General features: G+C 62.2%; 57 protein-coding genes, 1 tRNA gene and 1 riboswitch (1 of these 59 cut by a window edge). Of the genes, 21 read left to right on the forward strand and 37 right to left on the reverse strand.

Going from position 1 to position 55,795, the window contains the following annotated elements; genetic code table 11:
• Positions 1-77: 77 nt before the first annotated feature.
• Complete coding sequence (locus ACWTV1_RS10790) at positions 78-755, reverse strand: IMPACT family protein (RefSeq protein WP_498505329.1); 678 nt, start codon at positions 753-755, stop codon at positions 78-80.
• Positions 756-853: 98 nt separating this feature from the next.
• On the opposite strand from ACWTV1_RS10790, the gene ACWTV1_RS10795 reads away from it, so the two are divergent.
• From ACWTV1_RS10795 to ACWTV1_RS10805, 3 genes are all read left to right on the forward strand, one after another.
• Positions 854-1,069: an SCO4848 family membrane protein gene (locus ACWTV1_RS10795; protein ID WP_498505330.1), complete on the forward strand. Its 216-nt coding sequence runs from the start codon at positions 854-856 to the stop codon at positions 1,067-1,069.
• A 240-nt stretch (positions 1,070-1,309) separates the two neighbouring features.
• Positions 1,310-2,215, forward strand: a complete 906-nt coding sequence (gene folP, locus ACWTV1_RS10800) for a dihydropteroate synthase (protein ID WP_498505331.1) — start codon at positions 1,310-1,312, stop codon at positions 2,213-2,215.
• A 3-nt stretch (positions 2,216-2,218) separates the two neighbouring features.
• Positions 2,219-2,962 (forward strand): pyrimidine reductase family protein, encoded by a 744-nt coding sequence (locus tag ACWTV1_RS10805; RefSeq protein ID WP_498505332.1) that lies wholly within the window; start codon positions 2,219-2,221, stop codon positions 2,960-2,962.
• Positions 2,963-2,974: 12 nt separating this feature from the next.
• Here the strand turns inward: ACWTV1_RS10805 and ACWTV1_RS10810 are convergent, their stop codons facing one another.
• The 7 genes from ACWTV1_RS10810 to aroA form a co-directional block, all read right to left on the reverse strand.
• Positions 2,975-4,423 carry an L-serine ammonia-lyase gene (locus tag ACWTV1_RS10810; protein ID WP_498505333.1) on the reverse strand — a complete coding sequence of 483 codons (1,449 nt, stop codon included), beginning with the start codon at positions 4,421-4,423 and terminating at the stop codon, positions 2,975-2,977.
• Positions 4,424-4,570: 147 nt separating this feature from the next.
• Positions 4,571-4,666, reverse strand: a riboswitch (glycine riboswitch).
• A 132-nt stretch (positions 4,667-4,798) separates the two neighbouring features.
• Complete coding sequence (locus tag ACWTV1_RS10815; protein ID WP_498505334.1) at positions 4,799-5,626, reverse strand: siderophore-interacting protein; 828 nt, start codon at positions 5,624-5,626, stop codon at positions 4,799-4,801.
• 164 nt (positions 5,627-5,790) lie between these two features.
• Positions 5,791-7,131: a bifunctional alpha/beta hydrolase/OsmC family protein gene (locus ACWTV1_RS10820; protein ID WP_498505335.1), complete on the reverse strand. Its 1,341-nt coding sequence runs from the start codon at positions 7,129-7,131 to the stop codon at positions 5,791-5,793.
• Between the two features lie 145 nt (positions 7,132-7,276).
• Positions 7,277-7,777, reverse strand: a complete 501-nt coding sequence (locus ACWTV1_RS10825) for a septum formation family protein (protein ID WP_498505336.1) — start codon at positions 7,775-7,777, stop codon at positions 7,277-7,279.
• 95 nt (positions 7,778-7,872) lie between these two features.
• Positions 7,873-8,664 (reverse strand): inositol monophosphatase family protein, encoded by a 792-nt coding sequence (locus tag ACWTV1_RS10830; RefSeq protein WP_498505337.1) that lies wholly within the window; start codon positions 8,662-8,664, stop codon positions 7,873-7,875.
• 2 nt (positions 8,665-8,666) lie between these two features.
• Positions 8,667-9,728, reverse strand: a complete 1,062-nt coding sequence (gene rsgA / locus ACWTV1_RS10835) for a ribosome small subunit-dependent GTPase A (RefSeq protein ID WP_498505338.1) — start codon at positions 9,726-9,728, stop codon at positions 8,667-8,669.
• Positions 9,729-9,730: 2 nt separating this feature from the next.
• Complete coding sequence (gene aroA, locus ACWTV1_RS10840; RefSeq protein ID WP_498505339.1) at positions 9,731-11,137, reverse strand: 3-phosphoshikimate 1-carboxyvinyltransferase; 1,407 nt, start codon at positions 11,135-11,137, stop codon at positions 9,731-9,733.
• A gap of 109 nt (positions 11,138-11,246) precedes the next feature.
• Here aroA and ACWTV1_RS10845 point away from each other — a divergent pair, with 109 nt between their 5' ends.
• Positions 11,247-11,873 carry a sigma-70 family RNA polymerase sigma factor gene (locus ACWTV1_RS10845; RefSeq protein ID WP_498505340.1) on the forward strand — a complete coding sequence of 209 codons (627 nt, stop codon included), beginning with the start codon at positions 11,247-11,249 and terminating at the stop codon, positions 11,871-11,873.
• Complete coding sequence (locus ACWTV1_RS10850) at positions 11,870-12,100, forward strand: anti-sigma factor family protein (RefSeq protein WP_100389918.1); 231 nt, start codon at positions 11,870-11,872, stop codon at positions 12,098-12,100. The genes ACWTV1_RS10845 and ACWTV1_RS10850 overlap by 4 nt, the downstream gene beginning before the upstream one ends.
• Positions 12,101-12,196: 96 nt before the next feature.
• Here ACWTV1_RS10850 and ACWTV1_RS10855 read toward each other — a convergent pair whose 3' ends face one another.
• On the reverse strand, positions 12,197-16,024 hold the full coding sequence (locus tag ACWTV1_RS10855; protein ID WP_498505341.1) for a multifunctional oxoglutarate decarboxylase/oxoglutarate dehydrogenase thiamine pyrophosphate-binding subunit/dihydrolipoyllysine-residue succinyltransferase subunit: 3,828 nt from the start codon (positions 16,022-16,024) through the stop codon (positions 12,197-12,199).
• A 180-nt stretch (positions 16,025-16,204) separates the two neighbouring features.
• Here ACWTV1_RS10855 and guaB1 point away from each other — a divergent pair, with 180 nt between their 5' ends.
• The 6 genes from guaB1 (at position 16,205) to ACWTV1_RS10885 (ending at position 22,656) form a co-directional block, all read left to right on the forward strand.
• Positions 16,205-17,641, forward strand: coding sequence for a GMP reductase (gene guaB1 / locus ACWTV1_RS10860; RefSeq protein ID WP_498505342.1), 1,437 nt, complete (start codon positions 16,205-16,207; stop codon positions 17,639-17,641).
• Positions 17,642-17,790: 149 nt separating this feature from the next.
• On the forward strand, positions 17,791-19,113 hold the full coding sequence (locus ACWTV1_RS10865; RefSeq protein ID WP_498505343.1) for a hemolysin family protein: 1,323 nt from the start codon (positions 17,791-17,793) through the stop codon (positions 19,111-19,113).
• Positions 19,113-20,147, forward strand: a complete 1,035-nt coding sequence (locus ACWTV1_RS10870; protein WP_100389922.1) for a hemolysin family protein — start codon at positions 19,113-19,115, stop codon at positions 20,145-20,147. The genes ACWTV1_RS10865 and ACWTV1_RS10870 overlap by 1 nt, the downstream gene beginning before the upstream one ends.
• A 27-nt stretch (positions 20,148-20,174) precedes the next feature.
• Positions 20,175-21,032, forward strand: coding sequence for an ADP-dependent NAD(P)H-hydrate dehydratase (locus ACWTV1_RS10875; protein WP_498505344.1), 858 nt, complete (start codon positions 20,175-20,177; stop codon positions 21,030-21,032).
• Complete coding sequence (locus ACWTV1_RS10880; protein WP_498505345.1) at positions 21,026-22,348, forward strand: glycosyltransferase 87 family protein; 1,323 nt, start codon at positions 21,026-21,028, stop codon at positions 22,346-22,348. The genes ACWTV1_RS10875 and ACWTV1_RS10880 overlap by 7 nt, the downstream gene beginning before the upstream one ends.
• A complete protein-coding gene (locus ACWTV1_RS10885; RefSeq protein WP_498505346.1) occupies positions 22,345-22,656 on the forward strand; it encodes a thiamine-binding protein in 312 nt (103 codons plus the stop codon). The genes ACWTV1_RS10880 and ACWTV1_RS10885 overlap by 4 nt, the downstream gene beginning before the upstream one ends.
• 127 nt (positions 22,657-22,783) lie before the next feature.
• On the opposite strand, the gene ACWTV1_RS10890 is transcribed toward ACWTV1_RS10885, so the two are convergent.
• The 6 genes from ACWTV1_RS10890 to ACWTV1_RS10915 form a co-directional block, all read right to left on the reverse strand.
• A complete protein-coding gene (locus ACWTV1_RS10890) occupies positions 22,784-23,455 on the reverse strand; it encodes a response regulator transcription factor (protein ID WP_100389926.1) in 672 nt (223 codons plus the stop codon).
• Between the two features lie 37 nt (positions 23,456-23,492).
• Positions 23,493-24,746: a hypothetical protein gene (locus ACWTV1_RS10895; RefSeq protein ID WP_498505347.1), complete on the reverse strand. Its 1,254-nt coding sequence runs from the start codon at positions 24,744-24,746 to the stop codon at positions 23,493-23,495.
• The gene (locus ACWTV1_RS10900) at positions 24,743-25,906 is read right to left on the reverse strand and encodes a sensor histidine kinase (RefSeq protein WP_498505348.1); all 1,164 of its coding nucleotides are present in this window, start codon (positions 25,904-25,906) and stop codon (positions 24,743-24,745) included. Before ACWTV1_RS10900 ends, ACWTV1_RS10895 begins: the two co-directional genes overlap by 4 nt.
• Before the next feature lie 113 nt (positions 25,907-26,019).
• Positions 26,020-27,225 (reverse strand): homoserine O-acetyltransferase MetX, encoded by a 1,206-nt coding sequence (gene metX / locus ACWTV1_RS10905; protein WP_498505349.1) that lies wholly within the window; start codon positions 27,223-27,225, stop codon positions 26,020-26,022.
• A 216-nt stretch (positions 27,226-27,441) separates the two neighbouring features.
• Positions 27,442-28,797, reverse strand: coding sequence for a bifunctional o-acetylhomoserine/o-acetylserine sulfhydrylase (locus ACWTV1_RS10910; protein WP_100389930.1), 1,356 nt, complete (start codon positions 28,795-28,797; stop codon positions 27,442-27,444).
• Positions 28,798-28,862: 65 nt separating this feature from the next.
• Positions 28,863-29,957: an acyltransferase family protein gene (locus tag ACWTV1_RS10915; RefSeq protein WP_498505350.1), complete on the reverse strand. Its 1,095-nt coding sequence runs from the start codon at positions 29,955-29,957 to the stop codon at positions 28,863-28,865.
• Positions 29,958-29,989: 32 nt separating this feature from the next.
• On the opposite strand from ACWTV1_RS10915, the gene ACWTV1_RS10920 reads away from it, so the two are divergent.
• Positions 29,990-30,763, forward strand: coding sequence for an SDR family oxidoreductase (locus ACWTV1_RS10920; protein ID WP_498505351.1), 774 nt, complete (start codon positions 29,990-29,992; stop codon positions 30,761-30,763).
• Here ACWTV1_RS10920 and ACWTV1_RS10925 read toward each other — a convergent pair.
• The gene (locus tag ACWTV1_RS10925) at positions 30,760-32,271 is read right to left on the reverse strand and encodes an MFS transporter (protein WP_498505352.1); all 1,512 of its coding nucleotides are present in this window, start codon (positions 32,269-32,271) and stop codon (positions 30,760-30,762) included. The two genes, ACWTV1_RS10920 and ACWTV1_RS10925, sit on opposite strands and share 4 nt — an antisense overlap.
• 44 nt (positions 32,272-32,315) lie before the next feature.
• Here ACWTV1_RS10925 and ACWTV1_RS10930 point away from each other — a divergent pair, with 44 nt between their 5' ends.
• Both ACWTV1_RS10930 and ACWTV1_RS10935 read left to right on the forward strand, forming a co-directional pair.
• Positions 32,316-32,996 (forward strand): uracil-DNA glycosylase, encoded by a 681-nt coding sequence (locus ACWTV1_RS10930; RefSeq protein WP_498505353.1) that lies wholly within the window; start codon positions 32,316-32,318, stop codon positions 32,994-32,996.
• Positions 32,997-33,073: 77 nt separating this feature from the next.
• Positions 33,074-33,580 carry a GNAT family N-acetyltransferase gene (locus ACWTV1_RS10935; protein WP_498505354.1) on the forward strand — a complete coding sequence of 169 codons (507 nt, stop codon included), beginning with the start codon at positions 33,074-33,076 and terminating at the stop codon, positions 33,578-33,580.
• A gap of 110 nt (positions 33,581-33,690) precedes the next feature.
• Here ACWTV1_RS10935 and ACWTV1_RS10940 read toward each other — a convergent pair whose 3' ends face one another.
• The 3 genes from ACWTV1_RS10940 to ACWTV1_RS10950 are packed head-to-tail and all read right to left on the reverse strand — an operon-like array spanning position 33,691 to position 35,704.
• A complete protein-coding gene (locus ACWTV1_RS10940; protein WP_498505355.1) occupies positions 33,691-34,461 on the reverse strand; it encodes an ABC transporter permease in 771 nt (256 codons plus the stop codon).
• A complete protein-coding gene (locus ACWTV1_RS10945; protein ID WP_498505356.1) occupies positions 34,458-35,348 on the reverse strand; it encodes an ABC transporter ATP-binding protein in 891 nt (296 codons plus the stop codon). Before ACWTV1_RS10945 ends, ACWTV1_RS10940 begins: the two co-directional genes overlap by 4 nt.
• Entirely contained in the window at positions 35,345-35,704 is a 360-nt protein-coding gene (locus ACWTV1_RS10950; protein WP_197126406.1) for a GntR family transcriptional regulator, read from the reverse strand. Before ACWTV1_RS10950 ends, ACWTV1_RS10945 begins: the two co-directional genes overlap by 4 nt.
• 130 nt (positions 35,705-35,834) lie before the next feature.
• Here ACWTV1_RS10950 and ACWTV1_RS10955 point away from each other — a divergent pair, with 130 nt between their 5' ends.
• Positions 35,835-37,250, forward strand: a complete 1,416-nt coding sequence (locus ACWTV1_RS10955) for an amidase (protein WP_498505357.1) — start codon at positions 35,835-35,837, stop codon at positions 37,248-37,250.
• Between the two features lie 2 nt (positions 37,251-37,252).
• Here the strand turns inward: ACWTV1_RS10955 and ACWTV1_RS10960 are convergent, their stop codons facing one another.
• The 3 genes from ACWTV1_RS10960 to ACWTV1_RS10970 all read right to left on the reverse strand — a co-directional run bounded on the left by ACWTV1_RS10960 (position 37,253) and on the right by ACWTV1_RS10970 (position 39,013).
• Positions 37,253-38,320, reverse strand: coding sequence for a hypothetical protein (locus ACWTV1_RS10960; RefSeq protein ID WP_498505358.1), 1,068 nt, complete (start codon positions 38,318-38,320; stop codon positions 37,253-37,255).
• The gene (locus ACWTV1_RS10965; RefSeq protein WP_498505359.1) at positions 38,317-38,562 is read right to left on the reverse strand and encodes a hypothetical protein; all 246 of its coding nucleotides are present in this window, start codon (positions 38,560-38,562) and stop codon (positions 38,317-38,319) included. The genes ACWTV1_RS10960 and ACWTV1_RS10965 overlap by 4 nt, the downstream gene beginning before the upstream one ends.
• A 202-nt stretch (positions 38,563-38,764) precedes the next feature.
• Positions 38,765-39,013, reverse strand: a complete 249-nt coding sequence (locus ACWTV1_RS10970; protein WP_498505360.1) for a hypothetical protein — start codon at positions 39,011-39,013, stop codon at positions 38,765-38,767.
• A 195-nt stretch (positions 39,014-39,208) separates the two neighbouring features.
• Here ACWTV1_RS10970 and ACWTV1_RS10975 point away from each other — a divergent pair, with 195 nt between their 5' ends.
• Entirely contained in the window at positions 39,209-39,562 is a 354-nt protein-coding gene (locus tag ACWTV1_RS10975) for a siderophore-interacting protein (RefSeq protein WP_010205043.1), read from the forward strand.
• A gap of 21 nt (positions 39,563-39,583) precedes the next feature.
• Here ACWTV1_RS10975 and ACWTV1_RS10980 read toward each other — a convergent pair whose 3' ends face one another.
• The 3 genes from ACWTV1_RS10980 to ACWTV1_RS10990 are packed head-to-tail and all read right to left on the reverse strand — an operon-like array spanning position 39,584 to position 42,302.
• Positions 39,584-40,051: a hypothetical protein gene (locus ACWTV1_RS10980; RefSeq protein WP_498505361.1), complete on the reverse strand. Its 468-nt coding sequence runs from the start codon at positions 40,049-40,051 to the stop codon at positions 39,584-39,586.
• A complete protein-coding gene (locus ACWTV1_RS10985; protein ID WP_498505362.1) occupies positions 40,048-41,460 on the reverse strand; it encodes a dihydrolipoyl dehydrogenase family protein in 1,413 nt (470 codons plus the stop codon). The genes ACWTV1_RS10980 and ACWTV1_RS10985 overlap by 4 nt, the downstream gene beginning before the upstream one ends.
• A 41-nt stretch (positions 41,461-41,501) precedes the next feature.
• Positions 41,502-42,302, reverse strand: a complete 801-nt coding sequence (locus ACWTV1_RS10990; RefSeq protein ID WP_498505363.1) for a crotonase/enoyl-CoA hydratase family protein — start codon at positions 42,300-42,302, stop codon at positions 41,502-41,504.
• Positions 42,303-42,386: 84 nt separating this feature from the next.
• On the opposite strand from ACWTV1_RS10990, the gene ACWTV1_RS10995 reads away from it, so the two are divergent.
• A complete protein-coding gene (locus tag ACWTV1_RS10995) occupies positions 42,387-42,704 on the forward strand; it encodes a DUF4333 domain-containing protein (protein ID WP_498505364.1) in 318 nt (105 codons plus the stop codon).
• On the opposite strand, the gene ACWTV1_RS11000 is transcribed toward ACWTV1_RS10995, so the two are convergent.
• The 6 genes from ACWTV1_RS11000 to ACWTV1_RS11025 form a co-directional block, all read right to left on the reverse strand.
• Positions 42,662-43,537, reverse strand: coding sequence for an arginase family protein (locus tag ACWTV1_RS11000; protein ID WP_498505365.1), 876 nt, complete (start codon positions 43,535-43,537; stop codon positions 42,662-42,664). The two genes, ACWTV1_RS10995 and ACWTV1_RS11000, sit on opposite strands and share 43 nt — an antisense overlap.
• A 24-nt stretch (positions 43,538-43,561) precedes the next feature.
• Complete coding sequence (locus ACWTV1_RS11005; protein WP_100389947.1) at positions 43,562-44,299, reverse strand: PspA/IM30 family protein; 738 nt, start codon at positions 44,297-44,299, stop codon at positions 43,562-43,564.
• Between the two features lie 39 nt (positions 44,300-44,338).
• A complete protein-coding gene (locus tag ACWTV1_RS11010; RefSeq protein ID WP_498505366.1) occupies positions 44,339-46,315 on the reverse strand; it encodes a TPM domain-containing protein in 1,977 nt (658 codons plus the stop codon).
• Between the two features lie 55 nt (positions 46,316-46,370).
• The gene (locus ACWTV1_RS11015) at positions 46,371-47,111 is read right to left on the reverse strand and encodes a hypothetical protein (protein ID WP_498505367.1); all 741 of its coding nucleotides are present in this window, start codon (positions 47,109-47,111) and stop codon (positions 46,371-46,373) included.
• Positions 47,104-47,643: a sigma-70 family RNA polymerase sigma factor gene (locus ACWTV1_RS11020; protein WP_100389950.1), complete on the reverse strand. Its 540-nt coding sequence runs from the start codon at positions 47,641-47,643 to the stop codon at positions 47,104-47,106. Before ACWTV1_RS11020 ends, ACWTV1_RS11015 begins: the two co-directional genes overlap by 8 nt.
• Positions 47,644-47,747: 104 nt before the next feature.
• The gene (locus ACWTV1_RS11025) at positions 47,748-49,562 is read right to left on the reverse strand and encodes a phosphoenolpyruvate carboxykinase (GTP) (RefSeq protein WP_498505368.1); all 1,815 of its coding nucleotides are present in this window, start codon (positions 49,560-49,562) and stop codon (positions 47,748-47,750) included.
• Positions 49,563-49,702: 140 nt separating this feature from the next.
• Here ACWTV1_RS11025 and ACWTV1_RS11030 point away from each other — a divergent pair, with 140 nt between their 5' ends.
• Positions 49,703-51,139 (forward strand): helix-turn-helix domain-containing protein, encoded by a 1,437-nt coding sequence (locus ACWTV1_RS11030; protein ID WP_341620761.1) that lies wholly within the window; start codon positions 49,703-49,705, stop codon positions 51,137-51,139.
• Positions 51,140-51,189: 50 nt separating this feature from the next.
• On the opposite strand, the gene ACWTV1_RS11035 is transcribed toward ACWTV1_RS11030, so the two are convergent.
• Both ACWTV1_RS11035 and ACWTV1_RS11040 read right to left on the reverse strand, forming a co-directional pair.
• Positions 51,190-52,287, reverse strand: coding sequence for a type I restriction endonuclease (locus tag ACWTV1_RS11035; protein WP_498478704.1), 1,098 nt, complete (start codon positions 52,285-52,287; stop codon positions 51,190-51,192).
• A 163-nt stretch (positions 52,288-52,450) separates the two neighbouring features.
• Positions 52,451-52,891, reverse strand: coding sequence for a rhodanese-like domain-containing protein (locus ACWTV1_RS11040; protein WP_498505369.1), 441 nt, complete (start codon positions 52,889-52,891; stop codon positions 52,451-52,453).
• 119 nt (positions 52,892-53,010) lie between these two features.
• Here ACWTV1_RS11040 and ACWTV1_RS11045 point away from each other — a divergent pair, with 119 nt between their 5' ends.
• Entirely contained in the window at positions 53,011-53,673 is a 663-nt protein-coding gene (locus ACWTV1_RS11045; protein WP_498505370.1) for a pentapeptide repeat-containing protein, read from the forward strand.
• Between the two features lie 39 nt (positions 53,674-53,712).
• Here ACWTV1_RS11045 and ACWTV1_RS11050 read toward each other — a convergent pair whose 3' ends face one another.
• From ACWTV1_RS11050 to ACWTV1_RS11060, 3 genes are read right to left on the reverse strand one after another with little or no spacing between them, the layout of a single operon-like run.
• On the reverse strand, positions 53,713-53,841 hold the full coding sequence (locus tag ACWTV1_RS11050; protein ID WP_498505371.1) for a hypothetical protein: 129 nt from the start codon (positions 53,839-53,841) through the stop codon (positions 53,713-53,715).
• Positions 53,841-54,647 (reverse strand): NAD(P)/FAD-dependent oxidoreductase, encoded by an 807-nt coding sequence (locus ACWTV1_RS11055; protein WP_498505372.1) that lies wholly within the window; start codon positions 54,645-54,647, stop codon positions 53,841-53,843. Before ACWTV1_RS11055 ends, ACWTV1_RS11050 begins: the two co-directional genes overlap by 1 nt.
• A 26-nt stretch (positions 54,648-54,673) precedes the next feature.
• The gene (locus ACWTV1_RS11060) at positions 54,674-54,991 is read right to left on the reverse strand and encodes an FAD-dependent oxidoreductase (RefSeq protein WP_498505373.1); all 318 of its coding nucleotides are present in this window, start codon (positions 54,989-54,991) and stop codon (positions 54,674-54,676) included.
• 85 nt (positions 54,992-55,076) lie between these two features.
• Between ACWTV1_RS11060 and ACWTV1_RS11065 the strand changes: the two genes are divergently transcribed.
• Positions 55,077-55,445, forward strand: coding sequence for an ArsR/SmtB family transcription factor (locus ACWTV1_RS11065; RefSeq protein ID WP_498505374.1), 369 nt, complete (start codon positions 55,077-55,079; stop codon positions 55,443-55,445).
• 58 nt (positions 55,446-55,503) lie between these two features.
• Here ACWTV1_RS11065 and ACWTV1_RS11070 read toward each other — a convergent pair.
• Positions 55,504-55,576: transfer RNA gene (locus ACWTV1_RS11070), tRNA-Arg, on the reverse strand.
• An 86-nt stretch (positions 55,577-55,662) separates the two neighbouring features.
• Between ACWTV1_RS11070 and ACWTV1_RS11075 the strand changes: the two genes are divergently transcribed.
• Positions 55,663-55,795, forward strand: partial view of a transglutaminase-like domain-containing protein gene (locus ACWTV1_RS11075; RefSeq protein ID WP_498505375.1) — the 5' portion only. It continues 662 nt past the right edge of the window; 133 of the gene's 795 nt are visible here — the first part of the coding sequence; it begins with the start codon at positions 55,663-55,665; the stop codon falls past the right edge of the window.

The raw sequence follows: 55,795 nt of genomic DNA on the forward strand, positions 1-55,795 counted from the left end.
CGGGTGTGGCTTTCTTGCGTTAACCAACCATTGTCGACAACCACCCGAAGTGCCGATAGCTAGCGCATCGGCAGGGCCTACGGCGCTACATCCACCCACTCGGCGCCCGCGGGCTCGAGAGTGCCAGCGCCGGCCGTGACGCCGGCAACGCGGGCAGCGAGATCAACTGCGCCCGGAGCGTCCGTTGCTAGCGTGAGAACCGCCTGCGCCGCGTAGTCCGTGCCGAGAACTGTCACTCCGTGCTGGCGCAACTCGGCTTCTACGCGTCCGGCATCTGCGTGGGACAAGGCTAAGCGAAATAGCTCACGTCGTTCGCGGACCACGAGGCGGTGCTGGGCTCGAGCTCCATCGATGGCTAGTGCCGCGGTATCTGAGTAAGCACGAATCAGGCCACCGGTGCCCAGAAGGGTCCCTCCGAAATAGCGGGAGACCACGGCGACGCAATCGATGAGCTTGCGGCCATTGAGCACATCAAGGATGGGTCGCCCTGCAGTGCCGGAAGGTTCGCCATCATCATTGGAGCGTCTCACTTGCGAGGGCTCTGTTGCTGAGCCGAGTACGAACGCGGAGCAGTGGTGGCGGGCATCCCAGTGAGCCTTGCGCGCGAGTTCAATGACGTCGCGGGCATCCTCCTCGCTCTCGACTCGCATCACGGTGCAGAGAAAGCGGGAGCGCTTTACTTCGAGCTCGGCTTCAGCCGTGGCGCCGTGGCCTCCGCGAAGCGTGTATTCGAGCATCCACCCATTGTGGCTCATGGGGACAGTGTCTGATGCTTGGCTCTTGGCTCTTGGCGCTTGACGGGTCACATGTGCTGGGTGCTGGGTGCTCTGCGTCGGGCGTAGGCTTGAGAACCATGGAGTTGTTTGCCGTAATCGTTCTATTCGTCAGCGCACTGTTCAATGTCGTCGCCTGGCCCCGCTTCCTCAAGCGTGTGAGCGGCGACCCGCGAGCTCGCGATTCCGCTGGCAAGCCGACGGCGTTTTATCGGGTGCATGCGGTACTGCTAGGGATTGCGATGGCGATCGCAGCGGCATCCGTGTTCGCGGGTATTTTGCTGCTCAGCAGCTAACGCAGCGTTGTCGTCGGAGCGGGTTTTGCTCGCATCCGTGGCGACACTGCCGGCTGTAAGCGGTCAAGGGCGTTGAGGAGATAGTCGCGGAGCACGTTCGCGTGGAGGTATCGTGATCGTGGTTCCACCAAGTGGGCAGCTCTGTAGTCGGCGCCGCGTTCGTGACGTTCCGTGGAAGTTCTCGGCGTTAACCCGGGTATGTGGGTGGAGTTGTCAGTATCGTCGCCCAGTATAGGGAGTATGAGTTTTGTGCTCCCTTCGCTGCGGAACCCCCGCCGCACCATCGGTGATCGAACCTTCGATTTTTCGCAGCGCGTGGCGGTGATGGCGATCGTCAACCGCACGCCCGATTCCTTCTACGACGCCCGCGCAAACTATGCGCTCGAAGATGCCGTGGCAGCGTCGCTGCGAGCGGTACGCGATGGCGCTGACTGGATCGACATCGGGGGTGTGCCGTTCGCTCCGGGGGAACCGCTCAGCGTCGAAGAGGAGTGCGACCGCGTGGTGCCAGTTGTCGAGGCGCTACGAGCAGAATCCGACGTCATTATCTCTGTGGACACCTTCCACTCAGAAGTTGCACGGCGCAGCATCGCCGCCGGAGCCACGGTGATCAACGACACCACGGGGCTCAGCGATCCCGATCTTGCCCGCGTTGTCGCCGACAGCGAGGCGTCGCTAATCCTGGTGCATTCGCGGGCCCAGCCACGAACCCAGTTCGCTCGTCCGCAGTATGACGATGTCGCTATTGAGGTACGGGACTTTCTCCAGAGCCGAGTCGAGCGGGCTATGGACGCGGGGGTTCCGGATGACCGTCTCTTTGTTGATCCCGGGCATGACCTCAACAAGAACACGCTGCATAGCCTTGAGCTCACGCGTCGCCTCGATGTGATCACCGACCTGGGTCTGCCCACGCTCGTCGCCCTATCGAACAAAGACTTTATCGGTGAAGTGCTCGAAAAGCCGAAGCGCCAGCGTCTCGAAGGCTCACTCGCGGCCGCAGTGGCTTGCGTCCTGAACGGCGCCCGCGTCGTGCGCGTGCACGAAGTGGCCGAGACGGTGGATGCCGTACGAATGGCTGAAGCGATTCTTGGGCTCCGCGAGCCGGCGGTGCTGAAGCACAACATGTCCGACGCCAACGAAAGATAGACCGTGGCCGCTGCATCCGACATCCACTCCCTGACTGCAGGAACTGCACTGACCGACGAGCAACTGCTCGCGAGCTACGCCGTGGCTGATCGAGCGAAGCCGTGGTTGCGCGCTAACTTCGTGTCGAGCATCGACGGGGCCGCTACTCACGAGGGCGTTTCGGGAGGTCTCGGAACACCGGCGGACGGTCGCGTGTTTCCGCTGTTACGCAGACTCGCGGATGTCATCGTCGTGGGAGCGGGCACCGTGCGTCACGAGGGCTACCGCAATCTCGCCCTCGACGAGGAGTCGGTGTCCTGGCGAACCGCAAATGGACTCAGCGCGCAGCCGCCCTTCGCGATTGTCACCGCATCACTGCGGCTGGAGCCAAAAGACCTCGAGTCGTACGCCACACGGCCGTTCGTGATCACCACCGAGAAAGCCTCCGCTGAGCAACGCAAACGTATCGAAGAAGTCGCGGACGTCATCGTTGCGGGGGAGTCGCAAGTCGACACGGTGGAGTTGAAGCACGTGCTGACGGAGCGCGGGTATCCTCAACTGCACAGCGAGGGCGGGCCGACACTGTTTGCGACGATGATCGCTCAAGGGGTTGTCGACGAGCTGTGCCTTACGGTGAGTCCACGCCTCGAGGGCGGTTCTGCGCGCCGCATTGTCGACGCCGCCGATGCGACCCCGCAAGACATGATGCTGGCCCACGCGCTAAGCGCTCCCGATGGGACGCTGCTGCTGCGCTACACGCGCCCGTAATCGCGCTGGCTCCTAACACTCGACGACGTTGACGGCGAGGCCACCCATCGACGTCTCTTTGTAGCGCGAGCTCATATCCTTGCCGGTCTCGGCCATCGTGATGATGACCTCGTCGAGCGAGACCCGGTGGGTGCCGTCGCCCCACAGCGCCATCTTGGCGGCGTTAATGGCCTTGGCCGCAGCAATGGCGTTGCGTTCGATGCAGGGAATCTGCACTAGGCCGCCGATGGGATCACACGTGAGTCCGAGGTTGTGTTCCATCGCGATCTCCGCAGCGTTCTCGACCTGCTCGGGCGTGCCGCCCAAAATCTCGGCCAAACCCGCAGCCGCCATAGAGGAGGCTGAGCCGACCTCTCCCTGGCATCCGACCTCTGCGCCCGAGATGGAGGCCATGCGCTTGTAGAGCACGCCCACAGCGGCGCTGGCCAGCAAGAAGCGCACGGTAGCGTCATCCTTCATCGCTTGATCGGCGTCTTTCATGCCGGGAGCGTAATGCGTCGCGTAGAACAGCACGGCGGGGATGATGCCAGCAGCGCCATTAGTGGGGGCGGTGACCACGCGGCCACCAGATGCGTTCTCTTCGTTGACCGCGAGGGCAACGAGGTTGACCCACTCTTGCCAGAAAGCCGGGTCGCGATCGGGGTCTTCGGTGCGCAGTCGCGCGTGCCAATCAGGAGCGCGGCGGCGCACATTGAGTGTGCCCGGCAAGTTGCCGGTTCGCTCGAGGCTGTTGTTCTTGCACTCGTCCATGACGTCGCGGATGTGAAGCAGGCCGGCGCGAACCTCCGCCTCAGAGCGGCGGGCAAGCTCGTTGCGCAACATCACGCCACTGAACGAAAGGCCCTCGGAACGGCAGTGCGCGAGCAGCTGCGCCGCCGTGCGGAAAGGCAAGGGATCCGCAACGTGATCGAGACCGTTGCTGCCATCGCGGTTGTCTCCCTCGCGATAGATGAAGCCACCGCCGATGGAAAAGTAAGTTGCTTCGAGAACGGGCTCGCCGGCATCCGAGAATGCGGCAAAACGCATACCGTTCGGATGCCCGTCGAGCACAGTCAGCGGGTGCAGGGCAATCTCGGCCTCGCGGAACGGCACTTCGCGACTGCCGGCCAGACTGAGAGTTCCGGTCTCTTCGATCCTCGCGAGAATCTCTTCCATCTCGGTGGGAAGAACTCGGTCGGGGAGTTTGCCCTCCAAACCGATCAGCACAGCGCTCATCGTGCCATGGCCTGCACCGGTTGCGGCGAGGGAACCATAGAGGCGCACATTCACTGTGGCGACAGAGTCGAGCATCCCGTGCTCGGCAAGATCAGCGGCGAAGGACGCCGCAGCGCGCATAGGGCCAACGGTGTGAGAACTCGAAGGGCCGATGCCGACCGTGAAGAGGTCGAAGCTGCTGAGCGGCACTTCTTCGAGAGAAGGAGTGGGTACTTCGGTGGTGGGGGTCAGATTGCGAATGGCCACGGTGACTCCATTTCTTCACCGCACAGCGTCGTACGGGCGTCGTTGAGTCCTCTCCGCTCTGTATTGGGCCTGAGAGTTTCCGCACGCTTGTGGCGTCGCGTTGCCCCGTCGGCGAGTCGGGCAGGGCCGACTACTTTTCAGAGTTGCCTATCCACTGCGGTACTGGGGCCTGAGAGATTCCCGGAGAGGGTTTGCTCCTACGGCGCCAACCATCGATCGGAAGGACTCTCCCGCGGCGGAATGACGGCTGTTCACTTGTGCCCTCAGCATACACTCGGGGCCGATTTGGCGGCCGGAAATGTGCACTGAAACAGGTGCTCAGTCGAGCACGCGCGGCCGACGGAGAGCCGTGCTCGCGCGTGCCCGCTGTGTTCGTTAGTCTTCGGGGTCGCTCGGGTCGATGGGAGCGTGGTGATCGGCATCCGTGACACCGCGACGCCAGTAGCCGTCGGCTGTTACCTGCTGTTTGGGGAGCCCCAGCTCGCGCCGAAGGTAGCGGCGCAGCGGCACCAAGGTTGTCGCTTCGCCGGCGAGGAACACGAAGGTGGATTCGCCAATCTCACCGAGGGCACGCAGCGCAGCTTCCAGCTGTCCGAGGCCATCGCGACGGTAGAACCACTGGGCGTCCATACGGGCTTTGAGCTCCTCGCTGAAGTAACTCTCGACGCTCTCGTCGGCCACGTCGAACAGCGCGGTGATGCGCACCGAGGTGGGCAACATTTCGATCCAGCGCGATGCAGCCGGAAGCGCGGTTTCGTCGGCGATCAGGATGACGTGCGTTGCCCCCTGCGGGAGAAGCTTCGAGCCGCGCGGTCCAGCAATGACGATCTCGTCGCCGACTTTTGCCTTTCCGGCCCAGGCGGAGGCGGGACCTTCGTCACCGTGGACGACGAAATCGATGTCGAGTTCGTGGTGCCCGTCGTGGCTGCGGAAGCCGAGCGGGGTGTAGTCGCGGGAGAAGACCTTACCCTCGCCGACGCGCTTGAGACCCTCTTCAGTCATGGTGGGTGCCGTCAAAACACCGGTAGCGGGGTCGGGGAAGAACGCCTTGACGTGATCGGTGGGGCCGCTGCTGATAAACCCCTCGAGTTCGTCTCCGCTGAGCGTGATGCGAGCGATCGACGGGGCGGGGTAGTTCACGGCGCTCACCGAAAGACGGCGTGCGGCGAGAGGGTGCTTGACGGATTCGCGTTCAAAAGTCATAGATTGTGGGCGCGAGGCGCCGGCTCATTTCGCTAAGAAGTTAGGGTTACCTAACTACTGTAGCTCGCCGGGCTGGTGAGGGCTAGGGAGAGTTGCTTCGAATTGCCTTGAAGCGTCCACGCGCTGAGGTTCTTAGCCCTGAGGCTACGAGCCGTTGCGGCGTTCTAGCTCTGGGCGGCCAGCGTCGTGCTGATCGAGATTTCGCCCTCGAGCGAGCGGTGCACGGGGCACTTATCGGCGATGACGAGGAGCGAATCGCGTTGCTCGTCGGTGAGATCACCGTCGAAGGTGAGTTCGCGCGTAAAGTGCTCGACCATTCCCTCGGTCGACGTGCAGTGGTCGCAGTCGGCGGCTTTGATCCGTTCGCGCGTGAGCCGTACGCTGACGCCCTTGAGAGGCATCTTTTTGCGATCGGCGTACATACGAATCGTGATCGAGGTGCAGCTGCCGAGGCCCGCCAAAATGAAGTCGTACGGGGCCGGGCCGTGGTTTTCGCTAAGCGGTGCGGGTTCGTCGGAAATGATCTCGTGACCGGAAGCAAACACGCGCTGTTCGTAGCGCGCGGGGCCGCTCTCGGTGACGATGACCGCACTGCCGTCGACTGTCACTGTGGCGCTCGGGTTGACCACAGACGCTGACGTAGTTGCCGATGCAGGCGCTGACGCAGTTGCAGACGCAGTCGCAGGCGCCGCTGCGGTAGAAGCCGCAGTCGAGTTCGAGGGCGCGGCGTGAGGTGCGGCAGTAGCATCGGCGCGATCGAAAGCGTAGCGGGCGGCCCACGCGGCAATCATGCTCGCAGCGAAGGCAGCGTCATCCCGGTCGCTCAGTAGGTGGTCGGCGCCATCCAAGGCGACGAAGGACTTCGGATGCCGTGCCGCATCGAAAATTTCGCGAGCGTTATCGACGCCCACCGTCTGGTCAATCGGGGAATGCAGCACCAGCAACGCGGCATCCAAGTCCCGTAGGCGTTCGCTTTGCGGCTGAGAAGCGATGTCGTCGAGCAGTTGCTTGCGGATGCGGAAAGGGCGGCCGCCCAATTGAACCGTTGCTTCTCCCTCGGCCACAATCTCGGCGCTGGCGTGGGAGAAGAGGTTGCTGATGTGAGCGGGGTCGCTCGGGCTGCCGAGAGTTGCTACGGCGCGGACTGAGGGCACGCGGTGAGCGGCCGCCAACACAGCGGCACCTCCGAGAGAGTGACCGATGAGGATGGTCGGCGCGCGGTAGTTGTCACGGAGATACTCGGTGGCGGCAACGACGTCGTCAATGTTCGAACTGAAGTTGGTGTTGGAGAAGTCTCCGTCGGATCCGCCCAGTCCAGTGAAGTCGAAACGTAGTACGGCGATGCCGTAATCGCCGAGTGCGCGAGAGATGCGAGACGCAGCGAAAGAGTCTTTGGAGCAGGTGAAGCAGTGCGCAAAGAGCGCATACGCCGAGGGCGTTCCCTCGGGAAGGTCGAGACGGGCGGCAAGCATTGTGCCGTTGGAGCCGGGAAATTCAATCTTCATCGTTCGCTACCGCCTTGTTCTTTACTGCTCCCAGCGTCTCGCAGGGAGTTGCAGAGTGCAACGTCGCCGGGGGCGCGGTTTCTTCCCTTAACCGCACAACGGCCGGCGAAGAGCATGTCTTCGCCGGCCGTTGGAGTGTGGCTAGTTACAGTCCGGAGCCTGCGAGCGATCCGGTGATCTGGTCGCCGGAGGGGTCGTAAATGAGGCACAGGATCTCGCGGTCGCCCTCAGACCAGCTGCCCTCGGTGGGGTAGTACCAGGAGAAGTCGTACACGGAGTCGTCGTACTCGACACCCATGAAGGTGCTGAACTCGGCGTAGCAGTCGTTAGTGGCCTGCTCTTCGATGACGCTGTCACCGGGGAAATCGCCATCGGCGAGGTACGAAGCGGCGTACACTTCAGCGTCGTGCGGCTCAGCGCAGTCGATGGTCTTCGTGCTGGAGACCTCTCCACCGTCTTGGTTGCCGACTTCGCAGTCACCAATAACGAGGCTGAAAATGTCTTGCGTGGTGCCCGGGCCGGAGTCAACGGCGTCACTGATTCCGTTGGTGACCTGATCGAGGATGCTGCATCCGCTCAGGGCCACGGCGGCGGCGGCTACCGCGGCAATGGCGATCGTGCGGCGCCAGATTGTCTCTGTCGACATAGAAGTAGGTCTCTTTCGTGTGAATGTGTCGCGCTTCGTACTGCATAAGCCTACTTAACACAGGCTTTCCACAGGTAACGAAAGAGGGTGAACTTCTAGTGAGATCGAAGAAAGTTCAACGAATCGTTATGAAGAATGCCGTTGGTGGCGAGCGCACTGCCGTGCCAGGGGCCTTCTTCGCCGTCAATCGAGGTGAAACGTCCGCCGGCCTCCTGCACGATAGGGATGAGCGCCGCCATGTCGTAGGGCTGCAAATCGAATTCGCCCACGAGATCTAGCGCGCCCTCAGCGAGCAACATATACGCCCACATATCGCCGATGGCACGCGAACGCCACGTGGCGCGCGTGAGCGCAATAGCGGCATCCAAGCGACCTGCGCCATCCCACCCCGACAGGCTGTTGTAGCTGATGGATGCGGCATCCAGCGCAGCAACCTTGCTGACGAAAATCTGCTCGGCCTCGCCATCGCGGGCCTGCGCGAACGCCCCGTGCCCGGTTGCGGCCCACCAGCGCTTGCCGAGAGCCGGCGAGCTCACGACACCCACTTGCGGAACGCCGTCGATCACGAGCGAAATCAGGGTGCCCCAGATCGGTACTCCGCGCAAAAAGTTCGAGGTGCCGTCGATCGGGTCGATGATCCACTGACGGTTCGAGTCACCGGCCTCGCCGTACTCTTCGCCGAGAATCGAATCGCCCGGGCGTGCAGCAGCAATGCCGGCACGGATGCTGCGCTCGACAGCCTTGTCGGCATCCGTTACCGGAGTGCGGTCAGGCTTCGTCGTGACCTCAAGATCGAGCGCGGTGAAGCGGTCGAGGGAGATGAGGTCGGCATCGCCTGCGAGAGCGAGGGCCAGAGAAAGATCGTCGGCGAGAGTGTATTCGGTCACAGTTACACGCTAGCGGAACCGAGCGTCGTGATGAGCCGTTGGAACGAGTCAAGACGTAGCCGGCCGACCTCGCCAAGAGCGCCGGAAGCGACAGCCTCGGAGATGGCGCAGTCGGGAGCATCCGGCAGGTGCGTGCAGCCGCGGGGGCAGTCTTCAGCGAGTTCGGCGAGATCAGTGAATGAAGAAAGAATCTTGCTCGGGTCGATGTGCCCGAGCCCGAACGAACGTACACCCGGGGTATCAACGACCCAGCCAGAGCCGACGCGGTACGACATCGTTGACGATGAGGTGTGGCGCCCACGACCGGTAACCGAGTTGACGCGTCCCACCGCACGATTGGCATCCGGTACCAGGGCATTGACGAGCGTGGACTTGCCCACGCCCGAGTGCCCAACGGCCACCGTCGTGTGGCCTTCGAGAGCAGCGCGCAACTCGTCGAGGGGAACCTCATCAGAGCGGCTCGCGATGACCTTCAAGTCGAGACCGGCAAAGTTCTCCAAAAACGGCGCCGGATTTTGCAAGTCAGTTTTAGTGATGCAGAGAATCGGATCGATTCCAGCGTCGTACGCAGCAACAAGATAGCGGTCGACGAGTCGCGGTCGCGGCTCCGGGTCTGCTGCGGCAACAACAATGAGCATCTGGTCGGCGTTAGCGACAATGATGCGTTCGACGGCATCCGTGTCGTCGGCGCTTCGGCGCAACAGTGTGGTGCGTTCGCGAATGCGCACAATGCGCGAGAGGGTTCCTTCGGTGCCGCTCGTGTCGCCGACGAGATCAACCCAGTCGCCCGTGACAACAGAAACCTTGCCGTGCTGGTTGCGGCCTAGCTCACGAGCGCGGGCGGCAATGATCTGGCGTTCTTCGGGGGTTCCTTCGGCAACCCAGACGCCGTAGCGGCCGCGGTCGACGCTGAAGACGCGCCCTTCGATGGCATCCGAATGCTGCGGGCGAATTTTGCTGCGTGGCTTGTTGGCTTTGGGGTTCGGGCGCATGCGCACCGAACTCTCGTCGTATTCGCTGTAGGCGCGGTCGTCATCATCGTCGTCACCTGTGAGCCAACTCATCGTTAGAGCAGCCCGAGGGTGTCGGTGGTGAGGGGTGCGTCGCCGACCAGCGTGCGCCACAGCTCGGGGAACTGGGGGAGCGTCTTAGCGGTTGACTCGATGCCCTCGATTTCGATGCCCTCGATGGCAAGGCCAATGATGGCGCCGGCTGTCGACATCCGGTGATCTTCGTAACTGTGCCAGATGCCGCCGTGCAGATCGGCGGGCTCGATGTGAAGCCCATCGTCGAGTTCGGTGACGGATCCGCCGAGTGCGTTGATCTCGGTGCGCAGAGCAGCAAGACGGTCGGTTTCGTGTCCGCGCAGGTGGCCGATGCCGGTGATTGTGCTGGCGGAGGACGCCAGCGCTGCAAGAGCGACGATCGCGGGAGCGAGTTCGCCGCCCGTGGAAAGGTCGAGCTCGATTCCCGGGTAGCGCTGACCGCCAACGACTCCCGCGCCTCCGTCGATCGTGAGCGCGCCATCCTTGCGAATGGCGGTTGCGCCGAACAGCGGAAGCAATTGCTCAAGATCGGCGCCCACCTGCGTGGTGGTATCGGGCCAGCCCTCAATCGTGACTGTTCCGCCCGCGACGACAGCGGCAGCCAAGAAGGGAGCAGCGTTAGAGAGGTCAGGTTCGAGAACGACATCGATGGCGCGGATCGGTCCAGCGGGAACAACCCACACGCCAGGCTCGGGGCTTTCGACAACAACGCCGCGCGCAGCGAGGCACTCAATCGTCATCTCGATGTGCGGCATGCTCGGTAGTTTTTCGCCGGTGTGACGCAGCGTCAAGCCACTCTCAAAGCGAGCCGCTGCGAGTAAGAGCCCAGAGACAAACTGGCTGGATGCGGAAGCATCGATGCTGACTTCGCCACCGGCTACCTTTCCCATGCCGTACAGGCTGAAAGGAAGGGTGCCGCGGCCGTCGTCGGAAACATTGACGCCCAAAGCGCGCAACGAGTCAATCGTGGTGCGCATCGGGCGACGGAGAGCTGCTTCGTCACCATCGAACGCGACAGGGCCGAGTGCGAGAGCGGCAACGGGGGGAAGGAAGCGCATGACGGTGCCCGCGAGGCCGCAGTCGATGGATGTTCCGCCCTCGAGTTCACCGGGGGTGACCTGCAGGTCGGGGCCGAAAGCATTGCCGGTCGGGATCTCCGTGATTCCGACACCGAGCGCGCGCAAGGCCTGGATCATCAGGGCGCTGTCGCGGGAGTGCAGCGGAGAGTGCAGGCGCGAGGGGCCATCAGAGAGCGCCGCCAAGATCAATTCGCGGTTCGTGAGGCTCTTACTGCCCGGCAAACTCAGCGATGCCGAGAGTGCGTGAGTGACGGTCGGCGCCGGCCAGTTTCCGGGCACCGTGGTGTCTGGCACCGTCTCGTCGTCATACGGGCTGAACTCTGGGTTGGAATACTTAGATACGAACATCAGTTACTAAGAGTATCGGCGTTTTAGACCCCACGGAGGAGGCGCCCGTATGACAGCAGTACTGAGTACTCAGCAGGATGTAGTGATCAGCGAACTAGAATTGTCGCTAATGACTACCGACAGAGTTGAGCCCAGCGCCACTGATGCTGCCGCTGACGACAAGCGACGACAGTTTGAAGAGCAGGCGCTGCCCTTTATGGACCAGCTTTTTGGCGCCGCAATGCGCATGACCCGCAATCCCACCGACGCCGCAGATCTCGTTCAAGAGACCTTTGTCAAGGCGTTTCAGGCATTCGGTCAGTTTCAGCAGGGCACAAACCTGAAGGCCTGGTTGTACCGCATCCAGACCAACACGTTCATCAACATTTATCGTAAGAATCAGCGGAACCCGTATCAGGGCACCATCGATGAACTCGAAGACTGGCAGTTGGGCGGCGCAGAGTCGGTCACTCAGTCGGTTTCGACGCGTTCGGCTGAAGCAGAAGCCATCGATCACCTGCCTGACAGTGCGGTGAAGGATGCCCTCCAGTCGATCCCCGAAGACTTCCGCCTCGCGGTCTACTTCGCCGACGTCGAAGGCTTCTCATATCAAGAGATCGCCGACATTATGAAAACCCCTGTAGGCACCGTAATGAGCCGACTGCACCGTGGCCGTCGCATGTTGCGTGAACTACTGGCCGACTACGCGCGTGACCGCACCCCCGGCACGCCAGCAGCATCAAGGAGCACCAAATGACCGACTGCGGTTGCGAAAAAGCAAAAGCCGAACTCGAGGAATACCTCGACCGCGAACTCAACGAAGCCGATTTTCAAGATGTTTCGGATCACCTTGACAACTGCGAGTCCTGCTCAAGCGAACACCTCGTTGCTCTCGCACTAAAGCTCAAGGTCAAGCAGGCCTGTCGTGAGACAGCGCCCGATAATCTGCGGAGCGCAATTCTGTCGAAGCTGGCAGACGCCTAACAAGAACTCCCACGCTGAGCACCCTGAGTGCTCACCGCATAACAAAAGCGGGCATCCTCCGAAGAGGATGCCCGCTTTTCGTTAACGCGGTTGCAGTTACGGCTGGGTAATCGCGTGGTCTATCAGTTCAGCCTGCTCGAGAGCGCTGCGCTTCGACGAACCGGTCGCCGGTGAGGCGGATGCCGGACGCGAGGCGAGCTTGATGTCGCGCGACTGAATGTGGCGCTGCAGTTCCAAACTAATGAACGGCCAAGCACCCTGGTTCTCAGGCTCATCCTGAGTCCACACGATGTCAGCGTTCGGGTACTGGTCGAGCACCGTCGTCATGTCGGCAACGGGGAGCGGGTAGAACTGCTCCATGCGCACGACGGCGATGTGCTTGATCTCGCGCTTGTCGAGCTCAGCGACGATGTCGTAGTACGTCTTGCCCGAGGTGACGATAACGCGAGTGACGGCCGACTTGTCGTCGAGACGAACATCGTCAATAACGGGTTCGAAGCGACCACTCGTGAAGTCAGCGACGTCGCTCGTGGCACCGCGCAAGCGAAGCATCGCCTTGGGGGTGAACACGATCAACGGGCGACGCGGACGCGAGTACGCCTGACGACGCAGCAAGTGGAAGTACGACGCGGGAGTCGACGGGCGAGCCACGATCATGTTGTTCTCGGCACACATCTGGAGGTAGCGCTCGATGCGGGCAGACGAGTGATCGGGGCCTTGACCCTCGTATCCGTGCGGAAGCAGCATGACAACGCTCGAGCGCTGCGACCACTTCTGCTCGGCGCTCGAGATGAACTCGTCGACGACGATCTGGGCACCGTTGGCGAAGTCACCGAACTGGGCTTCCCACATGACGAGTGCGTCGGCGCGCTCTACCGAGTAGCCGTACTCGAAGCCGAGTGCCGCGTACTCGCTGAGCAGCGAGTCATAGATCCAGAAGCGTGACTGGTTCTCTGAGAGATTCTGCAGCGGCAGCCACTCTTGGCCGTTTTCGCGGTCGTGAAGCACCGCGTGGCGCTGCACGAAAGTGCCTCGACGAGCATCCTGACCGGCCATACGAACCGGGGTGCCCTCGAGGAGCACGGAACCGATGGCGAGCAACTCAGCGAAGGCCCAGTCGATGCCACCCTTGCGGCTCATGTCGGTGCGCTTCTTGAGTAGTGCCTGCAGCTTCTTGTGAACCGAGAAGTTGGCCGGAGGGTTGGCGTGGGCGTCACCGATGAGGTGAACAACGCTCTCGTCGATTCCCGTTGTGATGGGCTCGCCGATGGCGTCGTCGCGCTGCGAACCGGGACGCTCAAGGTCAGAAACTCCATTGCCGTCCTTGGTGAGGATAGGAATCGAACCGGTCTGAGCGGCATGCGTTTCGGCGAAAGCGCGCTCCAGGCGGTCTTGGAAGTCCTGGTGGCTTGCTTCGTACTCTTCCTGAGTGATGTCGCCACGACCGACGAGGCCCTCGGTGTAGAGGGTACGAACGGAGCGCTTGGCTTCAATCAGGTTGTACATGAGCGGCTGCGTCATCGAGGGGTCGTCACCCTCGTTGTGACCGCGGCGGCGGTAGCAAATCAGGTCGATAACAACATCGCGGTGGAACTTCTGGCGGTACGCGAACGCGAGCTCTGCAACGCGAACAACGGCCTCAGGGTCATCACCGTTCACGTGGAAGATCGGAGCCTGGACCGTCTTGGCAACATCTGTCGAGTATTGCGACGTGCGGCCTTCGCTCGGCGGAGTCGTGAAGCCAACCTGGTTGTTGATGTTCACGTGGATGGTGCCACCCGTGCGGTAGGCACGCAGCTGCGACATCTGCAAGATTTCAACAACGATTCCCTGACCAGCCATCGCGGCATCGCCGTGAACCATGACGGGCAGAACGGCGTACGAGCCGATGGGGCGACGGTCCTGCTTGGCGCGGACAATGCCTTCAAGCACACCATCGACAGCTTCAAGGTGCGATGGGTTGGCCGCGAGGTAGACGGGAATCTGGCGACCGTCAGCAGCGGTGAAAGTGCCCTCGGTGCCGAGGTGGTACTTGACGTCACCCGAACCCTGAACGGTGCGCGGGTCTTGGGTTCCCTCGAACTCGCGGAAGATCTGACCATAGGTCTTTCCGGCGATGTTCGTGAGCACGCTCAGGCGGCCACGGTGAGCCATACCGATGGCAACCTCTTCAAGGTTGGCTTCAGCGGCCTTCTGAATGACGGCATCCAGCAGAGCAATCGTGGACTCGCCACCCTCAAGGCTGAAGCGCTTCTGCCCGACGTACTTGGTCTGCAGGAACGTCTCGAAAGCTTCTGCCTCGTTGAGCTTGCCTAGGATGCGCATCTGCTCGTCGTGGGTCGGCTTCGTGTACGGCTTCTCAACATGATCCTGAATCCAGCGACGCTGTTCAGGGTCTTGAATGTGCATGTACTCGATGCCAACGGTGCGGCAGTAGGCGTCGCGCAGCATTCCGAGAATTTCGCGGAGCAGTGCCTGGCGCTTGCCACCGAAACCACCCGTGACGAACTCGCGATCGAGATCCCAGAAGGTAAGACCGTGGCTCGAAATGTCGAGGTCGGGGTGCGAACGCTGACGGTACTCCAGCGGGTCGGTGTCAGCCATGAGGTGACCGCGAACGCGGAAGGAGTTGATGAGCTCGTGAACGCGCGAGGTCTTGTTGATGTTGTCAGCAAGGTCGACGCTGATGTCGTTCGCCCAGTGGATGGGGTCGTACGGGATGCGCAATGCGGCGAAGATGTCTTCGTAGAAGTGGTTCTCGCCGATGAGACGCTCGTGAATCTTCTTGAGGAACTCGCCGGAACCAGCACCCTGAATGACGCGGTGGTCGTAGGTGCTCGTCAGCGTGATGGTCTTGCCGATACCCAGCTCAGTGAGGGTGCGAAGGCTTGCACCCTGGAACTCTGCCGGGTACTCGAGGGCGCCAGCGCCAACGATCGTTCCCGAACCGCGCATGAGGCGGGGAACCGAGTGTTCGGTACCGATGCCGCCGGGGTTGGTGAGCGAAATGGTGTTGCCCATGTAGTCAGCGCCGGTGAGCTTATTGGCGCGAGCGCGAGACACTACATCTTCATAGGCGGCAAGGAACTCGCCGAAGCCCATGGTTTCAGCATTCTTGATGCCGGGAACAACGAGAGAGCGCGTGCCGTCAGGCTTCGGCATGTCGATGGCGATGCCGAGGTTGATGTGCGCGGGAGTAACAACCGAAGGCTTTCCGTCGGGCTCGTCGTAGAAGACGTTCTGGCTCGGAAACTCCTTGAGGGTTTCGATGATGGCCCACGCGATGAGGTGAGTGAACGACACCTTGCCACCGCGAGCACGCTTGAGGTGGTTGTTGATAACGATGCGGTTGTCGATCATGAGCTTCGCCGGAATGGTGCGAACGCTCGTGGCGGTCGGAACCGTGAGGCTCGAGTCCATGTTCGAGGCGAGAGCCTTGGCTGCACCGCGCAGTGGAGCGACGACGTTCTCGGCCTTGGGCTTGGCGTCAGCCTCAGCCTTCAACGTCTCGATGGGAGTCGTGGTGGGGGCCTCGGCCGGAATTGGCTGGGGCTTCGCTTGGACCGACGTCGTGCGGGCGACAGGCTGGCTGCCCGTGCTGGGGTTGCCCTCATCCACGAACGGCTTCTCAGCGGGTGCTGCTGTAGGAGCTGCAGGAGCGGCTTCGCTGGCGGCCTGCGGTGCAGCGGGCGTCGTCGCCGGTGCTGCAGCTGACGCATCCGGCGTCGTTGACGCGGGAGCCGGTGTGGTGGGAGCTGAGTCTTTCGAAGGGTTATAGGTCTCGAGGAAGGGCCACCACGCCTCATCCACAAGATTCTTGTCTTCGAGGTACTTTGCGTACATCTCGTCGACCAACCATTCGTTGGCCCCGAAGTCGCCCGAGGAGTCTCCGTCCGCTGCGATTCCGGTTACTTGGCCTGACACGTCAAACCGCCTACTTTCAGTTCTGGTGTTCACTTCAACGACGCGCAGTCTGCGCGCCAGACATCCCCACCAATGTTAATCGCTTTGTTGTGCGTCTGCTGGTCGTGAGGCGGCGATCTTCGTTATTTTCATGACTTTTTTGCAGATTGTTTTCGAGTAGTGACCTTTAGGCTCGTGACCATGGATTTCTACGAGACCACGCCCACCCACGATTTGACCTACTCAGACGTGTTTTTGGTGCCGAGCCACTCGTCGGTGGGGAGCCGGATGTCGGTTTCGCTCGCCCCGGGAGACGGTACCTCGGCCACCATCCCTCTCGTTGCTTCGAACATGAACTCCGTCACGGGCCCACGCTTGGCCGCGAGTCTCGCTCGCCGCGGTGGACTCGGAGTGCTGCCGCAAGACCTCAGTGACACCGACATGGCGGATGCTCTGGCCTGGGTGCGCGCCCAGCCCATCGATCTCGACTCCGCGGTGTTCTTGAGCCCGCAGGACACCGTGGAGCAAGCGCTACTTCTGGTTCCACCGCTCGCGGGCCACGGCGTGGTGTTGATGAACGACGGCGCGCTCGCCGGGGTGGTGGATGCCGAACGTCTGGCCACTGCGTTGCCCGGTGCTGAGCTGGGCGATATCGCCGGCGCTGACACCCACGCCATTGAGCGCGCAGACTTCGGTAGTGCCCGCGAGCTCTTCGATCTTCTGGTGGAGCGCGACCTTAACTTCGCTCCTGTTGTGGATGGTGGCGCGGTAGTCGGCACCACAAGTAAGACAAGCGCGCTCCGTTCCACTCTCTATATGCCAGCGCTCGACAGTGAAGGCAAGCTCGCCGTCGCTGCCGCGCTCGGAATTAACGGTGACGTTGCCGCGAAGGCTCGCGCCCTCGTCGCTGCTGGCGCGAGCACCCTCGTTCTTGACACCGCGCACGGCCATCAAGAAGGAATGGTGCGAGCTGTTGAGATCGTGGCCGCGCTTGACTTGGGCGTACCGATTGTCGCCGGCAATGTCGTGACGAGTGCCGCCGTTCGCGATCTCGTGGGCGCGGGCGCCACGATCATCAAAGTCGGCGTTGGGCCCGGCGCCATGTGCACCACGCGCATGATGACCGCGGTCGGTCGCCCCCAGTTCTCTGCCGTGCTCGAAACCGCGGCAACCGCTCGTGAACTCGGCGCGCACGTGTGGGCAGACGGCGGCGTGCGCTACCCGCGTGACGTGGCGCTCGCGCTCGCGGCGGGCGGAGCATCCGTCATGATCGGCTCGTGGTTTGCCGGCACGATCGAAGCGCCGGGAGAGTTGCGCACCGACGACGTCGGCGCTCTCTACAAGACCAGCTGGGGAATGGCATCCACAAAGGCCGTACGCGCTCGCTTCGGCGGGCTCGACGCCTACGAACTCGCGCGCAAGGAACTCTTTGCGGAAGGTATCTCGGGCTCGAAAATCTACCTCGACCCGGCTCGCCCGTCGATCGATGACCTTGTTGACATGATCACCTCGGGAGTGCGCAGTTCGTGCACCTACGCCGGTGCTGCAAACCTGCGTGAGTTTCGGGAGCGCGCCCTCGTGGGAATCCAGTCGGCAGCAGGGTACGAAGAGGGCAAAGCCTTGCCTGTGAGCTGGTAACGCAACTCTCGTTTCCCAGCGATTTGTCCTATACTCAAGCCCATAATGGACGACCCTCCCTCTAGTTGTCGCCGGAGCCACGCTCCGTGCGACCATCACTTGTTTTTCGCCCGTTCTCTACCTACCTCCGCGGCTGGAGGTGATCTGTCATGAATGAATGGCTTCTCTTCGCCGCTGGCCTCGTGCTGACTGTCGGCACCGGCTTCTTCGTCGCCTCCGAATTCGCGCTCGTGAACCTCGATCGTTCAGACCTCGAAGCTCGTCAAGAGCGTGGCGAGAAGCGACTCGCAACCACCATCGCGGCGCTCAAGCACACCTCGACTCACCTCTCGAGTGCTCAGCTCGGCATCACTCTGACGACACTGCTTGCGGGCTACACCCTCGAACCTGCTTTCAGCACCTGGCTAGAGGCACCGCTCGGTACCGTCTTGCCTGACGCAGCAGTGACCATCATCGCGAGCATCCTGGCCGTCACCTTTGCCACACTGCTGTCGATGATCGTTGGCGAGCTCGTGCCGAAGAACTTCGCGCTTGCGCTCCCACGAGCCACAGCCAAGTTTGTCGTTCCCTTCCAGGTGCTCTTCACGACGGTGTTCAAACCCGCCGTCAGCCTGCTCAACAACACGGCAAACGGCATCCTTCGTTCTGTAGGAATCGAGCCGAAAGAAGAACTTTCTGGCGCCCGCACCGCTGAAGAACTGACCTCGCTCGTGCGCCGCTCGGCCAGCCAGGGCAGTCTCGAAGCGGACACCGCAACGCTGTTGGCACGCACGCTGGCCTTTGCCGATCACACAGCGCAAGACGTGATGACTCCGCGACCGCGGGTCGACAGCATCGACCGCACCGACAGCGCTCAAGACGTGATCGACCTCGCCAAGCGCACCGGTTTCTCTCGCTTCCCGGTAATCGACGGCAGCATCGACGATGTTGTGGGTCTCGTACACATCAAGCAAGCCGTTGCGGTGCCCCACAAGAAGCGTGCCGACGTGCCCGTTTCGGCTCTGCAGACTGAAGCGCTCCAAGTGCCAGAAACGATGCGACTGGATGCCCTGCTCGCCGAACTGCGCGGCCGCGGTTACCAAATGGCCGTCGTCGTTGACGAATACGGCGGAACCGCCGGAGTCGCGACGCTCGAAGACCTCGTGGAAGAACTCGTCGGTGAAGTCTCCGATGAACATGACCGCTCGAAGGCCGACGTAGTCCGTTCTCGCGACTGGTTTACCTTCCCCGCAATTCTGCGCCCGGATGAGCTCCTCGAGCGCACCGGCGTTGAAGTTCCCGAAGAAGGGCCCTACGAAACCGTGGCCGGTTGGCTCATGAGCGAGCTCGGTCGCGTTCCGCGCACGGGCGACACGATAACCGCCGCAGGCGGAGTGTTCCGCATTGAACGACTGGAAGGTCGACGCATCGACCGCGTGAGGTTTACCCCTGATCCGATTGTCACCGCTACCGATGCCGAGGTGGTGAGCTAATGGACGTCTGGGGAATCATCTGGCTATTCGTACTGCTGCTCGTCAACGCCTTCTTCGTTGGCGCGGAATTTGCCGTTATCTCGGCACGTCGATCGCAGATCGAGCCGCTCGCGGCATCCGGTTCACGTTCCGCAAAGACTGCGTTGTGGGCGATGGAGCACGCGACGCTCATGCTCGCGGCCTGCCAGCTGGGCATCACGGTGTGTTCGCTGCTGATCCTGAATGTGTCTGAACCTGCGATCCACCACTTGCTTGAAGTGCCGCTGGCGCTGACCGGTTTGAGCGAAGAGCTGATCAGCACCATCGCGTTCATCATGGCGCTCATCATCGTCTCGTTCCTGCACGTTGTGCTCGGCGAAATGGTGCCGAAGAACCTCTCGTTCTCGGTGCCCGACCGCGCGGTGCTGATTCTGGCTCCGCCACTCGTGTTCATCGCAACAGTGTTCCGCCCGATCATTGTTGCGCTCAACGCGACAGCGAACGGCATCCTGCGCCTCTTCAAGGTCGAACCTAAGAACGAAGCGAACAGTGTTTTCACGCTCGACGAAGTGGCGACGATCGTCGCGCAGTCGACGCGCGAAGGCGTGCTGACGGATGCCGGTGGCACGCTCACCGGTGCGTTCGAGTTCACGTCGAAAAAGGTTCGCGATGTCGCTATTCCGATGTCGGGGCTCGTCACGCTGCCCGAGGACGCCGCCCCGGCGGACCTCGAGAAGGCTGTAGCTCAACGAGGGTTCTCGCGCTACATTCTGCTGAACGATGCAGGGGAGCCCACCGGCTACCTTCACCTCAAGGATGTTATCGATCTCGACGAGAGCGAGTTCCACGAGCCTGTTCCGCCCAAGCGGATTCGCCAGCTCATTTCGATGTACTGCGAAACCGACCTCGAAGATGCCCTCGCGACTATGCGTCGCTCGGGCGTTCACGTGGCGCGCAGCTTCGACGCCACCGGCGAGACCACCGGTGTGCTGTTCCTCGAGGACATCATTGAGGTGCTCGTCGGCGAAGTGCAGGACGCCACCCGGCGTCGCTAACGACGTTCTCAACTATCGTTGTCATCCATGGATGCTGAGTCGATGTGGAGTGCTGCTGACGCGGCACGCCACATCGCTCTGCCCCGGGAAAGCGACGACAAGTACTCCCGCGGTGTACTCGGCCTGATCACAGGATCGGCCCAGTACCCGGGCGCCGCCGTGTTGGGGGTCGAGGCCGCCGCGCGTACAGGTGTCGGCATGATTCGCTACCTCGGAGCGCAGCGTGCTCAAGACCTTATTCTGCAGCGACGACCCGAAGCCGTGATGGCCGATGGCAGGGTGCAAGCGTGGCTCATCGGTTCGGGCATGGATCATGCCGCGAGAGAGCCAGATGCCGAACGCCACATCACTGCTGCGCTCGGCCAGAACGTGCCGCTTGTGCTCGACGGGGGAGCCCTCGACGTGGTGCACCGGGTCACCACGCCCACCGTGGTCACGCCGCACTACCGTGAACTGGGCCGGTTGCTCGACGAACCCACGGAGTCAATCGCGGCAACCCCGCGCGACTGGGCGGAATCCGCCGCCACCCAACTCGGCTGCACCGTGCTGCTGAAGGGGCACACGACGTACGTGTCCGACGGCACGACGACGGCCGCGATTGCAGCTGCTCCCGCATGGTTGGCTACCGCCGGCGCCGGAGACGCGCTTGGCGGCATTCTGGGGGCCCTCGTAGCCACTCATAGCCCTGCGGTGCTGGCAAACCCCGCACTACTCGTGGGGCTCGCTGCCACAGCCTCCTATGTGCACGGGCGTGCGGCAGCTCTCGCGAGCGACGGCGGCCCACTCACCATTCTTGATCTGTGCAGCAACGTCTCTCAGGTCGTCGCTGAACTTGCCGCGGCCTGCACGGACGCGGTCGCGACTGACACCCGACCGCGGTGCTGACCCGTCATGCCGTCAGCGCCATTGGGCTCTGGCTGCTGTTTATCGCGGCTCACCTCTGGCTCGGGCTGCTCAATCTCCACGGGCCCGGTAATCCGTTCGGTGACGTCACCATCGTTTACGCGGGGTGGGCGCAGCAGGCGTACGCCGCGGGCATTGTTGTGGGCGTGGACATCCCGTGGGTATATCCGCTGCTGGCCATTGTGCCGATCTTGGCATCGGTGAGCTTTGGCATTGAACTCATCGGAGCGACCTGGCTGACGCTCGTCATGCTGCTCAATCTCGTGGCGCTCGGCTTTCTCACCCGCTGGGGCCGCTCGCGTTCGGGTGTGATCACCGGATGGTGGTGGCTGGCCTTCCTCGTGGCCCTCGGCCCGATCGCGCTCGGCCGCATCGATGCCGTCACCGTCGCCATCGCCATGGTCGGAGTACGCCTCGTGACGAATCACCCTCGCGTTGCCGGAGTAGTTCTTGCCTGTGCCACGTGGGTGAAAGTGTGGCCCGCAGCGCTGATTCTGGCTGCGTTCATTGCCCTGCGTGAGCGTTGGGCCATCGCAATCGCAGCAGCGGGAACCACAGCGACCGTCGTCGTCTTCGCCCTGCTGGCCGGGTCGGGCGGCAACGTATTCAGTTTCGTGACCGAGCAAACGGGCCGAGGCATCCAAATCGAATCCCCGGTGGCGGGCATCTGGCTCTGGCAGATCGTAGCGAAAGTGCCAGATTCGTTTGTGTACTACGACTCGAGCATCCTGACCTTCCAAGTCGCCGGCCCGGGAGTGGATGCCGTGGCTGCCATCATGACGCCGTTGCTGGCTCTGGTGGTGCTCGCGATTGCCGCGCTCGGAATCCGCGCTGCCCGCACCACAGCGCGCCACGGAGGCAGCGCGCTGCCGGTGCTCGCGCCCCTGAGCCTCGCCCTCGTCCTTGCCCTCATCGTCGTAAACAAAGTCGGCTCACCGCAGTTCGTGTCGTGGTTGGCGGTGCCTGTTGTGCTTGGACTTCTCAGTTCCACAATGCACTCCAGCTCCAGCTCCAGCTCACCTGTGAGCGAGGGCATTCGTGCCCACACGAGCTTTCGGATGCCGGCAACGCTGAGCATCGCCATCGCCGTGCTCACGCAGCTCGTGTATCCGTTCTTCTATGACCGCTTGCTCTTCGCCGATCCGCTTCTGGTGGCGATCGTGAGCGCACGCAATCTGCTCGTGGTGACCCTGATGGTGTGGGCGATCGTCGAGCTCGTGAGGCTTGGTCGCCCGGCTTTCAGGCTTCCTCACGCCACCCCATCCACTGAAAGCCCTATGGCAAAGGAGTCAGCATGATCGTCGCATTCTCAATCGCACCCAGTGGTGGTTCGGATGGAACCGATTCGGTTCACGATGCGGTCGCCGCAGCCGTCAAGGTCGTCCGCGACTCGGGGCTGCCCAATCAGACCGATTCGATGTTCACGACCATCGAGGGAGACTGGGATGAAGTGTTCGCAGTCGTCAAGGCCGCGACCGAAGCAGTCGGCCAGTTTGGGTCGCGCGTTTCGCTCGTACTGAAGGCCGACATCCGCCCCGGTCGTACTGGTGAAATGACCGGAAAGGTCGAGCGCCTCAAGCAAGCGATCATTCGCGCCGAGAGCTAACAACCAGCGCACTGCTGCCGCACAACACAATCGCCCTGACCCACACGAGTGGGGTCAGGGCGATTGGTGTTAAGCGTGGTGCGACCGGATGCAGCCTATGAAAGGCGCAGCCTACAAAGGGTGTGGCTTAGAGGTGGTGCATCGTGTCGGTCTCGATCAGGATGCCGTCTTCAAGAGCGCGCTTACGCAGTGCAACCTTGGTGCCAACATCGAAACCCGCGACGCGGTACTTCTCGCGAATGCGCTTGAGGTAGCTCTTGGCGGTCTCTTCAGAGATGCTGAGCTGGTACGCCACCGACTTGACCGGCTCGCCGCCGCCGTAGAGCGCCATGACGCGACGCTCTTGAGCGCTGAGCTTGGGAGCGCCACCGATCTCATCGGCGTTGATGGCCAAGTCGAGCTCAGCGGAGATGAACGACTCGCCCTTCGACGCTGCGCGGATCGCTTCAACGATCATGTCGGCGTCTTCGCTCTTGACGAGGTACCCGAGCGCGCCAGCAGCTAGGGCTTCGCGCACCACGTTCGGCTCAGAGTAGGTGCTCATGAGGACGACGCGAACGTTCATCGACTTGAGGGTGTTGATCTTGAGCGAGACGGGGATGTTGTCTTTGAGGTCGAGGTCGAGCAATACGACGTCGACGGGGAACTCAGGGTGAATGGTGAGTTCGGGCCAGGTGGGAACGGCAACGACCATGTCGATGTCTTCCGCAGCTTTGCGGATCCACTCGGTGAGCGCACCGAGCAGCATTCGGTGGTCGTCAACGAGTGCGAGCCGGATGCGCTTTGTTGGTTCAGTCACGGTGAATTCCTCTAGTAGATCGTCTTATCTTACGAATTTATTGGTCTGCTGGGTTATCGACAAGGCATTCGATGTCGAGACGCACGCTCGAGTTCTCGATGGAGTCGGTGTAGGTTCCGACCTTTGCGACTGCCTCCCACGTTGAAGCATCCACTCGGTTTCGTGCAACTCCGCTCGACGTGATCGAAATGCCGACCGCCACTTTGTCTTCGAAGCTGGGCGCCAGAACGGTAGTTGATGGCGCGATTGTGATGTGGACGGAGTTTTTGGCTCCGCGCTTCGTGGTGTCGGTGACAAACAGCCAGGCGGTGGAGAGCAGGCCGTCTCGCTGTACTGGGTCAAGAAGGCCAGCAAGGCTGCCCTTGTCAGTGAGCGTGACTGATTTGCCGAGCAGGTCGGACTCGGTGATGGCGTGGTACAGCCAGGTTTCGCGACGCCCCTCGATGAGGTGCAGTCGCAATTCCGTAGCAAGCGACGCCGCTGTGGATGCGATTTTGGGTTCGAGCGGCAGCTTGGTGGTGCCATTCGCTACGGAGTCGAGCAGCTTTTCGGCGGCAAGGTCGAGACGAGCCAGTTCTTCGGATGCCATCATGCCGACCGCAAAGCGAGGTGCGGTGAGCGTGCTCTGCACCAGCACTCGGTCGAGTTCCACTTGCACGAGTTGCCGGAAGTTCGTGATGAGCGAGAGGCCGATCACGGTGGGTAATACAGCGAAGGCGACCGTGGTCACTTGGGGTGCCAGGTTGTCGGTCGTCAGTGGCACGTTGATCAGGATGACCGCGGTCAGGCCAACGCCGACGACAGAGACCGCGACGATGAGCTCAGTGGTGGGGCGCACTGTGAGAACGAGCAGCAACGCCATTCCTGCAGCGACTGCCGCCGTGGCGTAGCCGCCGATGTCGTGGAGCTCCCAGACCGCGTAAATGTCGAGAGCCATCACGGCGGCAAGACCGACGACGAACAAGTAGAAGATCCACTGCGGGAGCTGTCCGCTCGTGAGCTGAACGATTGTGATGGTCGCCGCAATGAGCAGAACGAGGAGACCCCAGGCCACCGCCGCAATGATTGGGTTGGGATAGATGTCCCATTGGATGACGAGCCAGACGAGCCCGTAGATGGCACGGAGGCTGACGAGAATAGCGGCGCCGACGCCGACGAAACCGGTGCCGAGGCTGGTGAGTCGGGGACTGTCATCCCGAGCAAGGCGACGGACTGTGGCGCTCTTGGAGTGGCGACCCTTCTCGCCGACGATAACGCCGAGAGTGTTCTCTTCGGGGGGAGCGTAGGTCATCGGGGAACCTCCAGCACCACGGTCGTGCCTGAGCCAGGGGTCGAGAACAAGCGGGCCTGACCGCCGACCTCTTTGAGACGAGCAACAACCGACTCTTTGAAACCGAGGCTCGCTGAATCGACGTCGTCGAGAATGAAGCCAACGCCAGAGTCAGTGATCATTGCCCGAACGGTTTTTTCGTCTTCGGTAATGGTGACGTGCGCTTCGGTGACTCCCGAGTGGCGACGAACGTTCTCGAGGCACTCAGCGAGCGCGAGCAAGAAAGCGTCGAGAACATCGCTGGGCAGGAGTACCTGACCGGTGCCGTGCCAGCTGACTTCGAGCCCCATGCGTCCGAAGCGTTGCTTGACCGATTCCAACGTCGTTCCGAGAACGGTTTCGCTAACGGGGGCGCTGAGGTTGTAATCACCGGAGGCCTGCGGCGTGGGGGTTGCCCCTAGACGCAATTGGCGTAGCAGGCGAGCGTCATCCCCGGCTTGCTGGCGCATTGCCTCCGCGGAGACGCCGACCCCGGAGTGGGCGAGCAGCGTGAGCGTCGCCAAGACCGTGTCGTGCAGCAGGCGGGCACCCTGGCGGCGCTGAGCTTCCGTCTCGCTTGCTTGTCGTTCAGCACGGTGTGCGCGCCCGATGCTCGCGATGCGGCGAACGGCCTGCGGAACACCGGAGCTGATCCAGAATCCGATGAGCGCCGCGAGAATCCAGCCGAAAACCAGAAGAGCCAGCGTGCGCACGGGAGTCTGGAACGGCTCCATCGAGATGACAGTGACGCTCGACACAGTGACGAAACTCACGAGCAAAACTATGCGGCGGATGAGAGTGGTCGTCAGTACGATCGCGAGGCAGGCGAGCGACGCCGACGACAGTTGCGCGACAGCGGAGAGGCCGGCCGGGGTGGGGCCACCGGGAGTGCCAGCGACGAGCAGAATTACGATGCTGCCCGCAATGAACGAGGGAATGACCCAGCCGAGGGAGCGGCTGTTCCCCATCTGAAATTGCACTACAGCCATGACCGCATACAACGGGAGACAGAGGAACAGGGTGACCGTCGCGACGGCTCCGGGGATGCTCAAGCAGATGACCGATACGGTCAGAAAGCTGAGGCTCGCTACGCGCGCAGTGCGCTGCAGTAGGCGATCCCGTTCTTTAGCGATGAGGTCCATTTGGGGCAATGTTTGCACATTTCGTCCCTCTATCGGGGGTGACGCACCGCCTTTCGCATGAGGTAACGCCATTTTTGACTAACACGCGCGCCTTCGGGCGATTCTCAGCAGGGTTACACGGCAAGCAGGCGCGTGAGTTGTTCGCTCATGAGTTCGGATTCAATGAGGAAGCCATCGTGGCCGAACGGCGAGTGGATGACGTGCGGAACGTTGCCATCGAGGTTGCCGGGCAGGTGCTCGGCAATAATCTCTTGACCGGAGACCGGGAATAACCGGTCACTGTCGATGCCGAGTACGAGCGCGGGCATGGTCGCGCGCGCAAGTGCCTGCTGCACCGTTCCGCGACCGCGCGCCACGTCGTGCGAGCTCATGGCTTCGACAAGGGTGATGTAGCTGTTCGCATCAAAGCGGCGGGCGAACTTGTTGCCGTGAAAATCGAGGTAACTCTCTACCGCGTAGCGGCCGCCCTTGCCCCACGGGCTCACTTCGCTCTGCCACGTGCGCTCAAAACGGTCATTGAGCTCATCGGAGGAGCGGTAATTGATGAGGGCCAATCGGCGGGCGAGGGCTAAACCGCGGTGGGGACCATCGCCATCCGCTGCGTCGTAGTAGGCGCCGTCGGCAAAGGCGGGGTCGGTGCGAATCGACTCGACCTGCACCGAGTTGTGGGCGATCTGGTCGGCCGTCGATACGGGCGGTGCGGCCAGAATCGCGACCTTGGCGACACGCTCCGGATGCCCGACGGCCCACTCGAGGGCGTGCATGCCGCCCATCGAGCCACCGATCACGGCCGCCCAGCAGTCGATGCCGAGCGCATCGCTGAGCGCGACCTGCGCCGCGACTTGATCGCGGATGGTGACAAAGGGAAAGCGGGCGCCAAATTCAGCACCGTCGGGGGCGTGGGATGCCGGACCGGTGCTGCCTTGGCAGCCTCCCAAGATATTGGGGGCGACGACGAACCAGCGGTTGGTGTCGATGGCCTTGCCTGGCCCGACGAGATCGTTCCACCATCCGCCCGTGGCGTGACCAGCACCGGGAGCTCCGATGATGTGGCTGTCGCCGGTCAGCGCGTGAGCGACGAGGATCGCGTTCGAGGCGTCATCGTTGAGCGTGCCGTGCGTTTCGTACGCAATGCGAGCCGAGGGCAGCTTTCCGCTGAACTCGAGCGGGAGGTCGGTGACCGTAACGAACTGGCGCTCGCCCGTGGGATCTCCTTCTCGCCAGGCACCCGTCGCCGGGGGCTTGCCGAGGAGCGAACGCACGTTTGCGTCAGTGATGAATGCCGAAGGAACAGTGTCTTCAGGTGTCTGCCAGTCCATGTCTCTCCCAGTATCGCGAACGAACCTGTACGGCACGAAATTATTACGCCGGTGCGGGAGAGCTATTCCGATGAACGACAAGCGATTCCGGTGAAGGGTGAGCGCGGATGCCGGATGTCGGATGCCGGATGCCGACCAATTCCTTAACGCAGCGATGGCGGTGACCCCCGTGAGGAGTCACCGCCATCGTAAGCAGTCGCCGAGGTCGGTTGCGACCTAGGCGCTCGCGCGGAGCTCTTCCGTCTTCGCGCGGGCGGCAGCGAAGCCAGCCTGGAGGTCAGCCTTGATGTCCTCGATGTTCTCGAGGCCCACCGAGAGGCGAACGAGCCCAGGGGTGACTCCAGCGGTCAACTGCTGCTCGGGGGAGAGCTGCGAGTGAGTGGTGGATGCCGGGTGAATGATGAGGCTGCGCACGTCACCGATGTTGGCAACGTGACTGAACAGCGAGACACCGTTCACGAAGGAGCGACCAGCGTCGACGCCACCCTTGAGCTCGAAGGAGAGAACTCCACCGACACCCTTGGGCGCGTACTTGTTGGCGCTGGAGTACCAGGGGCTCGAGGGGAGACCGGCGTAGTAGACGGTGTCGACATCCTCGTGAGCGTCGAGCCACTCAGCGATTGCTTGAGCGTTCTGAACGTGACGTTCAATGCGCAGGCTGAGGGTTTCGATGCCCTGAATGAGCGAGAACGCGCTATCGGGGGAGATGGCGGCACCGAGGTCACGCAGCAGCTGCACGCGCGCCTTGATGATGTAGGCAATGCCGTCGCCGAGTACTCCCGTGTAGCTCGCACCGTGGTACGAGGGGTCGGGCTCGGTGAGGCCGGGGAACTTGTCGACGTTCTTTGACCACTCGAATTTGCCGCCATCTACAATGACGCCACCCAGAACGGTGCCGTGACCGCCCAGGAACTTCGTGGCCGAGTGCACCACGATGTCGGCACCGTGCTCGAGCGGGCGGATGAGGTACGGGGTGGCGATGGTGTTGTCGACGATCAGCGGAACTCCGCTGGCGTGAGCAACGTTGGCCACGAGCTCGATGTCGAGAACGTTGATGCGTGGGTTACCGATTGTCTCGGCGAACAGGAGCTTGGTGTTGGGGCGCACGGCGGCGGCCCACTCTGCAGCGTCATCCTGGTTCTCAACGAAGGTGGTTTCGATGCCGAGCTTCGCGAGCGTGTACTTGAAGAGGTTGTAGGTTCCGCCATAGACCGACGACGACGACACGATGTGGTCGCCCGCCTGAGCAATGTTGAGAACAGCAAACGTGGTGGCCGACTGGCCAGACGCGAGCAACAGTGCTGCGGTTCCGCCTTCTAGGGCGGCAACGCGCTGCTCGACGACATCCTGAGTGGGGTTCTGGATGCGGGTGTAGATGTTGCCGAATTCGGCGAGCGCGAAGAGGTTCTTGGCGTGATCCGCGTCGTTGAACACGTACGCGGTCGTCTTGTAGATCGGAGTGGCCCGCGAGTTGGTCGTGGGGTCAGGCTGCGCGCCCGAGTGGATCTGCTTGGTTTCAAAGTTCCAGTCGCTCACGGCGGCCTCCTCGTATCTCTGGGTGGGTCGGGACATCCGCCACACTGTGAGCCTAAGGAGCCCCTGTGGGGCGGTCAATCACTCGTGAAATATGTCGTAACTCAATGTTTTTGGGTAGACAGATCGGTCTCTTTGGGTAGGGGAACAAAGACCCAGTTGGGTTTTGGCTCGATAAGAGGGCGGAAGATCTTCTTCACGATCGGCATCGAAAGAACGAGGGCGATACCGATGGAGCCGAGGATCATGCTCACGAGCCACATGGCCGAGGCCCGCTCATCCAGCAGCAGTCCGCTCTCGCGCAGCGGGTAAAGAACGAAGCTGTGCAGCAGGTAGACGTACATGGTGGCTTGGCCGGCATCCGTGACCCAAGTGTGGCGGCGGGGCACGAGAGCGAAGAAGGCGGCGCTGAGAATGACGGCGAGCACGATGAGGCCCAGCCGCACTCCACCCGCCCACCACTGGTCTTCGCCGAGCCCGTGATAGGAGGCGTCATAGAAGAACCAGAAGCGCAGATCGATGGTGCGCCAGAGCTCGATGTTGCCGAGAATGACCGCCATGAAGCCCGCGAAGACCGTGACCGCGAGCGCTCGCAGTAGTACGACGAGGCGCTCTGCGACGTTCCAGCGATCCATGAGGCCCCATTCGCGCAGTTTCCAGCCGAGCACGAAGAAGGGGAGGATGCCGATGGCGCGAGAGAGCGAGAACGTGCTGTCGACGTTGTCGAGATACCCGACACCGATCGACGCGATCACCGCCCAAAGCAGCGGCCAGCGCACTTGGGAGAGGTACGGCAAGATGAGGCGGAAAATGCCGAGCGCAAGCAAGAACCAGAGAGTCCAGCTCGGAGTAGAGGGGTTGAGGTCTGTTTTGCCTTCAACCAAGAACTTCACGAGAGTCCAGATGGTCTCCATGATGAAGTACGGCACGATGATGTCGGTGATGACCCGGCGCATCTGAAGCGCGGTCGGCGCGCCGGGCTTCGAGAAATAGCCGCTGATGATCGCGAACGCGGGCATGTGGAATGCGTAGATGAAGAGATACAGCGCGAGAGCGTAATTGGAGTCATACGTCATCCGCTGAATGCCGTGGCCGATCACGACCAGAGTGACCGCAAGAAAGCGTGCGTTATCCCAGTGCGGCATGCGCACCTTGGCGGTGCGAGCAGGCTGGGGCGTAGTGAGAGAAGCTCCGGTCATTCGTCGAAGTGTAATACCGCTACTTTGGAAGAATGGGGAATCGGCGAGTAGTAGTTACAGGAGCAAGTTCAGGCATCGGCGAAGCGACCGCGCGACGGTTCGCGAAACATGGCTGGCAGGTGGTGGCTGTAGCGCGTCGCGCTGATCGACTTGCCGCTCTCGCCGCCGACACCGGCATCGAAACCTTCGTTGCCGATGTGACGAAACAGGATGACGTCGAAGCGCTCGCCGCTTTCTTGCGTGAGCTCGGCCCCATCCACGCTCTCATCAACAACGCGGGTGGTGCGCTCGGCGTCGCTAGCGTAGAAGAGAGCGATGCGGATGACTGGCTGCGGATGTTCGACGTGAACGTTGTCGGCACCAAGCGCGTCACGAGCGCCCTGCTGCCGCTGCTGCGCGAAGCGATCGTGGAGGGTGACACAGCGAGCATCCTCATGGTCACCTCCATTGCGGCTTCCGTGCCGTATGAGGGTGGTAGCGGCTACAACGCCGCCAAGTTTGCTCAGCACGCGCTCACGGCTGTGCTTCGCCTTGAGCTTGCAGGGGAGCCGATCCGGGTGATCGAGGTTGCGCCCGGCATGGTGAAGACCGAAGAATTCGCTCTCGTTCGATTTGGCGGTGATGCGGCCAAGGCCGACACTGTTTATGAAAACGTGCCCGACCCGCTCGTCGCCGAGGACATCGCGGAGACGATTGTGCACGCGATCGAGTTGCCGCCCTTCGTGAACCTTGACCTCGTGACGGTGAAGCCCGTTGCCCAGGCCGCACCGCACAAGATGATCAGAGGCGAACTCAAGCCGCGCTAGTCGGCGACGGTAGCTTCGTTGCTCGCTTCGCTGCTAACTTCGTCGCTCGTTTCGGTTGGTTGGAGTTCCTCGAAGTCGTCAACGACATCCGCAAACGCGAGCTTCGGTACCAAGAACAACAGCACGGCTGCGACGAGAGCGCCAGCACCGCAGATCGTGAACACCGTCAGGTAGCCGAACAGGCTTGATGCCGTTTCGGTGACCGCGGAAGCAGCTCCGGCGAGTAGAACGATGGCGAAGATTGCCGAGGCGAACGAGCCACCGATCGTCTTCGTGGTGTTGGTCAGCGCCGTGGCGATGCCGGTCTGGCCGCGCGGGGCAGCAGCCGCGGCTGCGGCGGGGAGCGCGCCAACGAGGGCACCCGAGCCAAGGCCCGCGATGCTCATGTTGAGGAAGACGCTTAACACCGTGGTGTGGAACGGTAAGAACATCAGGTAGCCAGCGGCAACGAAGAAGGCGGCCACGATGAGTGCCACGCGGGGGCTCTTCCACTTCGACAGAATCGGGAAGAGAAGCGCTCCGACGATCATCGAGACAAGGTAGGCACCGATGATGTACGAAATCTCATCGGATTCCATGCCGAGGCCGTACCCGTTGATGGGGTCGGTGCCGGCGAAAGTCGCGAGCGGTGCCTGGGCGCCGAGCAAGCTGATGCCGACGAGGCCCGCCGTGAGTTGGATGGGCCACATGCTCGGGTCGCGCAACATCCGAAGATCGATCGCAGGGTCTTTCTGGCGCAGCTCGTAACGGCCCCACGGAATGAAAGTCGCAACACCAGCGAGCATGACGAGGTAGACCCACCAGGCGCCGGGCCCGTTGATGCGCAAGAACGTCAGGCCCGAGGTGATGAGCAACAGGCCGATCGTGAGGAGCACGAAGCCCCAGAAGTCGAGGGTGCGGCCGGGCAGCGGTTTCGATTCGGGGACTCCGAACAGGATGACGAAGAAGACGATCGTCACGGCAATCGCGGGGATCATCAGAGTTTGTTGAACGTTCTCGCCGAAGGCTTTGAAAATGCGGCCGCCACCGAGGGCACCCATGATGGCGCCGGCTTCGAGAGCGACGACGAGGAATCCCGCAGCGCGGCGGGTTTGCGACGCGCCCATGCCCGTTGTGCGTCCGCGGTCAAAGATCAGCGCGACCTCCAGCGGGAGCCAGACAACGTAGAAGCCCTGCAGGGCCCACGCAATGAGAAAGCTCGTAAAGTCACCCGTGAATGCAAGCCACCAGGTGGCGCCCGCGGTCAGCACGGTCGAGATCAGCAGAATGCGCTTGTGGCCGTGCATGTCGCCGAGCTTCGCCAGAATCGGCACCACGATGGCACTCAGTAGTAGCTGGGCGGCCTCAAACCAGTTGAAGTCAGCATCGCGGATGCCCAAATGCTGCACTAGGTCGGGAATGAGGGGGATGTAGTACCCCTGCAAGATTCCGCTCACTAGCTCGACAAAGAAGAGGTAGCCGATGAGGCCCACGGTGATAGCACCGGACTTGCCGCGCAGGAATGACATGAACGGATGCTATCGGTAGACAGGGCGCGCATTAGCGTAGTGACATGGACTTGAGCTGTGTCGACCCCGGGTGGTCTCGCGCACTACACCCGTTAGGGGCACAACTGGATGCTGTTCAGGCATTTCTTGACGCCGAGACCGCCGCTGGCCGCGACTGGCTCCCCGAGCCGGATGCCGTACTGCGGGCTTTCGAAGCGCCCCTTGATGACGTGCGAGTACTCATCGTCGGCCAAGACCCGTATCCGACGCCGGGGCACGCCGTGGGGCTCGCATTCTCGGCCGACCGAGCGGTGCGACCGCTACCGCGGAGCCTCGCCAACATTTACAAGGAACTGAACGACGACCTCGGCATCCCGCCCGCTACGCACCCCGATCTGAGTGCGTGGCAGAGCCAAGGCGTGCTGTTGCTCAACAGGGTGCTGACGGTGCGAGCCGGGGAGGCAGGCTCCCATCGTCGTCACGGGTGGGAGGCGGTGACGGCTCACGCGATTCGGGCGCTCGCGGCGAGGCCGCAGCCACTTGTTGCGGTGCTGTGGGGCAAGGATGCGGCATCCGTCGCGCCACTGCTCGGGGATACGCCGGCGATTGTGAGTGCTCACCCGAGCCCGCTCTCTGCCCGCCGCGGATTCTTCGGTTCGAAACCGTTTAGTCGAGCGAACGCGGCGCTTGAGGCGCAGGGCGCTGAGCCCATCGACTGGCGAATCGACCCGTCACCAGCCGCATAAAATAAGAGTCTCGTCACCCTCGGGGCGAGACAGTTTTCACCACTTACCTTCTTTGTCACGACACCTCGGGAGCAGCGATGGCACACCACTTCAGAGACGCCATCGCAGCGGATGATGTGGCGCTCGCCGAAATCTACGGCCACTACGTGAGCACGACCGTCGTGACCTTCGACATCGTTGAGGTTACGCCCGAGATCATGACCGCCAAGCGAGTCGCCGTAGAAGAATCGGGGCTGCCGTTCATCGTTGCGGTCGACGACACCGAGCGAGTGCTCGGCTATGCCGCCATGTTCCCGTGGCGCCCCAAGGCTGCCTACAAGCACACCGTCGAAGGGTCGATCTATCTGTCTCCCGCCGCCACCGGTCAGGGCGTGGGCGGCGCTCTGCTCACCGAACTGCTTGAGCGTGGACGGCAGATCGGCATCCGCGAAGTCATTGCCGTGATCTCGGATGAGGGCACCGAGGCTTCCGTGCATCTTCACCAGAAGCTGGGCTTCGAATCCATTGGGCACCTCAAGCGTGTCGGTTTCAAGTTCGACCGCTGGGTTGGCACGTACCTGCTGCAGAAGTCGCTCGACGCGTAGCGCATCACCCACGAACCACGACGTCATGAACGCACGGATGCCCGGCCTCCCGCGAAGGGAGAGCCGGGCATCCGCAGCTCTGGGTTGGTCTAGCGACCGCAGCCTTCGGACTAGGCCGCGTTACGCGGAGTTGCTCGCCGCAGCAGTGTGAACCCGGCCACGCCGCTGATCGCGGTGAGCACGAGGCTCCAAGCTGCGACTCCGAGCACGCCGAGGTCAACGAACGTGTCGCCGACCGCAAACCACGAGTCGGTAAAGGTGGTCAGCGCGATCAGGCCGACGAGGAGTGCCCCAACGATGATGAAGAACACTGTGACGCCGGTTGCCTTCCACCGCACCCAGACAGCAGCAATCGCTGAACCGAAGAAGAGGAAGAACAGGAAAAGCACGAACTGCACGAAAATGCGTTCCGCGATGCCCGCCCCGAAGTAGACGGGCGCAAAAATGGTGACACCCATTCCCCAGCCGTCAGTCATCGTTTCGGCGGCTGAGATCAGCGTGAGTCCGGCAGTGTAGATCACGGCTAGCACCACGAAAGCTAGTGCGCTGCCGAGGTAGTAGTCGCGGCGGGTAACGCCGTAGCCGAGTGCGAACGGGAACGTAATACTGATCGCCTGGATCGCCACGACCATCATGTAGATGTAGATGAAGAAGCTCGACCCAGAGAACTGGGTGCCTTCTAGTGCGCCAGCGCGGTCGGCAGGGTCGATCGCCGAGTAGATCAGCCACCAGACGGTGAGCATGCCCACAAAAATCACGCCGAGAATGATCCACGGCAAGCCGAGGGTCGTCCACGGGTTGGCGAAGTGCAGCTTGGCCACACTCGTGATGCGCTTCAGGGGGCTTGCCGGATGGGCGAGAGCCGTTGTTGTGGTGGTCATGCGCTGGCCTCGAATTCCTTGGTCTCGGTGCGGGTGAGTTGGATAATGAGCTGCTGCAACGACACCGGTGACAGTTCCAGCCCGGCAGCGTGCGCGTCGCGGCGCTCGCTCTCGCTGAGCCCGGCAACGGTTACGGAGCTGAGCCCGCCGATGCCGTCGCGGTGCAACACTTCGCGATTGCCGATGAACGCCTCGACGGCGGTCTTCATGCCGACCACGTTGGTGGCGCGATTGCGGAGAGTTTCGGCATCCTCGTTGATGAGGAGCGTGCCTTCGTCGATCACGAGAACGTGTTCGAGCAGGTTGCTGACCTCGTCAATGAGGTGAGTGGAGAGGATCACGGTGCGCGGGTGGTTGGCGTAGTCCTCAAGAAGGCGGTCATAGAAGATTTGGCGAGCCACGGCATCCAACCCCAGGTACGGCTCGTCGAAGAAGGTGAGCGGTGCGCGTGAGGCGAGGCCCACGATGACGCCGATGGAGGAGAGCTGGCCGCGCGAGAGCTTTTTGATGCGGCGGTCGAGGGGGAGGCGGAAGTCGGCGATCAGGCGATCGGCGAAGTCTTGGTCCCAGTTGGCGAAGAACCAGGGGGCGGTCTTGAAGACATCCTTGGGGCGGAAGTCTTCGGGGTAACGCTGACTCTCTTTGATGAAGCACGTGTTCTGCAAAACCTTGGCGTTCTCGACCGGAGGTTGTCCGAACAGCGAGATGGTGCCGCTCGAGGCAAACTCTTGGCCGGTGAGCAACTGCATGAGCGTGGTCTTGCCGGCACCGTTGCGACCGAGCAGGCCGTAGATCTTGTTCTCGGCGACCGTGAAGCTCACGTCGTTGACGGCGTTTACTTTGCCGAAGTGCTTGCTGAGGTTAGTTACCTCGATGGTGGAGGTCATGAGTTATTCGCCTCCTTGGCGATCATCTGGGTGAGTTGGGCGGAGTCGATGCCGAGCTTTTCTGCCTCGGCCAAGAGGGGGCGAACGTACTCGCTGCTGAAGCTGTCGCGGCGAGCACCTTTGAGTTGTTCTTGAGCGCCGGTGGCGACGAACATTCCGATTCCTCGTTTCTTGTAGAGAATTCCGGCATCGACGAGCACGTTCACGCCTTTGAGGGCGGTCGCGGGGTTGATGCGGTAGAAGGCTGCGAACTCGTTGATCGAGGGAGCCTGGCCTTCTTCGGGCAGTGCGCCGGAGATGATGTCGTTCTCAATGTTCTCGGCGACCTGCGCGAAGATGGGGCGAGAGTCATCCATGTGAGCCTCCTTTCTGAGTGCGGGTGGTGATCTAGCGGTGCTGCAGTGCTGCGGCGCCTAGTTGGTTAGTTGGTGATGTAACTAACCAACCAGCATGGCGGGTCGTTGTCAACCCCCTTAGGCTGAATCCGTGTCAGAACTTCATCGCCTCACCGCCCTAGAGCAGCTCCATCTCTTGCGATCGGGCGAGCTGAAGCCCAGCGAACTCGTGGAGTGCTACCTCGATCGCATCGAACGGTTGAACCCTGAGCTGGGCGCCTTTACGGTCGTGACTCCGGATGCTGCGCGCCAGCGTGCTGCAGAGCTGGAGGCCTCTGGCTCCCGCGCCGCCGCCCTCTGGGGCCTGCCCTCGGGTGAAAAAGACTTGTGGGCCCGCGCCGGAGTGCGCACCGCGTATGGGTCGCGCGCCTTTGCCGACTTCGTGCCCGAGGTGTCGGATGAGATTGCCGACGTCCTCGATAACGCCGGCGCGATCAGCCTCGGCAAAACAGCGACTCCCGAATTCGGCCTGCCCGCCTACACCGAACCGCTTTCGGATGCCCCGGCCGTGAACCCCTGGGACGTTTCCTTGGGTTCCGGCGGCAGCAGCGGGGGAGCGGCCGTCGCCGTTTCTGCGGGGCTCTTGCCTTTCGCGCCGGGCTCGGACGGTGGTGGCTCGATTCGCATCCCCGCCGCGGCGACCGGACTCGTCGGCCTCAAGCCTTCGCGCGGTCGCGTGCCCGCGGGCAGCGGCTTCGGTAGTCTCGGCCAGCTTCCGGTGACCGGGCCCATCGCTCGCACGGTGGCGGATGCTGCCTTGCTTCTCGACGGCATCGCCGGCCCCTCGCCGTTCTCGGTCGGCCCGCCCACGTGGGACGGCGGCGCCTTCCTCAACGCCGCGATCCGCGGTGAGGGCACCTTCAACATCGGCGTCATGACAACCTCGCCATGGGACGACACTTACGAGATCAGCGTCTCGCCGGAAGCTCAGGATGCTCTCACTCGCGCCCGCACTGCACTCGACCAGCTCGGCCACGGCAGCGAAGACTTCGCGCTCGACCCCTCACCCGAATACGCCGAAGCCTTCACGGTGCTGTGGCAAGCGGGAGCCGCCGGAATCCCGCTCGATGGTGAGCAACTCGAGCTCGTGGAACCCCTCACGAAATGGCTCATCGAAAGCGGGCGTCGGATGAGCGCGCGCGACGTGGGCGTCGCCATCGCGACCCTGTCTCGGTTCGAGCGCAGCGTCATCCGCCAGTTCTCGACCTACGACGCCGTGATGACGCCGGCGATGGCCATGACGCCACGCCCGCTCGGCTGGTTTCATGCCGAGGATGCCTTCGAGAACTTTGCCAAGCAAGTGCAATACACACCGTGGACGAGCTTCGTCAACGTCTCGGGCTTGCCCGCGATCAGTCTCCCCGTGCACGAAACCGCGGAAGGTCTGCCGATGGGCGTGCAGCTCATTGGCCGCCCCGGTCGCGAGGACGTGTTGCTCGCGATTGGTGCGCAGCTCGAGCGCCGCTTCCAATGGGGCTCGCGGCATCCGGCGGCGTTTGGGGCTTAGCGCTACTGGTTCGCTTTCCAGCTCTCGTCTTGGTCGGGGGCGAAATGCACGCCCAGCGACTTCGCTAGTGCTCGCATCTGTTTCGAGAGAGTGCGCCACTCCTTCTCGGTGATCTCGCCGATTTCGAACCCGACTCCGCGCACTGCGCCGTCGGCAACGAAGACGGTCGCACCTGCCACTGAGCCGAGGGCAAGATCAGCGTGCCCGGCAGAAAGCCACACGGCGGGATCGGTGATAGTGCCGCCGCCACCCAAGCTCGCATCCATCTCTAGGAGAGTGTGATGCAAGAACGCAGAGTCCAACGGTTGACCGGCGGCAAGATCGTCGGGGTCATAGTGGCGGGGCGCGACCATGAACTCGTCCTCTTCCAGTTGTGCTAAAGCTGGCGTCGACTTTTCCGGAGCGACCCTGGGCTCCGACACAAACTCCGGCGGGTTGCGCAGCGAATCGAAGTCGCTTAGAGGGCGCCCGGCCAACGGAGCTAGGATTGAGGGTCCGCGAGGGTCATCACCTGCCAGGGCGATCCACTCTGCAAACTGTGTCGAAAACCAGTTCATAAACTTAGCGAGGTCGACCCGCTCCGGTCGAAGCACCCCATCTGCTGCCCAGCCTTGGAGATTGTGCAGGCCGGGCGCCAACCCTGATTGCGACTCAGCTCGGTAGACCAGATCGTTGTAGTAGTGGTGATCTGTGCCCGCCCAGCGGTACAGGTCGATACGGGTTGCGGGATCAAGTCGCTGCAAAACGCTGAAGATATAGCTTTGCCACGCTTGGGCCACATAAGCTGTGCGTCGATATTGCAGGTCGGGCGCGAATCCGAACCCGATGGAGTAATCTGTTCGCCACTCCTCTGGAATCATCTCGACTGCTGCGGACTTGGTGAATGTTTGAGTCCAGTTCCACAGCGTTTCCACGCTTGCTAAAGACGCATCCATCTCGTCAATAGGCCCGCCGCTCGCGGCCATCCAATGCGCTAGCTCGGTGAGCCGAAACTCTAATGTCGCTTCAGCGCGCGCCAAGTGGCGGTTGGCTTGCTCGCGACTGAGGTCACGAGGTTCGATGAGGATCACTGAGTGTCCGATCGTTCAGGCCGGTCATGGTCTACCCCCGAAGGCTGTCGCTTTTTCTTGGTCACGAAGATAGCTGCCCGAACGCTCGCCGCGGCCAAGAAGCTGGCTGGCACTCCGAGCCACCACGCAGTACCGAGATCCTTTTCGACCACGACATAGTCAGGGTCGGTGGATGGCGCCTCGGCGTAGAACGAGCACTCAAGCGCGAGCGGCAGAACTGTAACCCGCGATTTGGTCTGCACGACATATTCCGAGGCGCTCAAACTCGCGGGAACATAATCAGCGCAGGACGACTGGCTGTTTCTCTCCGCCAAGCTCGCATACGCAGAGAGCGAGCCAATCCAGAGGAGTCCCAGTACTGCCAAAGAGATCGTAACTGAGCGCAGGACCTGTGGGCGTTGATTCGGCACAGCGTCACGTGGGCGGATTAGCGAAGAGTGCACTTCAGCTGCGCGACCACGATCGTGGCAGGTAAGCCCACACAATCTGCGCAGCGATCAGAACCACGATCAGAAGTGCGCTGGCGGCCATTAGCCAGATCGACCAGTACCAGATTGTGGACATCCATTCAGTCAGTGTTTTGCTCCAGTCGTGTCCTTGCGTGCGCGCGACCGAAGTGAATCCGAGGATGCCGAGATAGAGCGCAAGACTGATCCCCAAGCCCCAAAATGCGCCGATTGTTGCTCGCTTCATGGAGCCAGCGTACGTTCCGAACCTCCTATGAACAAGATGAATTCTCACAAACACGTGTAGCAGCGCGACGGAACTGAAGCCGGAGTATGCGACTTTCATTACCCCAGGACGTCCAGATAGGCCGCCGACGTTCGCTGCTTGGAGTCCGCCGAGAGGGCTTCGTCATTTAGGTAAGGCATGCCTATACTGGGATCAATGTTTCCCGAACTCTTCACCCCGCAGATCGCCTGGAATCCCCAGTCGGCTGACCGCGTGCTGCTCGCGGGAGACGAAACCTCGATTGACGCCATCTCGATGATTCTTGCGACATTACCGGCCCGTTCACGCGGCCAAGTGTTCATCGAGGTTGACTCAGCTGACGACATCCAGCCGCTATCGGCTCCCGGCCGTTTCAGCGTGTGCTGGCTTCTGCGCGAACGCGGCCAAAGTGTTGCCCGTTCGGTCGACGCGTGGCTCAGTGAAATGCTGCCGGTGAGCGCATTCGGCGAAAGCACCGTTTACGCGTGGGTTGCCCATCAGGGCCCCGCACGCCTGCTCAGCTCCAACTAGCTCGCGCCCAGCATCCGCCTGCTAATTCTTCGGGCTGCCTTTCGGCGCACGCGATGATTTCGCGCGCACATAGCCACCCAACTCCAGCCCCGCCTCCACCTCAAAGCGGTTCGTCAGCGGGTTCTGTCCCGCCAACAGATACAGCGGGATGAACCACAACCCGTACCTGCGCCACTGCTCGCGGTGCACAGCCTCATGCGCGAGCACGTTATCGCTCGCGTTGTCGCAGGTCAGATACACGGCGCCAATCGTGGTGCCGCCACGACCAAAGGCCCAGCGAGGCACGTGCTCGGCAACGATAACGCCGCCCTGAGAACGCACCCGCAGTCCGCTCAGCACGCCGCCCCACAGCAGCCCGGATGCCGTAGCAAACCAGTAGCCGGGTCGCGTAACGACGGGGTGCAGCAGCACTCGCCGAGCACGCGGACTGTGTTCGGCGCGCGCGAGAGCGTGCCCGAGCCGCGTGCCCAGCGTTAGTGCTCGGCTCACGGTCGCCCGATCGTTTCGAGCAGTCGCAGCCAGACTTCACTGATCGTGGGGTACGAGGGAACCGCGTGCCACAGGCGCGCTATGGGAACCTCGCCCACGATGGCGATGGTGGCCGAGTGCAGCAACTCCGCGACATCCTGACCCACAAAAGTAGCGCCGATAATGACTTGACGTTCGCGATCAATCACGAGTCGCGCCTGGCCCTCGTAGCCGTCGGCCTGCAGGCTCGCGCCGGCAACCCAGCCGATGTTGTAGTCGACCACCTGAGCGTCAATTCCCTGCTTCTCGGCGTCGTGAGACATGACGCCCACCGAGGCGACTTCGGGATCGCTGAACGTGACTTGCGGCACAGCGCCGTGGTCGGCGGTCGCAACGTGTGCACCCCAGGGGGCGTCATCCACGGTTTCGCCCTTAGCGCGGGCAGCAATCACGTCACCGGCAGCACGCGCTTGGTACTTGCCCTGATGGGTGAGCAGCGCGCGGTGGTTGACATCGCCGACGGCGTACAGCCAGTCGGTGTCGGGCACGAGCATGGTGTCATCCACCCGGATCCAGTCGCCCGGAGTGAGGCCGACGGTTTCGAGCCCAATGTCGTTCGTGCGAGCGGCACGACCGGTAGCAATCAAAATTTCGGATGCCGTGAAGCTGCCTTCCGGAGTCTCAATCACGACGCCGTCAGCGGTGCGTTCCACGCTCGTGGGGGAGGCCGCAACGATCGTGACGCCGCGCTCCTTGAGCGCCTTCTCCACCAACTCGCCGGCGAAGTCTTCTTGACCGTTGAGGAGTCCGCTGCGGGCAAACAGAGTCACCTCGGCACCGAGGTCGAGGTAGGCAGTTGCCATCTCGACGCCCACAACGCCGCCGCCGATGATGGCGAATGATTCGGGAACAACTTTCACCGAGGTCGCTTCACGCGGCGTCCACGGCTTCGCGTCGATCAATCCGGGAATATTGGGAAGCTTCGGGTCGGAACCCGTGCTCACGACAACAGCGTGGTTGGCGGTGAGAGTGGTGACGGTTCCATCGTCGGCCGTGACCTCGACGGTCTTGGGGCCGGCGAGCCGAGCGTGACCGCGCTCAAGCCCGATGCCCGCCTTCTTCACCCACTTCACTTGACCCGCGTCATTCCAGTTGCTCGTAAAGCTGTTGCGGCGCGCGAGCAGAGCCTCGACGTTGATGCCACCTGTGACGGCTTCGGCAGCACCGGGAAGCTTCTCGACCGCCCGCAAAGCGAGACCGCTGCGGATAAGAGCCTTCGATGGCATGCACGCCCAGTACGAGCACTCACCACCCACGAGTTCGCTCTCTACCAGCACCACGCTCAGCCCGCCCTGAACAGCGCGGTCTGCCACGTTCTCACCGACCGCTCCGGCTCCGATGACAATGACGTCCCAGTTGTTCTCGGTCATGAGTGAACTCCTTCGCGTTGGTGGTGCGGATGCTGCGTCTCCTACCTGCCGATGAACTCGGCGGTGGTACGCGTCATAAACGCTTCCATGCCAATTCTGGCATCTTTGCTCTGAGCAACGGCTACGAGGGCGGGCTGAAGGCCAGCCTCAGCCGCGGCATCGCCCTCGCGAATCGCCAGGTTGGCGTTGGCGAGAGCCGCCTGAACCGCAAGGGGAGCCTGGGCCGCGACGCGGTGCGCCAGCTCAAGGCCACGCGCATATTGCTGGCCGTGGGGCACAACTTCTTGCACCATCCCGATGCGGTGAGCTTCGGCGGCGTCGAAGCTGTCGCCGGTGAGAATCCAGCGCATCGCGTTCGACCAGCCAACTTGGCGTGGGAAGCGAATGGTGGCCCCGCCAAAGGGCAGGATGCCGCGCGATACTTCAACCTGACCGAAGACGGTCGAGTCCGCAGCGACGGCAATGTCGCTTGCGAGCAGCAACTCAATGCCGAGCGTGAGGCAGGTGCCCTGCACCGCAATCACGACGGGCTTCGAGAGCTTTTCGCCCGAAACTTGCCAGGGGTTGATGCCGCCCTCGGGAACCATGTCGAGCCCGTCCGCTCCGATGCGGGGGCCGATGTCAGCGAGGTCGAGGCCACCCGTGAAGTGGTCGCCGTGGGCAAAAACGAAGCCGGCACGCAGCTCGGGATCGCGCTCAAGCTCGCCATACGCAAGTGCAAGCTGCTGCAACATGTCCATGTCGGCGGCGTTGCGCTTATCGGTGCGGTCGAGGCCGATGAGCAAGACGTGGCCGTCTCGCTCCACAGTGATCTTGGGGGTGCTCGAGTTGGAGTCAGTCATAGCCCCAGACTACGACTGCGCGGCGGCCATCGGTCGGGATGCTGGCGATAAGCTCATACCCACACCAACTTTTCGGAGGCTCCTGTGTTGCGATCCGCAATTCTCGTTTGTGCTGTTGCGACGGCGGCTCTTCTCAGCGGCTGCAGCAGCGAACCGCCCGTCGAGGTTTCCGCGAGCTCCATCGCCGCGACGGCCGCCTCGGCGCTCGAACAGGCCACGGGAGAATTACCCGAAATGGACTGCGGCGACGAGACCGTGGAGCTCAAGAACAACACCACGCTCGACTGCGTTCTCACCGACACGACCCTCAACGAAGAGTTCGACAGCGAAGTGACGATCACGGATGTCGACGGGGCGAGCTACTCGGTTTCAGTCGACGTCGCTGAAGAACCGCGCGAATAGCGACCGGCGCTGTTCAAAGCGCCCAGCAATCTCAGAATTGTGGGGGAGTCATCCACTGCGCTCGTCATCGAGGCGGGCGCAAATTCGGTGATGCCGGCGCCCGCAAGGGCATACTTGCCGACCACGGCACGAATCGCTTCGACGAGCACGGCGGCTTCGATGCCGAAGGGCACGGGGGAGCCGAGCCCCGCAAAATCAGCGGGATCAAGCACGTCGAGATCGATGTGGAGATACACGGATTCGGCACCCGTCGCCGCGATTGCGTCGAGCAGCGTCTCCGCCGAGAAATCGGTGGGGCCGAGCATCCGGATGCCGGACTGCCGGATGTAGTCATCTTCAGCGGTATCGATCGAGCGCACGCCCGCGAGGATCACCCGATCGGCGCGAACCGGATGCGCGGGTACAAGCTCGGAGGGACCATCGCCCAGGAGCGTGCGCAACACCATTCCGGTGAACGCGCCCGAGGGACTCGTCGCGGCGGTGTGCAGATCAGGATGCGCGTCGAGCCACACCACGGCGGGCTCGCTCGCGCTCACATGCTCGATCGCCGCGAGCTCGACGCCGCAATCGCCACCGATGGTGACATGCGTGTCGACACCAGCTTCGGTGCCCTCGGCGAGAGCGTGGCGTAGCCGGTCGCGCACGAGCAACAGCGAACTGTAGCGGTGCACGCCCGTGCCCTGGTGATCGCCCGCTTCGAGGGGAATGTCGACGGTGCGAGTCGATGCCGAGGGAAGATCTCCCCGAATCGACTCGGCACCGTCCACAAGTTGCATGGCACGGGACGAACCCGAACCCTGCCACTGCGGAACGACAACGTAGTTAATTGTCATCCGTTGAACTTTCGAGTCGTCGAACTACTCGCCTGCGGTGAGGGCCTGAGCGCCGCCGGCTTTGAGAGCCGCGAGGCGGGCCTCAACTTCGGTCTGCTTGCCGAGGTCTTCGAGGCCTTCGAACTGAGCGTCGAGGCTGGATGCTGCGAGCTCTTGCTGCCCCAGAACCTTGGCCTCTTCGCGGCGAATCTTGTCTTCGAAGCGGCCGAGGTCGCTTGTCGGGTCAAGAAGGTCGATCGACTTGAGCGCGTCGTGGACCTGCGACTGAGCTTCAACCGTCTTGGAGCGAGCAACAAGCTCGTCACGCTTGGCGGTGAGTTCGCTCAGCTTGGCGCGCATGCCGTCGAGGCCACTCTTGAGCTGGTCAACAACCTGAGTCTGCGACGCAATGGTCGGCTCAGCGGTGCGAGCTTCGTTTTCGGAAGAAACTTGGCGGCCAATGGCGATCTTGGCGAGGTTGTCGAACTTGTCGGCATCCACACTGTTGCCACCGGCACGCAGTTCGTCAGCTTTAGCGCTGGCCGCGAGAGCCTTACGGCCCCAGTCAGCAGCAGCGTTCATGTCTTCAGCGTGGTCCTGTTCCATGAGGCGCAGGTTGCCGATGGTCTGAGCTACAGCGCTCTCCGCATCCGCAATGGAGTTGGTGTAGTCGCGCACGAGCTGGTCGAGCATCAACTGAGGGTCCTCGGCCGAGTCGAGGAGCGAGTTGATGTTCGCCTTCAGTAGTTGTGAGATTCGTCCGAGAATTGACTGCTTTGCCATGCGACGTGCCTTTCGTGAGTTTTCTGAAGGAAACCGTAATTAGAATCTACCGCCGCGGCTGCGGCCACCACCACTGCGGCGAGACGATCCGCCCGAGCTGCGGCCGCCCGAACGTGAACCACTGCGCGAACTTGAACTGCCCGAGCGCGAACCGCCGCCCCAGGAGTAGCCCGACGAGGGGCGCGACGAGCGTGAGCCGAGGCTGCCACCGATGAGCCCACCGATGATGCCGCCGAGCACATCTCCGCCTCCTGAATTCGAGCCACCAAGCAACCCGCCAACACCGGCATTGGAACTACCGGAGAATTGGGAAACCTCGCGCTGAGCAATCTCGTACGCACTTGCCGCCAATTGGTCGGCCGTGCGGGCGTGCGTCACGGCGGTCACCGGGTCGGATGCCTGCAGCGCGAGCGCCTGCTTGAACTGACGATCCGCTTCCGCGATCTTGGTTCGCGCCGAAGATCCGACACCACCGCGACGTGTCGTGATGAACTGCGCCGTCGTGGTGATGCGAGACTGCGCTGCCGCCAGCGCCGCCGACAACTGGGTCGCTGCTTGAGCAATTGCTGACTGCTGGTCGCGCACGCCCACAAAGACCTTTTCGAGAGCAGCGTTGGCATCACCGAGTGCGCTCAAACTCGCGACAGGATCGGCGGTCGCCGACTGGGCGGCAGCCAACGCGGCTTCAGCACTCGCGATCGAGGGCTGCAGGGCTGCTGCCGTGCTGTCCGCGGGAAGCGCGCGGGCCGCAGCGATGTCGTTCGTGGTGTCCGTGATGGCGGCGGCAAGCTTCTGCTCTGCCGCCTGCAGCTCTGCGGTCAACGAATCGACGGCATCCATCAGCTGGATGGCCTGGCCGAGTTCCGCTTGAGCGGCGCGCACAGCGACAGCAGCTTCACTCGGTTTCTGCGCTTCTATGGATGCTTGTGCTGCGGTCGAGGTGCTCACAGCCGAGTTCAGCAATGCCTGAGCGCGCGTGCCATTGTCGGCAACGGCCTCTATCGCCGCGGGCGCGTAGTGCGCGGTGAGCGTTGCGAGCGCTGCCTCGGTAGCGGGGAGTCGGTGAGCGGCGGCCGCAATCGCGGTGGAGGTCTCAGCGAGTACCGTGGGGGCGTTTGTCTCAAGCTGGCGAAGCTCCTCAAACGCCTCAGCCTGCTCATCGAGAAGGTCGTCGGCGTGCTCGCACAGCTCGATGATCTCGATAGTCATGGCACGCTTCTGCTCGGCCGTTTCAGGCTCACTGTCATCGAGTTGCTGGCGGATGCGGAACGCCTTCGCCACAGCGGCATTCGCTTCGTCGAGCGACTTCTGGAACCCGGCGGTGGCAGCCGAACCGAACTGTGCTTCGGCAAAGCCAAGCTCTTGCTCGCTGGTCTTGACCGCGTCATCCAGATCAACCAGAGCGCTACCGGCCCGGCGGTCGAGCTCTTCTTGCGAAACCTCAGCGCTGGGAGCGGCGCTGCGGTCATCCTTGCCGCCACGACGCACACGGTAAATCACGTAGGCGCCGGCGCCAACAACCGCGACACCGCCCACAATCGGCAGAATCGGGATGCCGCCTCCTGCTAGCGAATTCGCGCCCGCGATGGCAGCCTCGCCCCAATTGTCAACGCGAAGCTCTGCCTCAATCGCACTCTCGGCCGCATCCAACTGCGCATCCGATAGTTCAGCGTCAGGGGAAACTGCGAGCGCGTATTGGCGTTGCGAAACGGCAACGGCAAGCAGCAGATCGTTGTCGCCGAGCCCGTTGTTGTCGGCGGTGGTGTCAGCCCAGTCAACCGGGTCGCTGGGGTTGGTGAACTCGTCAACGTAAACAACGAAAAGTTGGATGCCCTGACTTTCGTAGAGCGAATCCAGAGCACTATCGATCGCACTCGAATCGCCGTCGAGCACGCCCACCGAGTCGACAACGTAGCCGCCGTCGAGGCTCACGGGGTCATTGGCGAGAGCCGGCCCTGCGGTGAGCAGGCCGAGTAGAGCGGCAAGCGCCAGAGTGGTGCCCAGTCGAGCTTTCACGGGTGCTCCTTCGTCGACGACAGTGACACGGGGAGTCTAGCGAAGGCGACTGTGGTTACTGCAGTGTGATTGCTGATTTTGCGCTGCGAACTTCGGCAGCGGCGCCATCGGCGGGGTCAGTGGGCACAAAGGCGAGCGTCGCATTCACGGCATAGGTGCCCGGCTCCACCATTCCGCCGGTGTCGATCGTGGTGCAGTCGAAAACATCGATGGCGACATCAAAAGCGATGCTCTGGCCGGGCTGCAGATTGACGGGCATGACTGACAGAATCTGTACATCCGGGCTGTGCGAAATCACGATTGAGTCGCGCAGCAGGTTTACATCGGGCACGTTCGCCGTCGAGCCGGTCACCGGCTCATCGGATGTATTGGTCAGGCGCGCTGTGCCATAGGCGCTGCCGGAAGCCACAACTTCGGCGGGCAACTCTAGTTCGAGCGAGAGCCCAAACGGCGTTGTTTCATCGGTGCGGATGCTCGTGCCACACGCCGCGGTGATCAGGCTTGTGTCGGGGGCGGCCTGTGACTCGTCTGACGGGGCGGCGTCGCGTTCGCTGCCGGTGTCGAATGACTCGTCTGCGACAACCCCTGCCGTCGTGCTGATGGGGTCCGCCTGCCGGAACGTGCTGATGCCGGCGAAGACGAGCGACGTTGCCGCGAGCAGACCCACCGCTCCTACCGCGAACTGGCGTGGGAGGCGGCGACGTTTGCTGCGTGAAATCACTGCAGCGGTATCGATATCGATTGCGGGCAGTTCGGTGCCCGAAAACTGGGTGCGTAGTTCGTTCTCATCAACCACGGTGGCCTCCCAGATCGTGTGCGTCGGCGCGGTCTAGGCTCACGGCCATGCGGGCGAGTCCGTCGCTCAAATAGCGTTTCACGGCGCCCGAGCTGATATCTAGGGTCGCGGCAATGTCATCCACTTTGAGGTCTTCGTAATACCGCAGCACCACGCAGGCGCGTTCGCGCGGGCGAAGCTTCATCAGCTGTGACTGAAGGTCTAAGCGAGCTTCGGTGTCCGCATCCGCCGATTCATGGATGTCGGGCTCCACCGTCAGGTGGGCGATCTTGCGCCAGCGGCTGATCTTTCGACCGCGGTCAAGGTAGGTGTTCAGAATCGCTCGACGCACGTAAGCCTCGGCGCTGGCGATGCCAAAGCCGTTGCGCAGACGACCGAAGGTTTTCACGAGGGCATCGTGCACAAGGTCGGAGGCGTCGTCGCGGTTTCCTGAAATCAGGTACGCGTAACGCGTCAATGCCTCACCTCGCTCGGCGACGAGTTGTGCGGCTACGTCTTCCCAGCGGGCAGGGGTGTTTTTGGTCTCAGTCACTGAGCCCCTCCTCGCCGTCGTCTCTATTGTGGCCGAGGAATGGCCAATAGTTAGCGCAATTGTGGTCACACTAATAAAGACGAACGGCGAGGGGGTTTCGTTGGTTAGCTTGTGAGGCGTGCTTTCAACTGCTCAAGCTGGCGTGTAACGGCAGCGGGAACACGACCATCGAAGGTTGCAAAAAATTCTTCGGTGGATGCCGCTTCGGCGAGCCATGACTCCGTATCGATAGCAAAAAGCTGTTCCATGACGTTTTCGTCAAGGTCGAGGCCGTCGATATTGAGGTCGCCTTCGCGGGGGAGCAGCCCGAGGGCACTCTCCTGTGCAGCAACTTGACCGTCGACGCGTTCGAGAATCCACTCGAGCACGCGAGAGTTCTCGCCGAAGCCTGGCCAGAGGAACGAGCCATCCGCACCCTTACGGAACCAGTTGACCTGGAAAATGCGCGGCACCGTGCCTGAACTGCGGAGGTTCTGACCGACCGAGAGCCAGTGGGCCCAGTGGTCTGCCATGTTGTATCCGCAGAACGGCATCATGGCAAACGGGTCTCGCCGTAGTTCGCCAATGGTGCCTTCGGCGGCCGCCGTCCGCTCAGATGAGATAGTGGCGCCCAGGTAGACGCCATGCTCCCAATCTCGTGCCTCCACCACTAGCGGCACGTTGGTCGCGCGGCGACCGCCGAAGATTATGGCGTCAATGACGACGCCCTGTGGCGATTCCCACTCATCTGCGATGGTGGGGCATTGTGCTGCTGCCACAGTAAAACGTGAGTTCGGGTGTGACGACGGGGTGCCCGATTCGGGCGTCCAGTCGTTTCCCTGCCAATCGATCAAGTGCTCAGGCACCTCATCGGTCATGCCTTCCCACCACACGTCGCCGTTGTCTTTCAGTGCCACGTTGGTGAAGACGGTGTTGCCCCAGATGGTGTCCATGGCGGTCTCGTTGGTGGCGATTCCCGTTCCCGGAGCCACCCCAAAGAAGCCAGCTTCGGGGTTGATGGCGCGCAGGCGGCCGTCAGCTCCCTTGCCGAGCCACGCGATGTCGTCACCGATCGTCTCGGCCTTCCAGCCGGGAATCGTGGGCTTGAGCATCGCGAGGTTGGTCTTGCCGCAGGCGCTGGGGAATGCCGCAGCGATGTGGAAGATGCGACCACGAGGGTTCGTGAGCTTGAGGAGCAGCATGTGCTCGGCAAGCCATCCTTCGTCGCGAGCGATCACTGAAGCGATGCGCAGGGCGAACGACTTCTTCGCGAGAATTGCGTTGCCGCCGTAAGCGGAACCGAACGACCAAATTTCGCGAGTCTCGGGGAAGTGGCTGATGTACTTGGTCTGGTTGCAGGGCCACGGCACATCCGTGTCACCGGCAGCGAGCGGGGCTCCAACACTGTGGATGGCGCGCACCCACTCCGTGGAGTCATCAATCGACTGAAGAACGGCGGTTCCCATTCGCGTCATGATGCCCATGCTCATGACGACGTAGGGGGAGTCAGTGACCTGCACGCCGATCTTGGCGAGCGGAGAACCGAGCGGACCCATGGAGAACGGAACAACGTAGAGGCGGCGGCCTCGCATCGCGCCCTCAAAGAGGCCGTCAAGCGTCGCACGCATTTCTGTCGGGGCGGCCCAGTTGTTGGAGGGGCCGGCATCGTTCTCGTTGACCGAGCAGATGAAGGTGCGCGATTCGACCCGGGCGACATCACTGGGGTCGCTGCGGGCGAGGAAGCTGTGGGGACGGTACTCATCGTTGAGTCGGGTCAGCGTGCCGGCCTCGATCATGAGTTCGGCGAGCTCGTCAGCCTCTTCGGGGCTGCCGTTGCACCAGACAACTTCGTCGGGCTGCGTGAGAGTGGCGATCTCTTCCACCCAGGCAATAACGCTCTGATTTGTTCCGTCGGGTGCGGAGAAGTGGGTCCTTGTCATCTCGGCGATGCTCATTTCTACCTTCCGCTGAAGTGTTGTTGTAGTGAAAAAACTGTTGTTATTCGATGATGACCCACTTTTACCCGCCTTGCTGACGAATCGGGTGGAAAGAATCCTTGTTCTTTAGTTATAGTGAACGTGTGAATGATCTTGTGACTCTCGGGCAACGCATCCGACATTTCCGCACCACGGCCGGACTGACCCTCGACCAACTCGGCGACAAGGTGGGAGTCGCGGGTAGCCAGCTCTCTCTCATGGAGAACGGGCGGCGCGAACCCCGACTGACTCTGCTGTCGGCAATTGCGTCGGCCACCGACATCCAGCTCGCCGATTTGCTCGAAGAGACCCCGCCGACCAAGCGGGCCGCGCTCGAGATTGAACTCGACCGTCTGCAGCGCAGCACGATCTACGCATCGTTGGGGCTGCCGAAGATTCGCCCGTCCAAGGGCATTCCGGATGAGACGCTCGAGGCAATCGTCGGCCTTCACCATGAACTTTCCACGCGGTCGCGTCAGGCCATCGCCACGCCGGAGGAAGCGCGTCGCGCCAACACTGAGCTGCGTCAGCGCATGCGCACCCTCGATAACTACTTGCCCGACCTCGAGAAAGAGGCCGAGAAGCTCACGATCGCGGGCAACCACACGACGGGGGCGCTCACTCACCGCGCCGTGAGTCTGATGGCGGAATCGCTCGGCTTCGAGCTAGTTCACGTTCATGATCTGCCGCATTCGGCGCGTTCGGTCACCGACCTCAAGCACGGGCGCATTTACTTGCCGCCGGCATCCATCCCGGGTGGGCACGGCCTGCGTTCGATGGCGCTGCAAGCGATGGCGCACCGTGTTCTGGGCCACACTGAGCCGACGAGCTACGCCGAGTTCTTGCACCAGCGCCTCGAAATCAACTACTTCGCGGCGGCTGTTCTCATGCCGCTCAAGCAGTCGGTGGCGTTCTTGAGCCAAGCTAAGACGGATCGCAACATTGCGGTCGAAGACTTTCGGGATGCCTTTGGGGTCACCCACGAAGCAGCCGCATTGCGCTTCACCAATCTCGCGACATCGCACCTCGACCTCGAAACGCACTTCTTACGCGTCGGCGACGATGGCGCCGTGTACAAGGCCTACGAGAACGATGGACTTCGACTACCGGTGGATGTCACGGGCTCGGCCGAGGGCCAGTTTGTGTGCCGCAATTGGAGCGCTCGTACCGCGTTCACCCGCACCAACCGCACCACGGAGTTCTACCAGTACACAGACACTCCGGAGGGCAGCTTCTTCGAATCAACCCAAACGGGAACCACGGATGCCGAAGAGTTCTCCATCACTATCGGGGTGCCGTTTTCGCACTCCAAGTGGTTCCGCGGCCGTGCCACCGACGTGCGTCGTTCATCCACGTGCCCCGACGAAACCTGCTGCCGCAAGCCGGAGGGCGAATTGCGCGACCGCTGGGCGGGCAACGCGTGGTCGAGCGCCAAGCTGCACGCCCACATCCTGTCGCCGCTCCCGTCGGGAACCTTCCCCGGCGTCGACGACCGCGAACTCTACGAGTTCTTGGAGTCGCACGCGAGCGACGCGAGCTAAGCAGCGCGGGTGAGCTCCTTCTGGGGCTCACCCGCGCTGCTGGTGCTGATCTAGCTGTCGTGAAGCTGGACAGCCGCTCTGATCTGCTCGGCGTAGTTGTAGATCTCGTCGAGAGATCCAATGGCGTGCTTGGTTTCGACTTTGTCGGCGTCAAAAGTCCCGATGTACTTCTGCTTCTTGCTGTTGAAATGCAGTCGAGCGATGGTCTTTCTATTGTTGTCATCGAGCAGCACAGCGAAGTACGACTTTGCATCGCGGTGAACCACACGCTGTGGCTTTACTTCGCTGCATGCGATTGCCTTGACGATTTGGTAGCCCTCGAGTTCTTCGAGGGTGGTCTCAATTTCGGTATCGCGATCAAGATCAGCCTCGACAACGGGCTCGCTGCTGAGCTCTTCTGCTTCTGCATCCGTCTGAACTGAGGGATAGGTCGACGAGCCTAGGGCTGCTTTCAATCGGTCATTCACTTGGTCATTCAAGAACTGCTTCGAGGCTTTATTTACAAGCGGAGTGAATTGCTCGCGGACTTTCTGAGTAAACGACTTGTCATACACGCGGGAGGTGACGAACTTCACCCAATCGTCTGACGACTCGCGGAAGAGCGTTGCAATCGTGCGCTTGAGGGCTCCGACGTATTTGAGTTCCTCGGCAGCGTTTATGACTGAGTCAAGATCGAAGGAGTCCTTCGTTAGTTTGCTGAGTTCTGGAATCAGCGTCTCGTCAATATCAGCCAGGTCGAGAACCAAGAACGGCTTGTCGTCCATTCGGTTCGGTGCATCAAGGTCCGTGTAGAAGTGGTAAATCGCGCCGTTGGTGAGAACAGCGATACGAGCGTTGGTTACTGCGAAATAGCGATACAACTGGGATGCGTGTTCGATGCGCAGCGGTTCTTTCGACCTCTTGCACTCGATCAGAATCTGGACTTCGCCATCGCGCATAATCGCGTAGTCGATCTTCTCGCCCTTTTTCACCCCTACATCAGCAGTGAACTCGGGAACCACTTCAAGCGGATTGAAGACATCGTAGCCAAGAATCGTTGATATGAACGGCATAATGAACGCGTTCTTCGTGGCTTCTTCGGTTTGGATCGCTTCGCGCTGGTTTTTGACTTTGAGCGCTAATGCGGCGAGACGTTCTGCGAACTCCATTGATACCCCTTTGAAACAGTTGTTAAAAACACTAGGGGAATGGTCGCGAGAATATGTCAGTCCATCGCCCCCAGTTATGGCTGCAAGTTATTAATCACCAAGGACAACGAGCAATCTGAGAGAGCAGCGCGGGGTCCGGTAGTGGCCGGCGCGGGCGCGCCCGCTAGCAGTCGCAGTCGGGGCCGGCGGCTGGGGCGGTGAGCACGTCGGGCTCGCGCACGATGCGGCCCTCGTCGCTTTCGACGGGGAAACCTTCTTTGGCCCAGTACTGGAAGCCGCCGATCATTTCGCGCACTTCATAGCCGAGCTTCGCAAACTCGAGGGCGCCTTTCGTAGCGCCGTTGCAGCCGGGGCTCCAGCGATACACGACAACCGGAGTGCCGGCGGGGATCTCTGCTGCAGCCCGCGCCGCGATTTCACGCGTCGGCAGGTGGCGCGCGCCGACGGCGCGACCCTGGCTCCAGGCGACGTCGCCGCGGGTGTCCACGAGTACGAATGATTCGCCTGCGTGGATAGCGGCGTGCACGTCGGAGGGGTCGGTTTCGAATTCGAGCTTGCGCGAAAAGTGTTCGATGCGGTCGACGGCCGTGGCGCGAGAAGTCATGGCAACAGGGTAGTGGCGTGAGCGGTCAGTGCTGTCGGGTACCGTGAATTGTTCGCCAATGTTACGAGGGTGCGTCCGCATCCTCTCTCTGGCGAAGAGTATGAGAAAGAGCACCATTCATGGCCAAGAAATCTCTCACCGCCGCCCCTCGTTTCGACCAACTCGCGCTGACAAATCTGTCGACCGGTGATCCGGACGCTCTGGAGGCGCATGAAAGCTACAGCGGAGAGCGCTTCGAGGGAGTCGATCTCAGCGAGCGTGACCTGTCGGGAATCTCGCTGTCTGAAACAGAATTCGTTGACCTTGAAGCCAACGAGGTGGTGTTCCGTTCAGCGGACTTCGTTGACACTCGCTTCGAGAAGCTCAACGCGCCCATTTTTGCGGCGCCGCGCACGAGCCTGCGCGACGTGAGCTTCGAAGGATCGCGTCTTGGCTCTGCTGAGTTTTATGAAACGCGCTGGAGTTCGGTGCGGTTTTCGCACTGCCGCATCGGTTACCTCAACCTGCGCGGGGCCCACCTTGAAGATGTTCTCTTCACCGATTGCCTGATCGATGAACTCGATCTGGGGGCCGCCACGGCCAACCGGGTGTCGTTCGAGGGCACGCAGATCAACAACCTCGACCTCACGCGCTCGACCCTCACCAACTTCGACCTCCGTGGAGTCGAGCTACGGCAGCTGGGGGGAGTCGAACACCTCAAGGGTGCGACGCTCAACTCCTACCAGCTCGCCGAGCTCGCTCCGCTCTTCGCTCGCAAGCTCGGGGTCGTTATCGACGACTAGCGCGGTGCGATCGTCGCGGCGAAGGCCTTAGCGTCAGCGTTAGCATCCGCCACCCGTCGAGCAGCACACGCCCGACTCGGGCAGCATGAGGTTCACGCGGCCGGCGCTTTCCACGTCTCCGGCGATAGCAGCAACAACCGAGCGAACCTGTTCGTATCCGGTGGCCATCAAGAAGGTCGGCGCGCGCCCGTAGCTCTTCGTGCCGACGATGTAGACATTCTTTTCGGGATGCGCGAGCACGCTGGCCCCGTGAGGTTCAACGGTGCCGCAACTGTGCACATTGGGGTGATGAGTGGTGCGAGTTCAACGGGAGCTTCGAGCACCGGGTCGAGGCTGAGGTGCAGTTCACGCAGGATGCCGGTGTCGGGGCGGAACCCGGTGGCGGCGGCGAGAGCATCCACGGTCACTGATTGGTCGCCGTCGGGGTTGCTGCTGGTGACCGTGAGACGGCCATCGGGCTGCGGGGTGAGTTCGGTGACGGTGAAGTCGGTCAGGAGCGTGATTGCCCCAGATTCGACGGCAGCCTTGAGGCGAGTGCCGAGCGCGCCACGACCGGGCAGTTCATCGGCAGCTCCGCCACCGTAGAGGCGGCGAGCCGAGCGGCCTCGAATCGCCCAGGTGATTTCGGTGGCGGGGTCGCTCTCGCGCAGTTCGGCGAGGGCAAGAAGCGTATTGGCGGCGGAGTGGCCCATGCCGATCACGAGCGTGTGCTTGCCGGCGAAGCAAGCGCGGTCGCGGCTGAGAGCATCGGGCAGCGGTCCCGTGAGCCACGCGCTAGCTTCGGTCTCGCCCGTTGCGGGGAGCCCTGATGCGCCGATGGGATTGTTGTGACCCCAGGTTCCTGACGCGTCGATGATTGCCGAGGCGAGGATGTCGTACACGCCATCGGGGGAGTCAACGCGAACGAGCAGTGGTCGGCGCTCGCGGCCGATGGTCTTGGTGGAGTCGATGCCTTGGCGCGACATCCCGATCACTCGGCTGTTGTAGTGGATGACGGGTGCTAGCTCGCGGTCGCGGCGAGCGGTTGCAGGTAGTCGCGCACGAGGTCGGCGCCGGTGGGAAGGATCTCGGCGTCGGGGGAGACCCAGTCGGTGCGTTCAAGCAGCTCGCGGCCGACCGGATCGATGCTGTAGCGCCACGGCGAGAAGAGGGAGACGTGGCCCCAGTCGCTGATGGCGGCACCGGCGTGGGCACCAGCCTCGAGCACGACGGTGCGGATGCCGCGGCTCACGAGGTTGGCAGCGGCTGCAAGCCCGATGGGGCCAGCCCCGACAACGACGACGGGCAGTGCGCTGGGTGCAGAGTGTTCGGTGGTCATGACGCTCCTCGTAATCAACTTCAGTGTTTGCTCACGATAACAGTAACCACTGTTGATAACAAAGAGTTGATGTAGGATTGCGAGCATGGGTAAACCGGTAGATCTTCTGATGATTCAGAAGCCCACGTGGTCGGCAACGGCCGAGCGGGCTCAGAGTCTGGCGCCCTTGTTGCGCGCCCTTGGAGACCCCAACCGGCTACAGCTCGTACTGCTGCTCACCGAGCGCGCCCACACGGTGCGCGAACTCACCGACGCCACCGGCCTCAGCCAAACGCTCGTCAGTCATCACCTGGCGCCGCTGCGCGAAAACGGTCTCGTCACCGTCACCCCGCGCGGCCGCGCTAACGTCTACGAACTGTGTTGCGAAGCCTTCGCGGAGCCCGTGAAGATGCTCGCGTCTGTCGCGACTAGCACGGATGCCGGGGCAGAAGCCTGCTGCGTCGTCTCAAACTAGCTTCCGTGCTACAAAGCAAAACAGCCGCACAAGAAGTGCGGCGTTGAGCTAATAACAGTGCCCCCGGAGGGAATCGAACCCCCGACCTACGGTACCGGAAACCGGCGCTCTATCCCCTGAGCTACGAAGGCAAGGAGGCTAGCTTAGCAAGCAATTCTTCCCACGTTTAGCACCCTGTTGACATCCGCGCTTCAGATTCGCATGACAGTATCGACGCATGCTGCGCACCGTTTCGTCCCACCAAGAACTTGACCTTCGTGGTCGCACCGAAATGGTCTTCAGCATTGCTGTCGCAGCGCCCTGGCCGCTGGCATCCGAAGCGATAGATTTTGTGTTGGATGGCGTACCCC

This window comes from Salinibacterium sp. VpJ6 (assembly GCF_059767345.1).

Coding starts and splice junctions, on each gene's coding strand:
- ACWTV1_RS11040 (WP_498505369.1), bottom strand. CDS start 52,891: ATGACTTCTCGCGCCACGGCCGTCGACCGCATCGAACACTTTTCGCGC.
- aroA (WP_498505339.1), bottom strand. CDS start 11,137: ATGTTCGTATCTAAGTATTCCAACCCAGAGTTCAGCCCGTATGACGAC.
- ACWTV1_RS11025 (WP_498505368.1), bottom strand. CDS start 49,562: ATGACAAGGACCCACTTCTCCGCACCCGACGGAACAAATCAGAGCGTT.
- metX (WP_498505349.1), bottom strand. CDS start 27,225: ATGGACTGGCAGACACCTGAAGACACTGTTCCTTCGGCATTCATCACT.
- ACWTV1_RS10795 (WP_498505330.1), top strand. CDS start 854: ATGGAGTTGTTTGCCGTAATCGTTCTATTCGTCAGCGCACTGTTCAAT.
- ACWTV1_RS11045 (WP_498505370.1), top strand. CDS start 53,011: ATGGCCAAGAAATCTCTCACCGCCGCCCCTCGTTTCGACCAACTCGCG.
- ACWTV1_RS10875 (WP_498505344.1), top strand. CDS start 20,175: ATGGATGCTGAGTCGATGTGGAGTGCTGCTGACGCGGCACGCCACATC.
- ACWTV1_RS10815 (WP_498505334.1), bottom strand. CDS start 5,626: ATGACTTTTGAACGCGAATCCGTCAAGCACCCTCTCGCCGCACGCCGT.
- ACWTV1_RS10790 (WP_498505329.1), bottom strand. CDS start 755: ATGAGCCACAATGGGTGGATGCTCGAATACACGCTTCGCGGAGGCCAC.
- ACWTV1_RS10915 (WP_498505350.1), bottom strand. CDS start 29,957: ATGACCGGAGCTTCTCTCACTACGCCCCAGCCTGCTCGCACCGCCAAG.
- ACWTV1_RS10870 (WP_100389922.1), top strand. CDS start 19,113: ATGGACGTCTGGGGAATCATCTGGCTATTCGTACTGCTGCTCGTCAAC.
- ACWTV1_RS10885 (WP_498505346.1), top strand. CDS start 22,345: ATGATCGTCGCATTCTCAATCGCACCCAGTGGTGGTTCGGATGGAACC.
- ACWTV1_RS10985 (WP_498505362.1), bottom strand. CDS start 41,460: ATGACCGAGAACAACTGGGACGTCATTGTCATCGGAGCCGGAGCGGTC.
- ACWTV1_RS10945 (WP_498505356.1), bottom strand. CDS start 35,348: ATGACCTCCACCATCGAGGTAACTAACCTCAGCAAGCACTTCGGCAAA.
- ACWTV1_RS10930 (WP_498505353.1), top strand. CDS start 32,316: ATGGACTTGAGCTGTGTCGACCCCGGGTGGTCTCGCGCACTACACCCG.
- ACWTV1_RS10970 (WP_498505360.1), bottom strand. CDS start 39,013: ATGAAGCGAGCAACAATCGGCGCATTTTGGGGCTTGGGGATCAGTCTT.
- ACWTV1_RS10920 (WP_498505351.1), top strand. CDS start 29,990: ATGGGGAATCGGCGAGTAGTAGTTACAGGAGCAAGTTCAGGCATCGGC.
- ACWTV1_RS10850 (WP_100389918.1), top strand. CDS start 11,870: ATGACCGACTGCGGTTGCGAAAAAGCAAAAGCCGAACTCGAGGAATAC.
- ACWTV1_RS11005 (WP_100389947.1), bottom strand. CDS start 44,299: ATGGCAAAGCAGTCAATTCTCGGACGAATCTCACAACTACTGAAGGCG.
- ACWTV1_RS10825 (WP_498505336.1), bottom strand. CDS start 7,777: ATGTCGACAGAGACAATCTGGCGCCGCACGATCGCCATTGCCGCGGTA.
- ACWTV1_RS11065 (WP_498505374.1), top strand. CDS start 55,077: ATGGGTAAACCGGTAGATCTTCTGATGATTCAGAAGCCCACGTGGTCG.
- ACWTV1_RS10895 (WP_498505347.1), bottom strand. CDS start 24,746: ATGACCTACGCTCCCCCCGAAGAGAACACTCTCGGCGTTATCGTCGGC.
- ACWTV1_RS11035 (WP_498478704.1), bottom strand. CDS start 52,287: ATGGAGTTCGCAGAACGTCTCGCCGCATTAGCGCTCAAAGTCAAAAAC.
- ACWTV1_RS10900 (WP_498505348.1), bottom strand. CDS start 25,906: ATGGACCTCATCGCTAAAGAACGGGATCGCCTACTGCAGCGCACTGCG.
- ACWTV1_RS10940 (WP_498505355.1), bottom strand. CDS start 34,461: ATGACCACCACAACAACGGCTCTCGCCCATCCGGCAAGCCCCCTGAAG.
- ACWTV1_RS10975 (WP_010205043.1), top strand. CDS start 39,209: ATGTTTCCCGAACTCTTCACCCCGCAGATCGCCTGGAATCCCCAGTCG.
- ACWTV1_RS11060 (WP_498505373.1), bottom strand. CDS start 54,991: ATGACCACCGAACACTCTGCACCCAGCGCACTGCCCGTCGTCGTTGTC.
- rsgA (WP_498505338.1), bottom strand. CDS start 9,728: ATGAGTTGGCTCACAGGTGACGACGATGATGACGACCGCGCCTACAGC.
- folP (WP_498505331.1), top strand. CDS start 1,310: ATGAGTTTTGTGCTCCCTTCGCTGCGGAACCCCCGCCGCACCATCGGT.
- guaB1 (WP_498505342.1), top strand. CDS start 16,205: ATGGATTTCTACGAGACCACGCCCACCCACGATTTGACCTACTCAGAC.
- ACWTV1_RS10910 (WP_100389930.1), bottom strand. CDS start 28,797: ATGTCCCGACCCACCCAGAGATACGAGGAGGCCGCCGTGAGCGACTGG.
- ACWTV1_RS10925 (WP_498505352.1), bottom strand. CDS start 32,271: ATGTCATTCCTGCGCGGCAAGTCCGGTGCTATCACCGTGGGCCTCATC.
- ACWTV1_RS10845 (WP_498505340.1), top strand. CDS start 11,247: ATGACTACCGACAGAGTTGAGCCCAGCGCCACTGATGCTGCCGCTGAC.
- ACWTV1_RS10865 (WP_498505343.1), top strand. CDS start 17,791: ATGAATGAATGGCTTCTCTTCGCCGCTGGCCTCGTGCTGACTGTCGGC.
- ACWTV1_RS10990 (WP_498505363.1), bottom strand. CDS start 42,302: ATGACTGACTCCAACTCGAGCACCCCCAAGATCACTGTGGAGCGAGAC.
- ACWTV1_RS11000 (WP_498505365.1), bottom strand. CDS start 43,537: ATGACAATTAACTACGTTGTCGTTCCGCAGTGGCAGGGTTCGGGTTCG.
- ACWTV1_RS10935 (WP_498505354.1), top strand. CDS start 33,074: ATGGCACACCACTTCAGAGACGCCATCGCAGCGGATGATGTGGCGCTC.
- ACWTV1_RS11050 (WP_498505371.1), bottom strand. CDS start 53,841: ATGGCCACCGGATACGAACAGGTTCGCTCGGTTGTTGCTGCTATCGCC.
- ACWTV1_RS10820 (WP_498505335.1), bottom strand. CDS start 7,131: ATGAAGATTGAATTTCCCGGCTCCAACGGCACAATGCTTGCCGCCCGT.
- ACWTV1_RS10950 (WP_197126406.1), bottom strand. CDS start 35,704: ATGGATGACTCTCGCCCCATCTTCGCGCAGGTCGCCGAGAACATTGAG.